At 39.8% G+C, this 57,671-nt stretch carries 56 protein-coding genes (2 of these 56 cut by a window edge); 32 read left to right on the top strand and 24 right to left on the bottom strand.

Annotated elements, in window-relative coordinates:
- The 4 genes from DPV95_RS06530 to mreD all read left to right on the top strand — a co-directional run.
- Nucleotides 1-1,141 carry the 3' portion of an ABC transporter ATP-binding protein/permease gene (locus DPV95_RS06530; protein ID WP_049367133.1) on the top strand. Its footprint begins 650 nt before the window's first position, so the window shows 1,141 of its 1,791 coding nt (coding positions 651-1,791); its start codon lies beyond the left edge, outside the window; its stop codon occupies nt 1,139-1,141.
- Nucleotides 1,142-1,312: 171 nt separating this feature from the next.
- Nucleotides 1,313-2,368, top strand: a complete 1,056-nt coding sequence (locus tag DPV95_RS06525) for a rod shape-determining protein (RefSeq protein ID WP_005695498.1) — start codon at nt 1,313-1,315, stop codon at nt 2,366-2,368.
- Nucleotides 2,369-2,453: 85 nt separating this feature from the next.
- On the top strand, nt 2,454-3,518 hold the full coding sequence (gene mreC, locus DPV95_RS06520) for a rod shape-determining protein MreC (protein WP_049367131.1): 1,065 nt from the start codon (nt 2,454-2,456) through the stop codon (nt 3,516-3,518).
- Nucleotides 3,518-4,006 carry a rod shape-determining protein MreD gene (gene mreD, locus DPV95_RS06515; protein WP_049367127.1) on the top strand — a complete coding sequence of 163 codons (489 nt, stop codon included), beginning with the start codon at nt 3,518-3,520 and terminating at the stop codon, nt 4,004-4,006. The genes mreC and mreD overlap by 1 nt, the downstream gene beginning before the upstream one ends.
- Nucleotides 4,007-4,046: 40 nt before the next feature.
- On the opposite strand, the gene rhlB is transcribed toward mreD, so the two are convergent.
- From rhlB to ppdD, 8 genes are all read right to left on the bottom strand, one after another.
- The gene (gene rhlB / locus DPV95_RS06510; protein WP_049367125.1) at nt 4,047-5,306 is read right to left on the bottom strand and encodes an ATP-dependent RNA helicase RhlB; all 1,260 of its coding nucleotides are present in this window, start codon (nt 5,304-5,306) and stop codon (nt 4,047-4,049) included.
- Nucleotides 5,307-5,395: 89 nt separating this feature from the next.
- The gene (locus DPV95_RS06505; protein ID WP_032822874.1) at nt 5,396-5,677 is read right to left on the bottom strand and encodes a GNAT family N-acetyltransferase; all 282 of its coding nucleotides are present in this window, start codon (nt 5,675-5,677) and stop codon (nt 5,396-5,398) included.
- Nucleotides 5,674-5,880, bottom strand: a complete 207-nt coding sequence (yacG, locus tag DPV95_RS06500; RefSeq protein WP_005695505.1) for a DNA gyrase inhibitor YacG — start codon at nt 5,878-5,880, stop codon at nt 5,674-5,676. Before yacG ends, DPV95_RS06505 begins: the two co-directional genes overlap by 4 nt.
- Complete coding sequence (gene coaE, locus DPV95_RS06495; RefSeq protein WP_005695506.1) at nt 5,870-6,493, bottom strand: dephospho-CoA kinase; 624 nt, start codon at nt 6,491-6,493, stop codon at nt 5,870-5,872. The genes yacG and coaE overlap by 11 nt, the downstream gene beginning before the upstream one ends.
- 86 nt (nt 6,494-6,579) lie before the next feature.
- Complete coding sequence (locus tag DPV95_RS06490; protein WP_049367123.1) at nt 6,580-7,257, bottom strand: prepilin peptidase; 678 nt, start codon at nt 7,255-7,257, stop codon at nt 6,580-6,582.
- Nucleotides 7,254-8,477 carry a type II secretion system F family protein gene (locus DPV95_RS06485; protein WP_049367121.1) on the bottom strand — a complete coding sequence of 408 codons (1,224 nt, stop codon included), beginning with the start codon at nt 8,475-8,477 and terminating at the stop codon, nt 7,254-7,256. The genes DPV95_RS06490 and DPV95_RS06485 overlap by 4 nt, the downstream gene beginning before the upstream one ends.
- 8 nt (nt 8,478-8,485) lie before the next feature.
- On the bottom strand, nt 8,486-9,865 hold the full coding sequence (locus DPV95_RS06480) for a GspE/PulE family protein (RefSeq protein ID WP_049367119.1): 1,380 nt from the start codon (nt 9,863-9,865) through the stop codon (nt 8,486-8,488).
- A 6-nt stretch (nt 9,866-9,871) separates the two neighbouring features.
- Nucleotides 9,872-10,315 carry a prepilin peptidase-dependent pilin gene (gene ppdD / locus DPV95_RS06475; protein ID WP_005697917.1) on the bottom strand — a complete coding sequence of 148 codons (444 nt, stop codon included), beginning with the start codon at nt 10,313-10,315 and terminating at the stop codon, nt 9,872-9,874.
- 142 nt (nt 10,316-10,457) lie between these two features.
- Here ppdD and ampD point away from each other — a divergent pair, with 142 nt between their 5' ends.
- The 6 genes from ampD to tadA all read left to right on the top strand — a co-directional run bounded on the left by ampD (nt 10,458) and on the right by tadA (nt 15,101).
- Nucleotides 10,458-11,021, top strand: a complete 564-nt coding sequence (ampD, locus tag DPV95_RS06470; protein WP_005695512.1) for a 1,6-anhydro-N-acetylmuramyl-L-alanine amidase AmpD — start codon at nt 10,458-10,460, stop codon at nt 11,019-11,021.
- A gap of 484 nt (nt 11,022-11,505) precedes the next feature.
- Nucleotides 11,506-12,099: an RNA pyrophosphohydrolase gene (rppH, locus tag DPV95_RS06460; RefSeq protein ID WP_049379955.1), complete on the top strand. Its 594-nt coding sequence runs from the start codon at nt 11,506-11,508 to the stop codon at nt 12,097-12,099.
- A complete protein-coding gene (locus tag DPV95_RS06455; protein WP_111406834.1) occupies nt 12,099-12,893 on the top strand; it encodes a sulfite exporter TauE/SafE family protein in 795 nt (264 codons plus the stop codon). Before rppH ends, DPV95_RS06455 begins: the two co-directional genes overlap by 1 nt.
- An 8-nt stretch (nt 12,894-12,901) precedes the next feature.
- Nucleotides 12,902-13,708 carry a prolipoprotein diacylglyceryl transferase gene (gene lgt, locus DPV95_RS06450; RefSeq protein ID WP_049384517.1) on the top strand — a complete coding sequence of 269 codons (807 nt, stop codon included), beginning with the start codon at nt 12,902-12,904 and terminating at the stop codon, nt 13,706-13,708.
- 13 nt (nt 13,709-13,721) lie between these two features.
- Nucleotides 13,722-14,573 carry a thymidylate synthase gene (locus DPV95_RS06445; protein WP_049384516.1) on the top strand — a complete coding sequence of 284 codons (852 nt, stop codon included), beginning with the start codon at nt 13,722-13,724 and terminating at the stop codon, nt 14,571-14,573.
- A 9-nt stretch (nt 14,574-14,582) separates the two neighbouring features.
- Entirely contained in the window at nt 14,583-15,101 is a 519-nt protein-coding gene (tadA, locus tag DPV95_RS06440) for a tRNA adenosine(34) deaminase TadA (RefSeq protein ID WP_277814258.1), read from the top strand.
- Here tadA and ung read toward each other — a convergent pair.
- A complete protein-coding gene (gene ung / locus DPV95_RS06435; RefSeq protein WP_279386236.1) occupies nt 15,098-15,772 on the bottom strand; it encodes a uracil-DNA glycosylase in 675 nt (224 codons plus the stop codon). The genes tadA and ung overlap by 4 nt on opposite strands.
- A gap of 250 nt (nt 15,773-16,022) precedes the next feature.
- Here ung and grcA point away from each other — a divergent pair, with 250 nt between their 5' ends.
- The 8 genes from grcA to DPV95_RS06395 all read left to right on the top strand — a co-directional run bounded on the left by grcA (nt 16,023) and on the right by DPV95_RS06395 (nt 23,299).
- On the top strand, nt 16,023-16,406 hold the full coding sequence (gene grcA / locus DPV95_RS06430; RefSeq protein WP_005697846.1) for an autonomous glycyl radical cofactor GrcA: 384 nt from the start codon (nt 16,023-16,025) through the stop codon (nt 16,404-16,406).
- Between the two features lie 168 nt (nt 16,407-16,574).
- On the top strand, nt 16,575-18,371 hold the full coding sequence (gene lepA, locus DPV95_RS06425) for a translation elongation factor 4 (protein WP_032804033.1): 1,797 nt from the start codon (nt 16,575-16,577) through the stop codon (nt 18,369-18,371).
- Between the two features lie 12 nt (nt 18,372-18,383).
- Entirely contained in the window at nt 18,384-19,433 is a 1,050-nt protein-coding gene (gene lepB / locus DPV95_RS06420) for a signal peptidase I (protein WP_005697919.1), read from the top strand.
- 1 nt (nt 19,434) lies between these two features.
- A complete protein-coding gene (rnc, locus tag DPV95_RS06415; RefSeq protein WP_005695524.1) occupies nt 19,435-20,118 on the top strand; it encodes a ribonuclease III in 684 nt (227 codons plus the stop codon).
- Entirely contained in the window at nt 20,115-21,029 is a 915-nt protein-coding gene (gene era / locus DPV95_RS06410) for a GTPase Era (RefSeq protein ID WP_049379962.1), read from the top strand. The genes rnc and era overlap by 4 nt, the downstream gene beginning before the upstream one ends.
- A 78-nt stretch (nt 21,030-21,107) precedes the next feature.
- Nucleotides 21,108-21,713: a CDP-alcohol phosphatidyltransferase family protein gene (locus tag DPV95_RS06405; protein ID WP_005700008.1), complete on the top strand. Its 606-nt coding sequence runs from the start codon at nt 21,108-21,110 to the stop codon at nt 21,711-21,713.
- 11 nt (nt 21,714-21,724) lie between these two features.
- Complete coding sequence (locus DPV95_RS06400) at nt 21,725-22,357, top strand: lysophospholipid acyltransferase family protein (protein WP_111406832.1); 633 nt, start codon at nt 21,725-21,727, stop codon at nt 22,355-22,357.
- Nucleotides 22,358-22,366: 9 nt separating this feature from the next.
- Nucleotides 22,367-23,299, top strand: a complete 933-nt coding sequence (locus DPV95_RS06395) for a phosphatidate cytidylyltransferase (RefSeq protein ID WP_207974263.1) — start codon at nt 22,367-22,369, stop codon at nt 23,297-23,299.
- A 49-nt stretch (nt 23,300-23,348) separates the two neighbouring features.
- On the opposite strand, the gene DPV95_RS06390 is transcribed toward DPV95_RS06395, so the two are convergent.
- Complete coding sequence (locus DPV95_RS06390) at nt 23,349-24,563, bottom strand: pyridoxal phosphate-dependent aminotransferase (RefSeq protein ID WP_111406830.1); 1,215 nt, start codon at nt 24,561-24,563, stop codon at nt 23,349-23,351.
- Between the two features lie 154 nt (nt 24,564-24,717).
- Here DPV95_RS06390 and DPV95_RS06385 point away from each other — a divergent pair, with 154 nt between their 5' ends.
- The 4 genes from DPV95_RS06385 to DPV95_RS06370 are packed head-to-tail and all read left to right on the top strand — an operon-like array spanning nt 24,718 to nt 29,871.
- Entirely contained in the window at nt 24,718-25,998 is a 1,281-nt protein-coding gene (locus tag DPV95_RS06385) for an isochorismate synthase (protein WP_049367227.1), read from the top strand.
- Between the two features lie 5 nt (nt 25,999-26,003).
- Entirely contained in the window at nt 26,004-27,710 is a 1,707-nt protein-coding gene (menD, locus tag DPV95_RS06380) for a 2-succinyl-5-enolpyruvyl-6-hydroxy-3-cyclohexene-1-carboxylic-acid synthase (RefSeq protein ID WP_049384513.1), read from the top strand.
- A gap of 47 nt (nt 27,711-27,757) precedes the next feature.
- Nucleotides 27,758-28,501 carry a 2-succinyl-6-hydroxy-2,4-cyclohexadiene-1-carboxylate synthase gene (gene menH / locus DPV95_RS06375; protein ID WP_111406829.1) on the top strand — a complete coding sequence of 248 codons (744 nt, stop codon included), beginning with the start codon at nt 27,758-27,760 and terminating at the stop codon, nt 28,499-28,501.
- A 53-nt stretch (nt 28,502-28,554) separates the two neighbouring features.
- A complete protein-coding gene (locus DPV95_RS06370; RefSeq protein ID WP_070776069.1) occupies nt 28,555-29,871 on the top strand; it encodes an MFS transporter in 1,317 nt (438 codons plus the stop codon).
- Between the two features lie 140 nt (nt 29,872-30,011).
- On the opposite strand, the gene DPV95_RS06365 is transcribed toward DPV95_RS06370, so the two are convergent.
- The 9 genes from DPV95_RS06365 to nrfA all read right to left on the bottom strand — a co-directional run bounded on the left by DPV95_RS06365 (nt 30,012) and on the right by nrfA (nt 39,953).
- Nucleotides 30,012-31,106, bottom strand: a complete 1,095-nt coding sequence (locus DPV95_RS06365; RefSeq protein ID WP_111406828.1) for a 5-methyltetrahydropteroyltriglutamate--homocysteine S-methyltransferase — start codon at nt 31,104-31,106, stop codon at nt 30,012-30,014.
- Nucleotides 31,107-31,214: 108 nt separating this feature from the next.
- Nucleotides 31,215-32,417: a BaiN/RdsA family NAD(P)/FAD-dependent oxidoreductase gene (locus tag DPV95_RS06360; protein WP_111406827.1), complete on the bottom strand. Its 1,203-nt coding sequence runs from the start codon at nt 32,415-32,417 to the stop codon at nt 31,215-31,217.
- A 3-nt stretch (nt 32,418-32,420) separates the two neighbouring features.
- Nucleotides 32,421-33,476 (bottom strand): heme lyase NrfEFG subunit NrfF, encoded by a 1,056-nt coding sequence (gene nrfF / locus DPV95_RS06355; protein ID WP_111406826.1) that lies wholly within the window; start codon nt 33,474-33,476, stop codon nt 32,421-32,423.
- A gap of 1 nt (nt 33,477) precedes the next feature.
- Nucleotides 33,478-34,008: a DsbE family thiol:disulfide interchange protein gene (locus tag DPV95_RS06350; RefSeq protein ID WP_111406825.1), complete on the bottom strand. Its 531-nt coding sequence runs from the start codon at nt 34,006-34,008 to the stop codon at nt 33,478-33,480.
- A complete protein-coding gene (gene nrfE / locus DPV95_RS06345; protein ID WP_111406824.1) occupies nt 34,001-35,905 on the bottom strand; it encodes a heme lyase NrfEFG subunit NrfE in 1,905 nt (634 codons plus the stop codon). The genes DPV95_RS06350 and nrfE overlap by 8 nt, the downstream gene beginning before the upstream one ends.
- A 147-nt stretch (nt 35,906-36,052) precedes the next feature.
- The gene (gene nrfD / locus DPV95_RS06340) at nt 36,053-37,018 is read right to left on the bottom strand and encodes a cytochrome c nitrite reductase subunit NrfD (RefSeq protein WP_049367090.1); all 966 of its coding nucleotides are present in this window, start codon (nt 37,016-37,018) and stop codon (nt 36,053-36,055) included.
- On the bottom strand, nt 37,015-37,692 hold the full coding sequence (gene nrfC, locus DPV95_RS06335) for a cytochrome c nitrite reductase Fe-S protein (RefSeq protein WP_049376106.1): 678 nt from the start codon (nt 37,690-37,692) through the stop codon (nt 37,015-37,017). The genes nrfD and nrfC overlap by 4 nt, the downstream gene beginning before the upstream one ends.
- Nucleotides 37,692-38,357: a cytochrome c nitrite reductase pentaheme subunit gene (gene nrfB / locus DPV95_RS06330; RefSeq protein ID WP_049372863.1), complete on the bottom strand. Its 666-nt coding sequence runs from the start codon at nt 38,355-38,357 to the stop codon at nt 37,692-37,694. Before nrfB ends, nrfC begins: the two co-directional genes overlap by 1 nt.
- A gap of 72 nt (nt 38,358-38,429) precedes the next feature.
- Nucleotides 38,430-39,953, bottom strand: a complete 1,524-nt coding sequence (gene nrfA / locus DPV95_RS06325) for an ammonia-forming nitrite reductase cytochrome c552 subunit (RefSeq protein WP_178410820.1) — start codon at nt 39,951-39,953, stop codon at nt 38,430-38,432.
- A 342-nt stretch (nt 39,954-40,295) separates the two neighbouring features.
- Here nrfA and DPV95_RS10625 point away from each other — a divergent pair, with 342 nt between their 5' ends.
- Both DPV95_RS10625 and DPV95_RS06280 read left to right on the top strand, forming a co-directional pair.
- Complete coding sequence (locus DPV95_RS10625) at nt 40,296-46,931, top strand: YadA-like family protein (protein WP_165818930.1); 6,636 nt, start codon at nt 40,296-40,298, stop codon at nt 46,929-46,931.
- Between the two features lie 114 nt (nt 46,932-47,045).
- A complete protein-coding gene (locus DPV95_RS06280; RefSeq protein WP_111406823.1) occupies nt 47,046-47,765 on the top strand; it encodes a DUF554 domain-containing protein in 720 nt (239 codons plus the stop codon).
- A 22-nt stretch (nt 47,766-47,787) separates the two neighbouring features.
- Here DPV95_RS06280 and mutM read toward each other — a convergent pair whose 3' ends face one another.
- The 4 genes from mutM to radC all read right to left on the bottom strand — a co-directional run bounded on the left by mutM (nt 47,788) and on the right by radC (nt 49,978).
- Nucleotides 47,788-48,603 carry a DNA-formamidopyrimidine glycosylase gene (mutM, locus tag DPV95_RS06275; protein ID WP_111406822.1) on the bottom strand — a complete coding sequence of 272 codons (816 nt, stop codon included), beginning with the start codon at nt 48,601-48,603 and terminating at the stop codon, nt 47,788-47,790.
- Between the two features lie 72 nt (nt 48,604-48,675).
- Complete coding sequence (gene rpmG / locus DPV95_RS06270) at nt 48,676-48,846, bottom strand: 50S ribosomal protein L33 (RefSeq protein WP_005613503.1); 171 nt, start codon at nt 48,844-48,846, stop codon at nt 48,676-48,678.
- Nucleotides 48,847-48,857: 11 nt separating this feature from the next.
- Nucleotides 48,858-49,094 carry a 50S ribosomal protein L28 gene (rpmB, locus tag DPV95_RS06265; protein ID WP_005599762.1) on the bottom strand — a complete coding sequence of 79 codons (237 nt, stop codon included), beginning with the start codon at nt 49,092-49,094 and terminating at the stop codon, nt 48,858-48,860.
- A gap of 218 nt (nt 49,095-49,312) precedes the next feature.
- Nucleotides 49,313-49,978 carry a RadC family protein gene (gene radC, locus DPV95_RS06260; RefSeq protein ID WP_005695550.1) on the bottom strand — a complete coding sequence of 222 codons (666 nt, stop codon included), beginning with the start codon at nt 49,976-49,978 and terminating at the stop codon, nt 49,313-49,315.
- 201 nt (nt 49,979-50,179) lie between these two features.
- Here radC and coaBC point away from each other — a divergent pair, with 201 nt between their 5' ends.
- The 5 genes from coaBC (at nt 50,180) to crp (ending at nt 53,493) form a co-directional block, all read left to right on the top strand.
- Nucleotides 50,180-51,382 (top strand): bifunctional phosphopantothenoylcysteine decarboxylase/phosphopantothenate--cysteine ligase CoaBC, encoded by a 1,203-nt coding sequence (gene coaBC / locus DPV95_RS06255; protein WP_111406821.1) that lies wholly within the window; start codon nt 50,180-50,182, stop codon nt 51,380-51,382.
- Nucleotides 51,383-51,455: 73 nt separating this feature from the next.
- Complete coding sequence (gene dut, locus DPV95_RS06250; protein WP_005695552.1) at nt 51,456-51,911, top strand: dUTP diphosphatase; 456 nt, start codon at nt 51,456-51,458, stop codon at nt 51,909-51,911.
- Between the two features lie 3 nt (nt 51,912-51,914).
- Nucleotides 51,915-52,568, top strand: a complete 654-nt coding sequence (slmA, locus tag DPV95_RS06245) for a nucleoid occlusion factor SlmA (protein WP_005698358.1) — start codon at nt 51,915-51,917, stop codon at nt 52,566-52,568.
- Between the two features lie 21 nt (nt 52,569-52,589).
- Nucleotides 52,590-52,808 (top strand): YheU family protein, encoded by a 219-nt coding sequence (locus DPV95_RS06240; RefSeq protein WP_005695554.1) that lies wholly within the window; start codon nt 52,590-52,592, stop codon nt 52,806-52,808.
- 16 nt (nt 52,809-52,824) lie between these two features.
- A complete protein-coding gene (crp, locus tag DPV95_RS06235; protein WP_049369445.1) occupies nt 52,825-53,493 on the top strand; it encodes a cAMP-activated global transcriptional regulator CRP in 669 nt (222 codons plus the stop codon).
- A 509-nt stretch (nt 53,494-54,002) separates the two neighbouring features.
- Here the strand turns inward: crp and nagE are convergent.
- Nucleotides 54,003-55,469: an N-acetylglucosamine-specific PTS transporter subunit IIBC gene (nagE, locus tag DPV95_RS06230; protein WP_054419706.1), complete on the bottom strand. Its 1,467-nt coding sequence runs from the start codon at nt 55,467-55,469 to the stop codon at nt 54,003-54,005.
- Between the two features lie 228 nt (nt 55,470-55,697).
- On the opposite strand from nagE, the gene DPV95_RS06225 reads away from it, so the two are divergent.
- The 3 genes in view from DPV95_RS06225 to DPV95_RS06215 are tightly spaced (at most 11 nt apart) and all read left to right on the top strand, a layout consistent with a single transcriptional unit that may run on beyond the window.
- On the top strand, nt 55,698-56,387 hold the full coding sequence (locus tag DPV95_RS06225) for an N-acetylmannosamine-6-phosphate 2-epimerase (RefSeq protein WP_111406820.1): 690 nt from the start codon (nt 55,698-55,700) through the stop codon (nt 56,385-56,387).
- Nucleotides 56,388-56,398: 11 nt separating this feature from the next.
- Nucleotides 56,399-57,337 (top strand): N-acetylmannosamine kinase, encoded by a 939-nt coding sequence (locus tag DPV95_RS06220; protein WP_049367082.1) that lies wholly within the window; start codon nt 56,399-56,401, stop codon nt 57,335-57,337.
- Nucleotides 57,330-57,671 carry the start of a MurR/RpiR family transcriptional regulator gene (locus tag DPV95_RS06215; RefSeq protein WP_049367081.1) on the top strand. Its footprint extends 525 nt past the window's final position, so only the first 342 of its 867 coding nucleotides appear in the window; it begins with the start codon at nt 57,330-57,332; its stop codon lies off the right edge, out of view. The genes DPV95_RS06220 and DPV95_RS06215 overlap by 8 nt, the downstream gene beginning before the upstream one ends.

The following is a 57,671-nucleotide window of genomic DNA, read 5'->3' as shown; positions in this document are numbered from 1 at the left end:
CTTGGTCTTCGCTTATGTGATTATTACTACCGCGATAGCATTCCGTTTGGGACGTCCGTTAATTATGTTGAATTTCGTCAACGAACGTTTAAACGCTAACTATCGTTATTCTTTAATTCGTATCAAGGAATATGCGGAAAGTGTGGCATTTTATGCCGGTGAGAAAGTTGAGCGTAGTCAGCTTTATAAACAATTTAGTGCGGTGATCAATAACATGTGGGATATTGTTTATCGAACTTTAAAATTCTCTGGTTTTAACTTAGTAGTTAGCCAAGTTTCTGTTGTGTTTCCTTTGCTTATTCAAGTCGGTCGCTATTTTGAGAAGCAAATTAAACTTGGTGATCTGATGCAAACGCTACAAGTATTTGGTAAGTTGCATTCCAATCTTTCGTTCTTCCGTAATTCTTACGATGGTTTTGCCGGATACAAAGCCACATTGGATCGTTTGACCGGCTTTGGTTATGCGATTGATATGGCGAATCGTCAATCTACGTCGCATTTACACGAACATGAAACTGACGTGATCTTTAAGGATTTAAGCATCAGTAATCCATTTGGAAAAACCTTAATTGAGAATTTAAATTTGACGCTGCCACAAGGTTCAACCCTATTAATTCAAGGTAATTCAGGCGTGGGTAAAACCACGTTGTTGAGAACTGTGGCAGGGCTTTGGGCATATTCTGAAGGAGATGTGTATTGTCCAACTCACCAACTTTTCTTATCGCAAAAGCCTTATTTACCGCAAGGTAGTTTGTTAACGGCACTGGCTTATCCGAATGAAGAAAAGACCTTTAATCGTGATGAGATGATTGAGGTATTAAAACGAGTGTCTTTAGGCCATTTACAAGATCGTTTAGAGCAAGAGCAAGATTGGACACGTATTCTATCACTTGGTGAGCAACAACGTTTGGCTTTTGCTCGTTTGCTGTTACACAAACCGAAAGTCGCATTCCTAGACGAAGCCACGGCGAGTATGGATGAAGGCTTAGAAGATACGATGTATCATCTATTAAAAGAACGCTTACCTTATACAACCGTTATTAGCGTGGGACATCATTCAACCTTACAAGCTTTCCATCAGCAGCAATTGATGATTTTAGGTAACGGCAAGTGGCAATTCACTGACCGAAATCTCGTATAAAATACAACTAGAATTGACCTCACTTACCTTGCTTGAAAAAATAGTAGGGGAAGTGTGGGCGATCAAATTAAAAAATCCTGTTATCAAACTCGATTTTTTGATACATTTAGCACAATTTTTTTCTATGCTCAGAAATGAGTAATTTTTCACCAAACTAATGACGGAATTCTTATGTTATTCAAAAAAATTCGTGGTTTATTTTCAAATGATCTTTCTATCGATCTAGGTACAGCAAATACATTAATTTACGTGAAAGGCCAAGGTATCGTACTTGATGAGCCTTCAGTAGTGGCAATTCGTCAAGACCGTATGGGTGCATATAAAAGCATTGCGGCAGTAGGTAAAGAAGCAAAACAAATGCTTGGTCGTACACCAAAAAGCATTGTGGCAATTCGTCCGATGAAAGATGGTGTAATTGCCGATTTCTCTGTGACTGAAAAAATGTTGCAATATTTTATTAAACAAGTACATAGCGGTAACTTTATGCGTCCTAGCCCGCGCGTGCTTGTTTGTGTACCGGCTGGTGCAACTCAAGTTGAACGTCGTGCAATCAAAGAATCGGCATTAGGTGCAGGTGCTCGTGAAGTGTATTTAATTGAAGAGCCAATGGCTGCTGCAATCGGTGCAAATTTGCCGGTTTCTACAGCGATCGGTTCAATGGTGATTGATATCGGTGGTGGTACCACTGAAGTGGCGGTGATTTCTTTAAACGGTATCGTGTACTCATCCTCTGTTCGTATTGGTGGTGACCGTTTTGATGAAGCGATCATCTCTTATGTTCGTCGCACTTTTGGTTCTGTGATTGGTGAACCAACTGCAGAGCGTATCAAACACGAAATTGGTACAGCTTACATTCAAGAAGGCGATGAAATTTTAGAAATGGAAGTGCACGGTCACAATCTTGCTGAAGGTGCGCCTCGTTCATTTAAATTAACCTCTCGTGATGTACAAGAGGCTCTTCAACAACCATTAAATGGTATTGTTGCAGCTGTGCGTACAGCGCTTGAAGAATGTCAACCAGAACACGCCGCAGATATTTTCGAACGCGGTATGGTATTAACGGGTGGTGGTGCTTTATTACGCAACATTGATGTATTGTTATCAAAAGAATGTGGCGTACCAGCAATCATCGCAGAAGAACCATTAACTTGCGTAGCTCGTGGTGGTGGTGAGGCAATCGAAATGATTGATATGCACGGCGGCGATATTTTCAGCGACGAAATTTAATCTCTAAAAGTGCGGTTAGAAAAATCGGCGTTTTAATTTGTCTGATTTTTTGACCGCACTTTTCCTTTCAACCCTAGGACAGTGAATGAAACCCATTTTTGGTAAAGCACCACCATTAGGTATCCGACTCACATTAGCGGTGATTGCTTCGATGACACTCATTTTAGTTGATGGGCAAACCTCATCAATGACGAAGGCGCGTAGTGTCATGGAAACTGCCGTGGGGGGCTTGTATTACCTTGCGAATGGGCCAAGAACAGTTCTAGATGGTGTATCAAGTAACTTGGTGGATACCAACAAACTGCTTATTGAAAATAAAGTATTGCGTGAGCAGTTGCGTGAGAAAAATGCCGATCTTTTATTATTGGACCAACTCAAGGTAGAAAACCAACGTCTTCGTTTACTTCTTAATTCGCCTTTACGTACCGATGAATATAAAAAGATTGCAGAAGTGCTTACAGCTGAAACCGATGTATATCGTCAACAAGTGGTGATTAATCAAGGAGAGCGAGATGGTGCTTATGTCGGTCAACCCGTAATTGATGAAAAAGGGATGATTGGACAGATTATATCTGTGGGCGAAAATACGAGCCGAGTATTGCTTTTAACGGATGTGACTCATTCAATTCCAGTACAAGTTTTACGTAATGATGTTCGTGTGATTGCGAGTGGTACAGGACACTCTGATGAGCTTACCTTAGATAATGTACCTCGTTCCGTGGATATTGAAAAAGGCGATTTATTAGTAACTTCGGGTTTGGGCGGACGTTTTGTAGAAGGCTATCCTGTGGCAGTCGTACAAAGCGTGTCTCGTGATGGCTCAAATTACTTTGCAACGGTGAAAGCGAAACCTTTGGCTGAGTTAGATCGTTTACGTTATCTGCTTTTACTTTGGCCGAGCAATCTTGATATGTCGAAAGTCAAATCTATGTCACCGGAAGAAGTGCGTCGTCTTGTACAGCAGCGTTTGGAAAGCCAAGCTCATGAAGCAAAACATTCTGTGAGAAAAACCAAAATTATGGATGATCAATCGGATAGCTCTCAACCACATACAGGAAAAGAAATCGTGGATCCTGAAATTCCGACCACAATGCCTCAACAAGAGGAACCGGTTTCTCCAGAGCAACAAGAACATAGGGATGAAGACTAATGCAAGGGCGTTTTATTTTTCAATGGGCGACCATTTTATGCTTTTTTGTTGTGGCATTAGTGATGGAGTTAGCGCCATGGCCAGCAGGCTTTCAAGCCTTTAAACCTTCTTGGTTGATTTTAGTCTTGCTTTACTGGACCCTTGCTTTACCTGATAGAGTAAGCATTGGTTTGGCATTTTTACTCGGAGTTTTATGGGATATTGTGCTAGGCTCTATTTTAGGCGTGCATGCGCTGGTACTTTCTATTACCTTCTATTTTGTTTCTAAATATTACTTAATGTTGCGTAACCTTTCCTTGTGGTTTCAAAGCTTATTAGTACTTCTTTTCGTTTTTGTCATTCGAGTGGCTATTTTCTTGGTTGAATTTTCTTTGCATGGTGCATTTTTTAATTGGCAGGAAATCTTTGGTGCTGTTGCATCTGGCATCTTATGGCCTTGGGTATTCTTATTGATGCGTACTGCGCGTCGAAGAGTTGGATTGCATTAATCATAAAAAAGCTGATGAAGAAGTTCATCAGCTTTTCTTTTTAGTTTTTACGACGATAGTTTGTTTTTCTCGTCGAAGTATTTCTCGTTTGGGACGTAGAATGGTGCTTTAAACGATAAGGTTTTGGAATATCACTAATCAATGAATTCGGGTCATATTGACTGACAGGAATAGAATGACTAATGTATTCTTCAATTGCCGGTAAATTCATCGCATATTCTTCACAAGCAAAGCTGATAGACACACCACTTTCACCTGCTCGACCAGTACGACCAATACGGTGAACGTAATCTTCTCGATCATCGGGTAAATCAAAGTTGAAGACATGAGTCACGTCTGAAATATGCAATCCACGCGCCGCAACATCAGTTGCCACGAGAATATCGAGCTCACCATCTGTAAATTGTTTGAGCAATGAAAGACGTTTTTTCTGTGCCACATCACCCGTGAGTAATCCAACACGATGGCCATCTGCTGCTAAATAGCCCCAAATTTCTTCACATTTATGTTTAGTGTTCGCAAAAACAATACAACGCTCCGGCCATTCCTCTTCCATTAATGTCAGTAAGAGAGGGATTTTGTCTTCATTTGACGGATAGAAAAGTTCCTCTTTAATTCGATGTCCCGTTTTTTGTTCTGGTTCAATTTCAATGTATTCTGGGGAATTCATATCTTCAAAGGCAAGTTCGCGCACTTTGTAAGAGAGTGTAGCAGAAAAGAGCATGGTGAGGCGTTCTTGCGGAGAAGGACACTTGCGTAATAAATAACGAATATCACGAATGAATCCTAAATCAAACATACGATCCGCTTCGTCCAATACCACGACTTGAATGTCATCTAAACGAATAATGCCTTGTTTAACATAATCAATCACACGACCAGTAGTGCCAATTAAAATATCTACACCGGCTTCGATAGCTTTGAGCTGTTTATCATAGCCATCTCCACCATAAGCAAGTGCGGTTCGTAATCCACTTGTTTTAGCTAATAATTCTGCATCATTATTAATTTGCACAGCCAGTTCACGGGTTGGTGCAAGAATTAATGCGCGAGGTTGAGAGGTGGCAAAATCAGGTTGATGTGTTAATAAGTGATGAAAGGTTGCCGTTAAAAATGCCATGGTTTTACCCGTGCCGGTTTGCGCTTGGCCGGCAACATCTTTTCCTTGTAACGTGATAGGTAATGATAATGCTTGAATCGGGGTACAATATTCAAACCCCTTGTCTTGTAGGGCTTTTTGTACGATAGGATGTAATGGAAGATCAGCAAATCGCTGCTGGCTTAAATAATTTTCTTGCATGATAAATAATGGTTCTCAGAAATAAATAGGGCTAAGGATAGCACGAAGTCGGAAAAATATCCTTAAAAATGACGAGCTTATTAATAAGATTAAGCTTGTGATTGAGCTGATTGGGTTCGTTCCCATTTTCTTGCGATATAGCTACAAGTTGGGTGCAATGTCAGCTTTTTAGCTTGGATAAAATGAATTAAGGCTTGATAGAGTTTGTCCGCCACACCTTGTCCTCGAAGAGAATCATCAACAAACGTGTGATTAGCATTAATGGTATCGGGTGTTTCATAAAAATAGGTGAGTTTTGCGATTTTCTTGCCTTGTTCATCGAGTAAGAAAAACTCGCCCTGTTTACCATTATCATGATGCTGAAGACTCATTTGATACTCCATTCATCACTGAGATTGGGATCCATGGCAAAATCAGCAGTATCACTTGGAATGGCTTTTTCTTCTGCAGCCCATTCGCCTAAATCAATGAGTTGGCAGCGTTTGCTGCAAAAAGGGCGAAATTGACTTTCCTGCGTCCAAGGCACTGGCTTTTGACATGTTGGGCAGGGTACTTCAAAAATTTCATCTGACATCTTTCTTTCTCGATTCACTTAAATAAAATTGGTGCAATTCTAGCACTTTTTGTTTTAAGTGCGGTAAGTTTTCTGGCAATTTTGCATCATTTGAAATGATATCATCCGCCCATTTTAATCTTTCTTCTCGGCTGACTTGTGCATTCATAATAGCTTGAATTTGCTGAATATTATTATGATCTCTCGATGATGCACGAGCGAGTTGAGTCTCAGGTTTAACATCGATAACAAGTATGCGATCGCAAAGCGTGGTGAGCTTGTTTTCAATAAGCAGTGGAACGACAAACAAGGTATAAGGAGCGGTCTGAGCATTTAACTGTGCTAACATTCTTTCTCGAATAGCAGGATGTAATAAATGATTGAGCCAGTTTTTCTCATTTTCGTCTGCAAATACTTTTTTTCGTAGCTCAGCTCGATTTAATTCGCCTTCTTCAGTCAAAATCGATTTTCCAAAGTGCTCAGCAATTTGAGCAAGTAGCGGCGAGCCTTTTTCAACCACTTCTCTTGCCACAATATCGGCATCAACAATAGGGACACCAAGTTCAACAAAAAGATTTGCAATTGTGCTTTTTCCACTACCGATGCCGCCAGTGAGGCCCACAATATAAGTCATAAGATTCCTTGCTACTTGATTTAGAGGGGATGTTTCGCATCTATCCTTTAAATATAATATTTTCCAATGTTGCCAATATATTACATTTATAAGGTTATTGCACTGGTGACGATTAACGATATGCAAAGAAAGGGCGCAAAAGGTAAAACAGGTTTACGAGAAATCCAATAGACTATTATGCCTAATAGACAGGCAATGAATAAGAAAAGTGGTAAGTATTCGATGGTGAGATAAGTGCCGATTCCCAAAGCGAGCCAATAATCGCCACGACCTAACGCTTCCTTCTTATAAAACCATTTAGACAAATGATAGATGATATAAAAAACACTGAAAAAACTAACCGCACTTTCTAAACTTTGAGAAAGCGTCAGAATTGAAAATTCTTGATGTGCGCCGAATAGCCCCAGGAAAAATAAAAATAGGCAAGGTGTTGGTGAAATCAGTTGATAATGCCAGTCTAGCCAACTGATAACAAAGATGAGACTAAGCGTAATCGCGAGCCATAAAGTAAACAATTCATCCTGAAGAAAATAATCGAGTACAGCAAAACAGAGTCCGAATCCTAAAAAATAACGAAAAATATGACCACACTTTTGAGATTGAATCAATGCTTTTTCGCTATGGAAAATAGGCCTGTTTTCGGGATAAAGTTCGACATAGTTCTGATAAATTTCTTGTTGAAGGTTAGGAATAAAACGATCAATATAAAACCAAGCAAAGATGCCCGCTAAACCACCCAATAAGAAAAAGGCGAATGTCATCATTGGATTACCGAACCCATATTAAAAATTGGCAGATACATCCCCATCATTATGATACCAATTAAACTACCAATAATGAGCATCATTAATGGCTCTAAAAGTTGGGAAAGTAAATCAATTTGATGATTAAGCTTTTCTTGATAGTTGTCAGCAATATGGCGCAACATCAACGCAAGTTTTCCACTTTTTTCGCCAATTTGTAGCATTTGCTGCGCTTCCATTGGGAAAAGATGGCTACTGACGCTTTCTGAAAATGGATAACCTTGAGAAACCCACTGTAAAATTGACCGCACTTCTTGTTGTAGCAGGATATCGCCTTTTAAAGTACGTTGTGTTTGCCAGGTTTGCTGTTTGGGAAGAAAACTATTTAACGCAGGCGTTAAGGCTACACCGGATTGAAGCATTAATTGCAGATTATGGCTAAAACTGATTAAACGAGAAAGGCAAATGATATTGCCCCAAATTGGCATGCGACTAATCAGTGCATTCTTTTTTTGATTTAGCCAAAGAGAATGTTTTAATGCCATCTTTAGCATAAAAATAGCGAAAATACAGACAATCATCAAGGCGATAAAATGATGTTGTAGGAATTGAGACATGGCTAATAACACAGCAGTTAATGTAGGCAGTTCAGCGGAGTTTTCACCATACATTTCAGCAAATTGTGGTACAACGAAGAGTAATAAAATCAACGTAAGTGAAAGCGAAATACCTAATACCATGGCGGGATAAAGCATAATTTTTTGTAATTTTCGTTGAAGCGTTAATGATTGCGTTCGACGTTCTGCAATTTTAGTACATACCTCCGCCAGTTTTCCTGTCATTTCCCCCACTTGAATGAGCTGAATTTCTTGAAAATTTAAATACTTTCCTTGTATTTCCAAGCTTTGTGAAAACGGAAGACCACTTTCAATTAACTCAATTAAGGCACCAAGCCACTGATGCAAACCCAATTGTGTGCAGTTGTCTTGCAAAATATGTAATGCATTTTTTAATGGAATGGCGGAACTGAGTAATGTAGCCAGTTGATTCAATAAAGCACTAATTTCTGCATTTTTAGGTTTTTGATTAAGTTGCCAATCTTGTTGCAAGCGAATGTGGCTAAAACCTTTTGCAATTAACAGAAATTGTGCAGCTTGTTTAGATTGTGCAACAAGACTGCCTTTTTGCCATTGTTGCCGCTGATCATAGGCTTGAAAATAAAAGAGTTTTTGCTTTGCCATAAAGATTCCTATTTTTTGCCTAACACGCGTTGAATTTCGGCGAGATCGGTGATGCGATCTTTTACTTTTTCTAATGCGCTTTGATAAAGTGAGTCAAAATCAGTTTGGTAACGGTTATTTTCGCATTGTAAAAATTGATACACCCCAATACGCCCTCGATATCCCTGATGACAATCGCAAGAATCACTAAAATGTTCACCGCATTTTAAGCAACATTTACGCACCAATCTCTGTGCGATAACTAATAAGAGACTGTTTTCAATTTCATGAGATTGAATGCCTAATTGTTGTAAGCGTGAAATCGCTGAGATGGCATCGTTGGTATGTAAGGTAGAAAGTACTAGATGGCCGGTTTGAGCGGCTCTTAATGCCATTAATGCACTTTCTTCGTCTCGAATTTCACCAAGCATTATAATGTCGGGGTCTTGTCGTAAAAATGTACGAAGTAATCGACTAAAATCTAAACCGATTTGCGGATTTACTTGAGTTTGAATGATGCCTTCTAATTCAATTTCAACAGGATCCTCTGCCGTCATAATGTGTTTATCTGATGTGTTGAGCCATTGAAGTGCGGTATAAAGCGAGATACTTTTTCCACTTCCTGTTGGTCCAGTTACAAGAATTAAACCTTGAGGTTGGCTGAGCGCGTGTTGAAATTGGATTTGTTGCTTTTGTGTCATGCCAAGTTCAGCAAAACTTAACTGAACTGGTTTATTTTGTTGTAATCGTAATACCGCTTTTTCTCCCCAATGTGTGGGCAAGGTAGAAAGGCGGAAATCTAAAATATCGGAGAACGTGGTTTTGAATTGAAAGCGGCCATCTTGTGGTAGCCGAGTTTCACTGATATCCAGTTTAGCTAAGAGTTTTAAACGAGAAATCACACGATTGGCGAACGCTTTACTGATTACCGGCTGTGGCTGTAGTACGCCATCAATACGCAAACGAATTAAGAGTCCACTTGGCTGAGTTTCTAAATGAATATCGGAGGCATTTTTTTGTAGGGCTGTTTCAAAAATACTATTTAATAATTGAATAACGGGTTCATCTTCATTAGATAAATTAGCAGCGTTTTCGTCTTCAGAATGATGATAAAACGTTGTTTGGTCTTCTACTTGATTGGCTTTAGGGGCAAGGGATTGTAAAAGTTGTTTGAGTTGAGTCGTTTCAAATAAAATCGGTTCAACTAATTTTCCACTTAAAAAAGCAAAGGTTTCACAAGCTGCAAGATTATTTAGCGAATCCACCGCAAGCCATAAATGGTGTTCGTCTTCTTTAAGAGGGAGAGCAAAGTAACGCAACAGTAAAGCTTGTTGCTGTTGGTTTTGTTGCCAATATTGTGGCGAGATATGATAAATCTCGCCATTTTTTGCGATTGCTTGATGGGCCATGTTTCGCTATTTGGTAGGAGAGCAGAAACCCGCAGGGAATAAATCCGCATTGCTTGGGCAAGCGGTTGTCCAGGTAACACCTGATGAGGTTGAGCCTGTCGCCGTTAAAGAATAACTGATCCCATCTAATGCACCATTTCCTGTTACCGTAATCACACCCGATTTCGTGGTAATGGATTTAACATAACCTTTTGCAGTAGTGATGTCTGCTGCAATGCCATTTGAACCACCAGAACAGTTTGTCGGGGCATTGGTGCTATAGACACATAACTCCACATCAGATTTATAAGGTGCCGAAGCTTGTAACAATTCGGAGATAGCCGCTTTTTTGGTATAATTTTGATAAGACGGAATGGCGATCGTCGCGAGAATAGCAATAATCGCAATCACGATCATCAATTCAATTAACGTAAAACCTTTATGTAAAGGTTTAGAAAAAGTCAGTTTCATTAAATTAAATTTCCTTTTGGTTGAATAAAAAAATGCCAGGATTGGCTGCAACATTGTGTAAAAGGGAAAAATGAAAGTGAAACTGACCGCACTTCTTTTGCGATCTCGATCGCAAAAATAAAATTTAATCGCAGAAAAACAGATGAATAAGATAAAAAATGGCTGGTTAAGCCAGGCAAGAAAAGTGATTTCACCACATTTTGATGAACGTCCTGATGTAGAGGATATTTCATTACTCGTCATTCATTACATCAGTTTGCCGCCAGAACAATTTGGTGGGGGATATGTAGATGATTTTTTCCAAGGTAAACTCGATCCAACCATCCATCCCTATTTTGAGGAAATTTATCAATTTCGCGTGTCTGCCCATTGTTTAATTGAACGGGATGGTAAGGTGACACAATATGTCAGTTTCGATGACAGAGCATGGCATGCAGGGCTTTCTTGCTTTGAAGGACGCGATAAATGTAATGATTTTGCGATTGGGATTGAGCTAGAGGGCAGTAATGAACAACCTTTTACAGCGGAGCAATATCAGGCACTTGCTGAATTAACACGAGATATCATGCAGGCGTACCCGAAAATAACGCTCGATCGTATCGTTGGGCATTGCGATATTTCGCCTGGTCGTAAGATCGATCCTGGTCAATATTTTGAATGGGAACGCTATTTAGCGTTAGTCAAAAAAGGCTTGGATGAAAAATAACCACTAAAATTTTTACTTGAATGTGAATAAGATGATTTCTGTGAATAAGCGTTATCTTCATGAAATTAAAGATAAAATTTCTTCTCAAAAATCGATGGTAAAATGCTAAGAAGAGTTATGCAACAGTCACCATTTGCTCAATCACAATTTTATCCACAGAAATATTGAATAACTCACAGCTGTTATTTTTTCATCAGACAAGATATGTTTAAATTAAAAAATGGCTGAATTTTTGACCGCACTTTGATGAGAAAAAGTGCGGTCATTTTTTTCGAGAAATTTTTGAGCAAATATTATTTAAAAATGAAAAAAGTGAAGTGAGAAAAGCTGTTTTTGATCTTTATACACAGTTAAATTTAGACTATCCAAGCGTTACCCACAGAGTTATCCACAATAGGGTAAATATGCCCATTCGGTTGATAAAAAAGCGAATTTATGAAACAATCTGCAAATTATTTTTGTACAAAATTTAAGGTGAACGATAGTGATCGATTTTGATGGCTACCGTCCAAATGTAGGCATTGTCATTTGTAATCGCAAAGGGCAGGTGCTTTGGGCTAAACGATACGGGCAGAATTCGTGGCAATTCCCGCAAGGTGGAATTAACGATAATGAAAGTGCCGAACAAGCCATGTATCGTGAATTATATGAAGAGGTTGGTTTGCAACCCAAAGATGTGAAGGTGCTTTACGCGTCTAAACATTGGTTGCGTTATAAGCTGCCGAAAAGATTGCTGCGTTATGACAGCAAACCCGTGTGTATTGGGCAAAAACAACGTTGGTTTTTGTTGCAATTAGTGGGTGATGAAAAAAATATCAATATGAACACGACAAAATCACCCGAATTTGATGGTTGGCGTTGGGTGAGTTTTTGGTATCCCGTACGTCAGGTTGTGTCCTTTAAGAAAGATGTTTATCGCAAAGCGATGAAAGAGTTTGCTCAAGTGATGTTTGGCAACGAAAAAACATTGCTTGAAAATACGCAAGAGCATGAGACAAATAAACCTTATCATGCGCCGCGTAAAAATGGTTTTTCTAAATATCAAAAACGTTCATCTTATAAATCAAGGGGGCAATAATGCTCACTTTTATTCTACTTTGTTTACTTGTCGGGTCTGTTGTTGGTTTTCTTGCGGGATTATTTGGCATTGGTGGTGGGTTAATTATCGTCCCTACCTTGGTTTATTTATTGCCGATGGTAGGCGTACCTGAACCCTTGCTGATGTCCACCGCATTAGGGACTTCATTTGCAACTATTGTGATTACCGGATTTTCTTCTGCACAGCGTCATCATAAACTAGGCAATATAGTTTGGAGTGCAGTTAAAGTATTGGCACCGATGATCATGATTTCGGTCTTTATCTCTGGTTTGTTTATTGGCAAACTTGATCGTGATGTATCAGCCAAAATCTTTGCCTGTTTAGTCGTATATTTAGCGGCAAAAATGGTGATTTCTATTAAGAAAAACACAGGGAAAACCAAACCTTTAACAACACAAGCATCTGTTATCGGTGGTATTTTAATTGGGATGGCATCAAGTGCAGCAGGCGTTGGCGGTGGTGGTTTTATCGTGCCATTTTTAAATTCCCGCGGGATTGATATGAAAAAATCTATCGGTTCTTCCGCATTCTGTGGCGCGCTTCTTGGTTTATCTGGCATGTTTAGTTTTATGGTGAGTGGTTGGGGTAATCCTTCCATGCCAGATTATTCCCTAGGTTATGTTTATTTGCCTGCCGTGCTTGGTATTACGGGCACTTCATTCTTCACTTCTAAACTAGGGGCAACCGCAACCTCCAAGCTCCCTGTCCCAACCTTGAAAAAAGGCTTTGCCTTACTATTAGTTGCGATTGCAGTTGATATGTTTATGAAATAAGGAATGTTATGAATTCAGAATTTTTGATGCTTCCGCATTTTGATCCGACTATTTTTACTTTTGGTAATAGCAATATAGGGCTGCGTTGGTATGGTTTAATGTATTTATTAGGCTTTATCTTTGCTCGTTGGCTAGCGGTTCGTCGTGCCAATCAACCAAATAGTGGTTGGACAGTCGATCAAGTGGATACGTTACTTTTTAATGGCTTTATGGGCGTGTTCTTAGGTGGTCGCATTGGGGATGTTTTCTTCTATAATTTCGATCATTTTGTGCAAGATCCGCTGTATTTATTTCGTGTTTGGGAAGGGGGAATGTCATTCCATGGTGGATTAATTGGGGTGATTATCTCAATGATTTGGACCTCTTATTCTCAAAAAAGAAGCTTTTGGCAAACGGCAGATTTTGTGGCGCCCTTGATTCCATTTGGCTTAGGGATGGGACGAATTGGTAACTTCATCAATTTAGAACTTTGGGGACGAGAAACTGAAGTCCCTTGGGCTATGATTTTCCCAAATGATCCATTGTTGCTGCCTCGCCATCCTTCACAGCTTTATGAAGCATTCTTAGAAGGTTTCGTGTTGTTTATTATTCTGAATGTCTTTATTAAAAAGCCTCGTCCTGTGGGTTCGGTGGCTGGATTATTCCTTGTTGGTTACGGGATTTTCCGTTTTATTGTTGAATATGTTCGTGAGCCCGAAGTAGAGTCTTTCTTAGGCATCATGACACGTGGACAAGCGCTTTGTTTGCCGATGATTATTGGCGGTGGGTTAATTATGGCATGGGCATACAATCGCTCGAAAAGTGCGGTTCATTAGTAAGGAGTTTTTTATGAAACAATATTTAGATCTTTGCCGACGTATTGTAAATGAGGGTGAGTGGATTGCTAATGAGCGTACTGGTAAGCGTTGCCTTACAGTGATTAATGCGGATTTAGAATATGATGTTGCTAATAATCAATTCCCCTTAATTACCACGCGAAAAAGCTATTGGAAAGCGGCAATTGCGGAGTTTTTAGGTTATATTCGTGGTTATGATAATGCGGCAGATTTCCGTAAACTTGGCACCAAAACATGGGATGCCAATGCCAATGAAAATGCCGCTTGGCTTGCCAATCCACATCGTAAAGGCACCGATGATATGGGCCGCGTCTATGGTGTACAAGGTAGAGCATGGCGTAAACCGAATGGCGAAACCATCGATCAACTTCGTAAAATTGTGAATAATTTAAGTCGAGGTATTGATGATCGTGGCGAAATCCTGACTTTCTTCAATCCAGGCGAATTTGATTTGGGTTGTTTGCGTCCTTGTATGCACACTCACACATTTTCCTTAGTGGGCGATACATTGCACTTAACCAGTTATCAGCGTTCTTGTGATGTGCCACTTGGCTTAAACTTCAATCAAATTCAAGTTTTTACTTTCCTTGCATTAATGGCGCAAATTACTGGTAATAAACCGGGTAAGGCATATCATAAAATTGTAAATGCGCATATTTATGAAGACCAACTAGAGTTAATGCGTGATGTGCAATTAAAACGTGAACCATTCCCGTCACCACAATTAGAAATTAATCCTGATATTAAAACCCTTGAAGATCTTGAAACTTGGGTAACAATGGATGATTTCAAGGTGGTGGGCTATCAATCTCACGAACCAATCAAATATCCTTTCTCTGTTTAGGCGTTTAACGTGCGGTCAGATTTAGACGAGAAATTTATGCAACACGCTCTGATGCTTGCCGATCGTGCAGAAGCACTCGGTGAGATTCCTGTCGGGGCGGTGTTGGTGGATGATGAAGGAAATATTCTCGGTGAAGGCTGGAATTTATCTATCATTGAAAATGATCCGACCGCTCACGCTGAAATTGTAGCCTTACGCAATGCAGCAAAAAATATTCAAAATTATCGTCTGCTCAATACCACACTCTATATCACCCTTGAGCCTTGTACCATGTGTGCTGGCGCGATTTTGCATAGCCGTATTAAACGTTTAGTCTTCGGTGCATCAGATTATAAAACGGGGGCTGTAGGTTCTCGCTTTCACTTCTTTGATGATTATAAAATGAATCATACGTTAGAAATTACCTCTGGCGTGCTGGCAGAAAAGTGCGGTCAGAAATTGAGTGATTTTTTTAAAAAAAGACGAGAGCAGAAAAAGGAAGAAAAGCGGGAAAAGAATCTCCCGCTTGATGTTGAATCACAATCTTAAACTTGCCAATCAATTTCAGTTAAACTATTTTGCTTTAAATATTCGTTAGTTTTAGAAAAATGATGACATCCTAAAAAACCACGATGTGCAGAAAGTGGAGAAGGATGCGTGGCAGTTAAAACATAATGACGATTGCGATCAATAAATTGCCCTTTTTTCTGCGCATGACTTCCCCAAAGTAAAAACACTATTTTTTCACGGTGTTCATTAAGTGCTGCAATTACTTGGTCTGTAAAGATTTCCCAACCAAATTTAGCGTGTGAATGTGCCATGCCACGTTCTACGGTCAGCACGGTGTTAAGTAGCAGCACACCTTGCTCCGCCCATTTCACCAAGTAGCCATGATTTGGCATTTGAAAACCAGGAATATCGTTAGCCAATTCTTTATACATATTCAGTAGAGAAGGGGGAATTGTAACCTCAGGTTTCACCGAAAAAGCTAAACCGTGCGCTTGATTTGGGCCATGATAGGGATCCTGTCCTAAAATGACGACTTTCACTTCATCAAATGCCGTATATTTAAAGGCATTAAACACTTCGTCTTGTGGTGGGTAAATGGTTTTTCCGGCTAGTCGTTCTTGATGCACTTGCTGTAGAATGTGTTTAAAGTAAGGTTTTTCTTTCTCTTTACCGATAACATCTGTCCAGGTTTTCATTCTGTATTTCCTTATTGGATAAGCTTTGACATATTATAAATGAAATTGCTTAGAAAGGCTTTACCTAAGAGTGATGTTAATATCTTGTTAAATTAGAAGGTGTATTGAGGCCTTATTTCGAGAGAAATATTAATCTAGATCAATTTTTAAAAATTAGTCAGAAAAAAGAACCTGTTTTAGGTCAAAATTAATTGAATTCTTCAAATAGTTTGATAAAATTTGCACAGTTTAATAAATATACAACCGCCAAATTAGGAGGCACTTTATGATCAAAGGTATTCAAATTACTCAAGCAGCAAATGACAATCTTTTAAACTCATTCTGGTTATTAGACAGCGAAAAAAATGAAGCTCGTTGTTTATGTGCAAAAGCTGAATTCGCAGAAGACCAAGTAGTAGCAGTAAGCGAATTAGGCCAAATCGAATACCGTGAATTACCGGTAAACGTAGCACCAACTGTTAAAGTTGAAGGTGGTCAACACTTAAACGTGAACGTATTACGTCGTGAAACGTTAGAAGATGCAGTAAACAACCCGGATAAATACCCACAATTAACTATCCGTGTTTCTGGTTACGCAGTACGTTTCAACTCTTTAACACCAGAACAACAACGCGACGTTATTACTCGTACTTTCACTGAAAGCCTATAATTTCAGTTTGAATGAAAAAAGAAACCCCGAAGTAATTCGGGGTTTTGTTTTATCTAAAAGGTTTGAAAATTTGACCGCACTTTTCCCTTTCATCCCTAGCGATTTTCGCGCTTTTCAGGTACAATCCGCCAGTTAAATTTAATGATTTTTGAGAAAACTAATCTATTTATGAAGAATATTCGCAACTTTTCTATTATTGCCCATATTGACCACGGTAAATCGACCCTTTCTGACCGATTAATTCAGACCTGTGGGGGGCTTTCTGATCGTGAAATGGAAGCGCAGGTATTGGATTCCATGGATCTTGAGCGTGAGCGTGGCATTACCATTAAAGCGCAAAGTGTAACCTTAAATTATCAAGCGAAAGACGGTGAAACTTACCAATTAAACTTTATCGATACACCAGGGCACGTGGACTTCTCTTATGAAGTGTCGCGTTCTCTTGCGGCTTGTGAAGGGGCATTGTTAGTTGTAGATGCAGGACAAGGCGTAGAAGCACAAACCTTGGCAAACTGCTACACCGCCATTGAAATGGATCTAGAAGTTGTGCCGATTTTAAATAAAATCGATTTACCGGCAGCGGATCCTGAACGAGTCGCAGAAGAAATTGAAGACATTGTGGGTATTGATGCGATGGAAGCCGTACGTTGTTCGGCGAAAACCGGTGTGGGTATTGAAGATGTATTAGAAGAAATTGTTGCGAAAATTCCTGCGCCAGAAGGTGATCCTGATGCACCGTTACAAGCCTTGATTATTGACTCTTGGTTCGATAACTATTTAGGCGTGGTGTCATTAGCTCGTATTAAAAATGGCGTATTGCGTAAAGGCGATAAAATCAAAGTAATGTCTACTGGACAGGCTTACAACGTTGATCGTTTAGGGATTTTCACGCCAAAACAAGTGGATACGACGGTATTAAATACTGGAGAAGTAGGTTGGGTTGTTTGTGCGATTAAAGATATTTTAGGTGCACCAGTAGGGGATACCTTAACCCATCAACACAATCCTGCAAGCCATGTATTGCCAGGCTTTAAGAAAGTAAAACCGCAGGTTTATGCTGGTTTATTCCCAGTTAGTTCAGACGATTATGAAGCTTTCCGTGATGCGTTAGGTAAATTAAGCTTAAACGATGCGTCGCTTTTCTATGAGCCAGAAAATTCGACGGCTTTAGGTTTTGGTTTCCGCTGTGGATTCTTAGGGCTTTTACACATGGAGATCATTCAAGAGCGTTTAGAGCGTGAATATGATCTTGATTTGATTACCACCGCACCAACTGTAATTTATGAAGTCGAAATGACCAATGGTGAAGTCGTTTATGTTGATAGCCCATCGAAACTGCCACCGTTAAATAATATTGCGGAAATTCGTGAGCCAATTGCAGAGTGTAATATGCTCGTGCCACAAGAATTCTTAGGAAATGTCATTACCCTTTGCGTGGAAAAACGTGGCGTACAAACCAATATGGTGTATCACGGTAACCAAATTGCGTTGACTTATGAAATTCCAATGGGTGAAGTAGTATTAGATTTCTTCGACCGCTTAAAATCAACATCGCGTGGTTATGCGTCTTTGGATTATGGTTTCAAACGTTTCCAAGCAGCAGACATGGTACGCGTGGATATCATGATCAATGGTGATCGCGTTGATGCGTTAGCGTTAATTGTTCATAAAGATAATGCACCTTACCGTGGTCGTGAATTAGTTGAAAAAATGCGTGAACTGATTCCACGTCAACAATTTGATATCGCGATTCAAGCCGCGATTGGTAACCACATTATTGCGCGTTCAACCGTAAAACAATTGCGTAAAAACGTATTAGCAAAATGTTATGGTGGTGACGTGAGCCGTAAGAAAAAACTCTTACAGAAACAGAAAGAAGGTAAAAAACGAATGAAATCTTTAGGTAACGTGGAAGTGCCGCAAGAAGCGTTTTTAGCGATCTTACATGTAGGTAAAGATAAATAGGAAAGTAGAGCAATGTCGAATGTATTTTTTATTCTGTTGTTAGCCGTAGGCTTTGCCGGTTGGAAAGCGTTAGATTATTTCCAACTGCCTAACACATTCAGTATTTTGTTGCTGATTTTGACCGCACTTTCCGGCATTTTATGGTGTTATCACCGCTTTGCTGTGATGCCGAGACGTCGTCGTCAAATCGCACGCGCAGAACAGCGCTCAGGCAAAGCATTAACGGATGAAGAAAAAGCGAAAATTGAGCCTATTTCAGAAGGTTCAGAATTTATTTCTTCGCTTTTCCCTGTGTTATCCGTGGTATTCCTTGTACGTTCATTTATTTTTGAGCCGTTTCAAATTCCATCAGGATCAATGGAAGCGACGTTGCGCGTAGGGGATTTCCTCGTTGTTAATAAATATACTTATGGTATTAAAGACCCTATTTTCCAAAATACGATTATTGAAGGCAATAAACCAGAACGTGGTGATGTGATCGTGTTTAAAGCGCCGGAACAAGCATTACTTCGTACAAGTTTAGGGGCAACGCGAGCGGCTTATGCTGAAAATCTTGCGTTAACATCTAAAAACAATATGTCAGGTGTGGATTACATCAAACGTATTGTGGGTAAAGGCGGTGACCGTATTATCCTTGATGTTGAAAAAAGTGCTTTAACGCTGGTTTATGGTAAAGATGGCAAACCTTGTGAAGTAGATTGTCAAACTAAAGCGTTTGAATATAAACAAGAACCCACAAATCCAGCATTCCCAACGCAAGTGGAATATTTGGAAATCGGTGACGTGACACACAGTATTTTAGTGGAGCCAATGCGCCGTTATTCGGGTATTGAATTCTATCCACAAGAAGGCTTGCCTACAGCAGAATGGATTGTGCCTGAAGGGCAATATTTTGTAATGGGCGATAACCGTGATCATAGTGATGACAGTCGTTTTTGGGGATTTGTACCAGAAAAAAATATCGTGGGTAAAGCCACTTATATTTGGATGAGTTTAGAAAAAGAACCAAATGAGTGGCCAACAGGCTTCCGTTTAGACCGTTTCTTTACAAAAATTAATTAATATGAATCATCTAGATCGACTAGAACGAAAAATTGGTTATCAATTTTCCGATCTAAAAAACTTAAAATTGGCACTGACACACCGCAGTGCCTCCACTCAACATAATGAACGCCTAGAATTTCTAGGTGATTCTATTCTCAATTATGTCATTGCGGATGCGCTTTATCATCAATTCCCTCGTTGTAATGAAGGTGAACTAAGCAGAATGCGTGCAACATTAGTTAGAGAGCCAACTCTGGCAATGCTCGCCCGCAATTTTGAGCTTGGAGATTATATGTCCTTAGGTTCAGGGGAATTGAAAAGTGGAGGCTTTCGTCGAGAATCTATTTTGGCAGATTGTGTGGAAGCGGTAATTGGCGCAATGGCATTGGATTCAAGCTTTGATAAAGCGGCAGATATTGTGCGTAGCTGGTATAAAACTTTACTCGCTGAAATTAAGCCGGGTGATAACCAAAAAGATGCCAAAACACGTTTGCAAGAATATTTACAAGGTAAGCATTTCGCTTTACCAACCTATGAAGTAATAAAAATTGAAGGCGAAGCACATTGCCAAACCTTCACCGTAGAATGTACGGTAAAAAACGTACCAAATATTGACCGCACTTTTATTGCGAAAGGTTCTAGCCGCCGTAAAGCAGAACAAGCGGCCGCAGAACAAATTTTAAAAATATTGGAAATAAAATGACCGAATTAAATCAAGACCAAGAAACCTATTGTGGTTTTATCGCCATTGTAGGCCGCCCAAATGTAGGGAAATCCACCCTGTTAAACAAGATTTTGGGACAAAAAATCTCGATTACTTCTCGCAAGGCGCAAACCACGCGTCACCGTATTGTGGGAATTAAAACAGAAGGCATCTACCAAGAAATTTACGTAGATACGCCGGGACTTCATATCGAAGAAAAACGAGCCATTAACCGTTTAATGAACCGTGCAGCAAGCTCGGCAATCGGGGATGTGGATCTCATTATTTTTGTTGTGGATGGTACACATTGGAATGCCGATGATGAAATGGTGTTAAACAAATTACGTAATGCCAAGGCGCCTGTTGTACTCGCCATCAATAAAGTTGATAACGTCAAGAATAAAGATGATTTGTTGCCATTTATTACTGATTTAGGCAGTAAATTTGACTTTGCTCACATTGTGCCGATTTCTGCGCAACGTGGTAATAATGTGCATCAATTAGAGAAAATTGTTCGTCAGTCATTACGTAAAGGCGTTCACCACTTCCCTGAGGATTATGTAACAGATCGTTCGCAGCGTTTTATGGCGTCGGAAATTATCCGTGAAAAGTTAATGCGTTTCACTGGGGAAGAGCTACCTTATTCGGTAACGGTTGAAATTGAACAATTTAAAGTGAATGAGCGTGGTACTTATGAGATCAATGGCTTGATTTTAGTTGAGCGCGAAGGCCAAAAGAAAATGGTGATCGGTGCTCAAGGACAAAAAATTAAAACCATTGGTATGGAAGCGCGAGCTGACATGGAACGCTTATTTGATAATAAAGTACATCTTGAACTTTGGGTTAAAGTGAAGTCAGGTTGGGCGGATGATGAACGCGCCTTAAGAAGCCTAGGTTATATGGACGAATAAAAAACTTGAGTAGTACTCTATACTATTCTATTATTAGCGAAATTTTTATGTTTACTAATAAAAACAAGGAAATGGTAGATGAGTATCTATGCCTTAAAACCCAAATTTCAGAATTTACTTAGGCCTTTAGTTAGGCAATTAGCAGCAAAAGGCGTAACAGCAAATCAAGTTACGCTAATTGCCTGCTTACTTTCTATTTTATTAGGTGTGGTTCTCGCACTGTTTCCGACATTTTCTTCTCTTTTCTTCCTTATCCCTATTTGGTTGTTTTTGCGTATGGCGTTGAATGCTATTGATGGTATGCTCGCCCGTGAATTCAATCAAAAAAGTCGATTAGGCGGCTATCTTAATGAGATTACTGATGTTGTCTCTGATGCAGCACTTTATCTTCCTTTTGCTTTTGTCGCGCCTTTTGATGGTATTCAAATCTCAAGTATTATTTGGCTTGCGGCGTTGAGTGAATTGTGTGGCATTTTAGGGCAAGTTCAAGGTAAAACGCGCCGTTATGATGGCCCAATGGGGAAAAGCGATCGTGCGTTTGTGTTTGGTGTACTCGGTTTGCTCTATGCGGTGAATGGTAGCTTGCATTCACTTTTCTGGTGGGTAGCCAATATCGTGATTATCTTGCTCATTGTGACTTGTATTAAGCGAGTAAAAAATGGCTTGGCGGAAGTGACTGCGTAATAGGAGCAACTATGTTAGCAAGATTAATCGATTTTTTATTGTGTCGTTTTGCTTCTTTTATTACAGGCGTTCGACCACAAGCCGCAATTGCGGAACAATCTTCAGAAGGGCATCGTGTTTATTTTGCCAATCATAATAGTCATGGGGATTTTATCTTACTTTGGATTTCATTGCCTTATGAAGTGAGAAAGCAAACCCGTCCTGTTGCGGGCAAAGATTATTGGACGAAAGGCGCAATTCGTCGATTTTTAGCCTATAAAGTTTTCAATATGTTACTCATTGAGCGTAATAGCCAAGATCCAAAAGCCGCCATACGACAAATGAGCGAAGCATTAGTCAATGATTCACTGATTATCTTCCCTGAAGGAACTCGCAAGATGGATGATGATTTACCACTTCAGCCGTTTAAAAGCGGATTGTTCTATTTCGCAAAAGAAAATCCCGATTGCGAATTTGTGCCCGTTTGGATTAGCAATATGAATAATGTTTTACCAAAAGGTTTTATTTTACCAATACCATTGTTATGTGATCTTTATGTTGGCGAACCATTAAAGATTGAGAACGGAGAGGCTAAAGAGGGCTTTTTAACACGCACTCAATCGGCATTATTAAGTTTAAATGTCAGTGAAAAAGGCAAATCTTAGGAGCAAATGATGACAGAAATATGGCAACTCTTCGGTGGTTTATTTATCGCCTTAATTTTTGCTTCCTCAGTGGGATATATTTTAAAACGCAGAGCTGGCGTGGATACACCGAATAGCGTTATTGATAACCTGAATGCTCGCATCAATGCTTGGTGGGTGATGATTGGGATTATCTTTATTGCGAGTTTGTTGGGCTTTTATGGCGTAATAGGGCTCTTTTTGATTATTTCATTTATGGGATTGCGTGAGTTTCTTTCTCTATTGAATATTCGTCGAGGCGATCATCTTGCGCTAGCCGCTTGTTTTTATGTGATCTTGCCATTGCAATATTTTTTAGTCGCCATTGATTGGTTTAGCATGTTCACGATTTTCATTCCCGTGTATGGCTTTTTATTTTTACCGATTCTTTCGGCATTACTGGGTGACCCAGCGAATTTCTTAGATCGTTCTACGAAAATTCAGTGGGCATTGATGATTAGTGTCTTCTGTATTTCACATATTCCGGCTTTACTGACACTTAGTATTTCAGGTTATGAAGGAAAAAATCTTTTATTAATGATCTTCTTAATCTTGGTAGTACAGTCAAGTGATGTGTTGCAATACGTTTGGGGTAAACTTTTTGGTAAGCACAAAATTGCACCAACTTTATCGCCATCTAAAACGGTAGAAGGTTTTGTTGGTGGGGTATTAAGCGCAAGTTTATTAGGTATGTTGCTTCATTGGCTGACACCATTTAACGCATGGCAGGCCTTTTTAATGAGTTTGTTAATTTGCTTAATGGGATTCTTAGGAGGACTTGTGATGTCTGCAATGAAACGCAGTATGGGCGTGAAAGACTGGGGAAATATGATCAGTGGCCATGGCGGGATTTTAGATCGTATGGATTCGCTTTGTTTCTCTGCACCAATTTTTTTCCATGTGGTGCGCTATTTTTGGGCTTAGTTATGAATCATGAAATAAAAAAGAGCGGTTAATTAACCGCTCTTTTTTATTATTGACGATAAGTTTCTAAGAATCGTGCCAATTTACCAATGGCTTCTTCTAATTGGCCAGTATAAGGAAGTGTCACGACACGGAAGTGATCCGGTGAATGCCAGTTAAACCCTTTACCATGCACGAGAAGTACTTTCTCTTTACGTAATAAATCGAGCACAAATTTTTCATCACTATGAATGTTGAATTTTTGGATATCGAGTTTCGGGAACATATACATCGCCCCCATTGGTTTTACGCAACTAATACCCGGGATTTGAGTCAGTAACTCATAGGCTTTATTGCGTTGTTCCAGCAAACGACCACCAGGTTGAACAAATTCATTAATACTTTGATAGCCACCTAATGCGGTTTGAATGGCGTGCTGCATTGGTACGTTTGCACATAAACGCATAGATGCCAGCATATCTAAGCCTTCAATATAGCCTTTGGCATGTTGTTTTGGCCCATTTAAAATCATCCAACCTTGGCGGAAACCTGCGACACGATACGCTTTTGATAAACCATTGAATGTAATCGTTAATACATCTGGTGCAAGGGCGGCAATATGATGGTGAACAGCACCATCGTAGAGAATTTTGTCATAAATTTCATCCGCAAAAATAATCAGATTATTTTCACGTGCAACTTGGATAATTTCTTTGAGTAACTCTTTGCTATAAACCGCACCTGTCGGGTTGTTAGGGTTGATCACGACGATCGCTTTAGTTTTGGCATTGACTTTCGCGCGAATATCATCAATAGCAGGGAACCAGCCCGCTTCTTCATCACATAAATAATGTACTGCTTTTCCGCCAGCAAGCGTCACAGCCGCTGTCCATAATGGATAATCTGGCATTGGGACTAATACCTCATCGCCATCATTAAGAAGGGCTTGCATTGACATGGTAATTAATTCAGATACACCATTCCCGATGTATACATCATTTACTGTCGCATCATGAATACCTTTAGATTGATAGTATTGCACGATAGCTTTACGTGCAGAATACAAACCTTTGGAATCGCAATAACCTTGTGCAGATGGTAGGTTGCGGATCACATCGACTAAAATTTCATCTGGCGCTTCAAAGCCAAATGGGGCAGGGTTACCGATATTTAGTTTTAAGATTTTGTTACCTTCTTCTTCTAGGCGTAAAGCTTCTTTGTGAACCGGTCCGCGAATATCGTAGCAAACGTGTTCTAATTTGTCTGATTTCGGAAAAGATCTCATTAATAACATCCTATGATAATTAGATTTTCATTCAAAAATTACGTCTAATTTACGCTTAAATTCTTATCTTGAAAAGATTTAATAAAAAAATTTTTTGAATGTATTAAAGTGCGGTAGAATATGGGCTAATTTTTTGTGTGTTTTATTATTTTTCATGGGCCCTTTAGAACAAGCTAAATCTGAGCTAATTCGCCAGTTTGAAACCTTGGTGACAACTGATCAGCAATCCGCTATTGCACGTCTTCAGACGAAGATGAAATTGGGTGTTGATCTTTTGGCATGGATGAAGGGGCAACTTGTTTATCCACAATTTTATTTACGTTTTCGTGATGAAGATAAAACCGTCGCAGCGGTGGGGAAAGTGCGGTCATTTTCAGATGTGAATTTGGCACAGCAATTTATCCAAGAACACGATTTCCCTTTAGTCGGTGGTTTACAGTTTCAAGGTGAAAGCCAGTTTATTTTGCCTCAAGTTTTAATTGAACAACAACATGGCGAGACTGAGATTTCAGTTTTTGTTGAAACAAATGAGCTTAATCTGGCAAAAGCGGTATTGAATTCATTCGAAAAAACGACCGCACTTTTACCACTTAATCAATTAACCATCGAAAGCATGGTGCCAAAAGCAAACCAAGAAACGTGGTGCGATTGGGTCAATCAAGCACTCAGTCGAATTCGACAAGGGGAATTAACCAAGCTTGTTTTGGCGAATGAAACCGTGTTTGGTCTTCAGGGTGAGTTAAACGGAAAAGATTTTCTTGCAGCAAGCCAAGCAAAAAATAGTGGTTGTTACCATTTTTTATGGGCAGATAATGCTGAACACTGTTTTGTAGGTTCGACGCCTGAACGCTTATTCGCACGAGATGATCGTCAGTTATTTACGGAGGCGCTTGCGGGCACAGCACCTGTTAGTGATAATCCAAGTGAAAACGATGAACGTGCGAATTGGCTGTTAAATGATGAAAAAAACCTCAATGAAAACTGGTTGGTAGTTGAGGATATTTCACAAAATATCAGTCACTTAGTGGAACAAATTACCGTTGATGATGTCGCATTAAAGTCATTACGCAAAGTGCAGCATTTGATTCGAAAAATGCAAGCAAAATTGACCGCACTTTGTACGGATGCCGATTTACTGAAGGCGATTCATCCAACGGCAGCAGTATCAGGTTTACCACAGCAACAAGCGAAGAAAGCTTTGGCTGAAATAGAAACTTTTGATCGTCGTTGGTATGCTGGAACATTAGGTGTGATGAGTCAACATCTCTCAGAATTTTGTGTCACCATTCGTTCGGCTTTTATTGAAGAAAACCAAGTACGTGTATTTGCTGGCGCGGGGATTGTGGAAGGCTCACAACCTGTAGAAGAGTGGTTAGAAATTGAACGTAAAGCGGCAGGGCTGATTTCCCTGTTTGCAGAGAATAACGGAGAATAAGAAGAATGTCTGTAAGCGTATTTAATCGTTGTTGGTCAAAGGTGATCTTAGAAACCTTGGTTCGCCAAGGCGTGAGTCACTTTTGTATTGCGCCAGGTTCACGCTCAACACCTTTAACGCTAGAAGCTGTGCGTTTACAAAATGCTTCTCGTGCAACGTGCCATAGTCACTTTGATGAACGTGGTTTAGGCTTTTTTGCGTTGGGGATTGCAAAATCTACTCAAGCGCCTGTTGCCGTGATTGTCACCTCGGGTACTGCAGCAGCAAATTTATATCCTGCGATTATTGAAGCTCGTCAAACAGGCGTGAATTTAATTATTCTTACCGCTGATCGCCCACCTGAATTATGGGAGTGTGGGGCGAATCAAGCTATCGTGCAACAAAATATGTTTGCCGATTACCCAGTGGCAAGTGTCAATCTACCGAAACCTCAGGCAGATTATGCGGCAAAATGGTTAATTTCTACGTTAGAACAAGCTTGCTATAAACAAAAACAACAACCAGGCGTGGTGCATATCAATGTGCCTTTTGCAGAGCCACTTTATAATGCGCAAGAACAAGAAATTGACAGTCATCCTTGGTTAATGCCAATTCAACGTTGGTTAAGTCAGCCTAAAAATTGGGTCGATCATCAACCATTACAGCAAGAAGTGTTAATGCACGAGAATTGGGATACTTGGCGTACAAAACGTGGTGTGATTGTGGCAGGACAATTGACACCTGAACAAGCGATGGGCATTAACTCATGGGCAAATACCATGGGCTGGATTTTGCTTACGGATATTCAATCAGGTGTAGAACCTCTCATGCCTTATGCAGATATTTGGCTAGCAAACCAAACGGTGAAGCAAAAATTACTTCAAGCTGATATCGTGATTCAATTTGGTTCTCGTTTTATCAGTAAACGGATTAACCAATTCTTAGCGGAATTCCAAGGCGAATTTTGGGTGGTGGAGCAAAGTCAAAATGCAGTTGATCCAAACCACCATACGCAAACTCGCTTTAACGCCAAAGCTCATCATTGGTTGCGTGCACACCCGCCATTGCGTCAAAAGCCTTGGTTGCTCGAACCTCTGGCACTTTCAAAATTCTGTGCAACCTTTATCGAACAACAAGTCGGTGGCAATCTTAATGAAGCCTCATTAGCACATCATATTGAGCGTGTTTTACCTTACAACGGTATTTTGTTCTTAGGAAACAGTCTTTTTGTGCGTTTGGTTGATGCGTTAACCAAATTACCTGAAGGGTATCCGATTTATACCAACCGTGGTGCAAGTGGAATTGATGGCTTATTAGCCACGGCTGCAGGTATCGGTATCGGTGCCGATCAACCTGTGGTGGCCATGATTGGCGATACGTCTGCGCTTTATGATTTGAACTCTTTAGCCTTATTTAAGAATGTCACTCAACCAACTATTATTTTTGTGATCAACAATAATGGTGGCGCAATCTTTGATATGTTGCCAGTGGATGAAGAGGTGAAAGAGCAGTTCTATCGCTTGCCACATAATGGTGATTTCTCTCAAGTCGCCGCAATGTTTGGTTTAAAATATGCTTTACCTTACACTTGGGCAGATTTAAGCTCCGTGTTAAAACAAGCTTATACTCGCCGCCGTGCGACATTAATTGAAATCAAAACAAATCCAAGTGATGGCAGCGCAACCTATAAGCGCTTGATTGAACAAATCAGCCACGCGGTGATTGGTGAATAATTTTTTTCCCCTCTTATATAGAGGGGATTTCTTTATATGGCATTATTATGATGAATCTTGTTTTTCTCCATGGCTTATTAGGTACGAAATCAGATTGGCAAAAAGTCATCGAAAATCTACCGCACTTTCGTTGTCTCTCTCTCGATTTACCGTTTCACGGTGAGAATAAAGCTGTTGCCGTTGAAGATTTTGAGCAAACCGCTCAGTGCCTTGAAGAACAAATTCAACATCTCATAAAAAATGAGCCTTATATTTTAATCGGTTATTCACTTGGTGGACGAGTCGCACAATATTATGCACTGCACGCGAAAGTGAAAATAGGGCATTTAAAGGCAGTCATTTTAGAAGGGGCGAATTTAGGTTTACAATCTGAACAAGAAAAACAAAGCCGTCTAGTCAATGACAACATGTGGGCTGAGCGTTTTTTCCATGAAAAGCCTGAAACCGTGCTCGAAGATTGGTATCAACAACCTGTTTTTTCTCATTTAAATGAACAGCAACGTAAGGCATTAATTGAAAAGCGAAAAGCCAATTGTGGGGCAAATATTGGTCATATGTTATTAGCCACTAGTCTTGCTAAACAGCCTGATTTTCGCGAGAAAGTGCGGTCAAGTTTGCTGCTATTTTTTTATTTTTGTGGTGAACGAGATCAGAAGTTTCGTCAAATGGCAGAGGCTAATCAACTCAATTTAACGGTTATTCCTGATGCAGGCCATAATGCCCATTTAGAAAATCCAATATATTTTGCTAAAAAAATCGAAAATATTGTATTAAAAATTGCTCAATCTTAGGGGAAATGCTAGGATTTAACCCTTTCATTTTATTTAACTCTTAAGGAAGCAAAATGTCCTCACAACTTCGTAATGATCCATTTAAGGTTGCTTTGGCATCCATGGTGGGTACTGCAATTGAATTCTTCGATTATTATATCTATGCAGCGGCTGCAGTATTAGTTTTTAACACGCAATTCTTCCATAGCGGTGATCCGCTTTCAGATGATTTACTTTCTCTTTCCACATTAGCCTTAGCGTTCTTTGCTCGTCCAATTGGCTCCGCTTTATTTGGGCACTTTGGTGATAAGATTGGTCGTAAGAAAACCTTGGTCGCCTCTTTGGTTTTAATGGGCGGCTCTACGGTCGTTATCGGTTTATTGCCGACTTATTCTCAAATTGGTATTTGGGCACCGATTTTGTTATGTATTTGCCGTGTCGGTCAAGGTATTGGTCTTGGTGGTGAATGGGGTGGTGCCGCTTTAGTGGCAACAGAAAATGCGCCAGAAGGAAAACGTGCTTGGTATGGCACATTCCCTCAATTAGGTGCACCAATTGGTTTATTTGTGGCTAATGCAACCTTCTTCTTAGTGAGCTATTTCTGGGGGCAACAAGCCCTTGTTGAGTGGGCATGGCGTATCCCGTTTGTTTCTTCTTTAGCCTTAGTTTTAGTTGGGTTGTATGTTCGTTTAACTTTACATGAGAGCCATGTCTTCGTTGAAGCGGAAGAAAAAGGGAAAAAATTAAAAGCACCGGTGAGTGTGGTATTTACTAAACACTTTAAACCGATGGTGATTGGTACCTTTATTATGGTGGCGACTTATTCCTTGTTCTATATTATGACTGCCTTTGCTCAAGCGTATTCTCGTACACCGGCAACCCTTTCAGAAGCGGGCTATCCTATGGGGTTAGGCATTCCTGCCAATACCTTCACGGGATTACTTTTAATGAGTGCGATCGTTTTTGCGATTTTTATCAGTATTTCAGGTCTTTATGCAGATAAAATCGGTCGTCGCAAATGGTTAATTTGGACAACGGTCAGCATTTTAATTTTTGCATTATGTATGCCATTATTCCTTGGAAACGGTACACCAGCTTCTGTATTTGCTTTCTTAGTAATTGGTATGGCATTAATGGGTATGACATTTGGTCCAATGGCGGCGTTATTACCTGAATTATTCCCAACGGAAGTACGTTATTCTGGCGCTTCTTTAGCCTACAATATTGCATCCATTATCGGGGCAACCATTGCGGCAATGATTTCATTAAAAATCAATGCACTTTATGGCTTAATGGGCGTGGGGATTTATTTAGCCATTAATGCATTCTTAACCTTGTTAGCGTTATTAGCCTCAAAAGAAACGAAAAACGTTGATTTAACGCAAATCTAGTGACAAATTGATAATGAAAAGCTGATGTGAATAACATCAGCTTTTTTATTTATTGAAAGGAAGTAATAAAAAAGAGCGTATTGCTACGCTCTCAGATTACAAAAGTGCGGTTAAAAAACAGTATGTTTTTATGAAATGAATTAATCTTCACCCCATACTTCTTTAGCAATTTCTTCAACGTAACGGACTTTTGCCCATTGCTGTGCTTCCGTCATGATATTCCCTTCTTCGGTTGACGCAAAACCACATTGTGGGCTTAAGCAAAGCTGTTCAAGTGGAACATATTGAGTCGCTTCTTCAATGCGAGCTTTAATAGCCGCTTTATCTTCTAATTCAGGGAATTTTGAACTGATTAAACCTAATACAACACGGCCTTTGTGTGGATTATTGGCAAAGTGTTTTAATGGTTCAAACCCACCAGAACGTTCGTCATCATATTCAAGGAAGTAGCCATCGTATTGGGTTTGGCCGAATAACGCATCCGCAATAGGATCGTATGCTCCGGTTAATAAATAAGTTGAACGGAAATTGCCACGACAAACATGCGTTGTGATAACCATATCTGCTGGTTTAGCAGCTAATACAACTTGAATATTTTCAAGCGCTTGTGCTTTATCCGCTTCAAATTCTGGTTTTAAGTGATTGTTACAGAGTGAGCCCCAATACACATCATCAAATTGTAAATAACGACAGCCAGCATCATAGAAGGCTTTAATTGCATCTTTATACGCTTGTTGAACATCTTTGGCAAATTCTGCACGTGTCGCATAAACGCCTGTATCCCATTGGATTGGATACATTAATTGATTAGGACTAGGGATGGTATATTTTACGATGCCACGATCCCCAACAATGTCTTTTAATTTTTTGAAATGTTGGATAAATGGATGGTTTGGATTCCAAGATACTTTACCGCAGCAGCGAGTATTGTAAGGTTTGGTTTCCACGCCATTAAATTTATAACCATGTTCAGGGTGATAACCTTCGATGCCATTTAGGTTTTCTAAGAAATCAATATGCCAAAATGCACGGCGATATTCCCCATCTGTGATCACTTGAATACCGGCATCTAACTGTGCTTGTACTAATTTAGCAATTTCTTGATCTTCAACTTCCGTTAATTGTTCACGCGAAAGTTCGCCTGCTGCAAATTTTGCACGGGCTTCTTTTAAAGGTTGAGAACGTAAGTATGAGCCCACAGTATCAGCGTGGAAGGGAAGTGTTTTTGATGTCATGTTTATATCCTTTTTTAATTTTAGTATGGTGATTTTAACGTAAGGATATTTCATGATCAAAGTAATGATTTTTTCATTCATGATGAAAATAATTAATGCAGAGAGAGATTAGCTTTCAGCAATTCCCATCGCACAAACGGCAGCCGAACTCCATGCCCATTGAAAGTTATAACCACCTAACCAGCCGACGACATCTAGCACCTCACCGATAAAATAGAGACCTTTAATCTTTGTCGCTTCCATGGTTTTGGATGAAATCTCATGGGTATCAACACCGCCCATCGTGACTTCAGCCGTGCGGTACCCCTCAGTGCCATTAGGAATGAATTGCCAGTTGTGGATTAAATTCTCTAAATTTTCTAACCGCACTTTACTTAAATTTGCGATCACTTCATCTTTAATCAAACCTTGCTCTAGCCAAAGTTCGACTAATTTCTTCGGCAATAAGCGACTTAATACAGTCTTTAACTGCAATTTAGGTGAAGATTGACGCATCTCATCCAGGTGATGACGAATATTGTTATAAGGCAATAAATCTAAATGAATGCTTTCACCCGGTTGCCAATAATTGGATATTTGCAAAATGGCAGGACCAGATAAACCGCGATGGGTGAATAGCATTTGATGAGTAAAGGTTTTGTTTTGATTCGTTGCAGCTACATCTAATGAAACGCCAGAGAGTGCCGAGTAGAATTTGTCACTTTCTCGCCATGTGAATGGGACAAGGCTTGCACGTGGAGGAATCACATTTAACCCAAATTGTTCTGCAATTTGATAGCCAAAAGGCGAAGCGCCTAAGCCAGGCATGGAGAGCCCACCTGTGGCGATAATTAAATTCTGGCATTGCCATTCAACCGCATTTACCTTTAATTTGAACCGCACTTTAGGGTCGTTTTCAACGGCTTCGACATCACTCACTTCGCTGCGTAGTTGAATATGAACACCGTATTTGTCACATTCCGTTCCGAGCATCTTCACGATATCTTCTGCACCGTTATCACAAAATAACTGACCTAATTCTTTTTCGTGGTAAGGAATGCCGTACTCAGCAACTAAAGCAATAAAATCCCATTGTGTATAACGTTTTAAGGCGGATTTGACGAAGTGTTTGTTTTGGCTGATATAACGGCCAGATGTGATTTCCATATTGGTAAAATTACAGAATCCGCCACCAGACATTAAAATTTTTCGGCCAATTTTCTTACCGTTATCAAAAATGGTGGCTTGTTTGCCCAGCTTTCCTAACTGTGCGGCACAAAATAAGCCGGCAGCACCGGCTCCAATAATGATATTTTCTGAATAATGAGACATAGCTTATTGTGAGGTTTGTCCTTTTTCAAAATAGTCTATCATTTTGATTCGTTGGATAACAGTACGACGATCCACGGCTGCATTACCCGAGTCTAATAATTGCTGCCAATAAGCTTTGGCTTTTTCAGCTTCATGATTTTTAAAAGCTTCAGTCGCCAATAATGTGATTACCGAGATTTCATGTTTATCTTGTTTTAACGCCTCATCCATTATTTGCTGGATTTGTGGTGTGATATTTTGACCTGCTTGATAATAAAGTGCGGTCGCTTTTAAGCCTAAAATAGCCGGGGTTGTGCCTGAAATTTTTTCTGCATTACTATAGGCGATGAGCGCATGATCAAATTCATCATTTTGCATATAAGCATCACCTAGCTGAGCCCAAAGCTCAGGGTTATTCACATCTTCTCGAATTTTATTTTGAATTTTGAGCACCATATCTTCTTTTTGATGTACCATTGATGTATCTGCTTTTTTATTAGCAAGCTCAATCATCTCTTTTTCGCCTTGTTGAACGCGCTCAAAACGATCAAGGGAGAAGTAATAACTTAAAGGAAGAATTAATAAAATAGCAAAGACCCAAATGGCGGATTTGGTTTCAAATTTGACCGCACTTTTTTCTTCTTTATGGGCTGTATGAGGTTGATTTTCGAATTGTTTTCGCTCACCTTCTGATTTTTTAGTAGAAAATAAAATTAACGCAAAAGCCCCGATTAATAACAAAATAGGCAATAGCCAGAGTAGTGCCGTATTCCATTGGAAAGGGGGCTTATAGTTCACGAAATTACCGAAACGAGCTGTCATCGTGTCGATAATTTGCTGATTCGATTTTCCTTCATCTACCATTTTATAGACTTCAATACGTAAGTCATAAGCAATTGGCGAATTGGACTCAACTAGGTTCTGATTCTGACATTGTGGGCAACGTAAGGATTTTGCCAGTTCAACAGCACGAGTACGATCGGCTTGGTTTTTAAACGCATAGGTATCCACCATTTCTGCGTGAGCAAAAAGGGTGAAAGTCAGTAAAAGTGCGGTCAAAAATCGGGTTAATTTTTTCATTTTACTTTTTAGTTAATTCATCAAGTTTTGGTTTGATTTCGGTAAGCCACGTTTCACGATCCATATAGCCAGAATGACGATAACGGATCATGCCGTGTTCATCGACAATATAGGTCTCTGGTGCACCATCTACGCCTAATTGAATCGCAAATTCACCACGGCTATCGTCAATAGTGAGTATAAATGGATTACCCATACGTTCGAGCATCGCAATGCCATTTTGAGGCTTGTCACGATAGTCGATGCCAACGATGGGCACTTCTTTTGAAATTTCCATCAAAAGAGGGTGTTCTTGTTGGCAATAGCCACACCAACTTCCCCACACATTAAGCAGAAAAGGCTTTTTGGGGAAATCTCTTGGGCTGACGATTTGACTCGGTTCAAGTAGATTTGCTTGATAGAATTCCGGCACGGGCTTATTAATGAGAGCAGAGGCAATTTGTTTTGGATCTTTATGTAAACCAACAAAAAGCAGTAAGCAAACGCTCAATAATAAAATCAGTGGTAAAAACAAAATAAATTTTTTATTCATTGCGTTTTCTCTTCAAATTGATGGCTGAACATAATGCGCCAAGTGCCATTAAAATGCCTCCGAGCCATAACCAGCGAATAAGTGGTTTGTAATGTAAGCGGAACGTGAATTCGCCCTTGCCTAAGTTATCGCCCATCACAATATATAAATCGCCCCAAAAGCCAGCGTCTAACCCTACTTCACTCATGGTCATGGTGCGAACATCATAATAGCGGCGTTCAGGTACAATTTCAGCGTAAGGTTTGCCTTGTTTTGACACACTAAAGAAAGCAACTTCGGCGGTAAAGTTTGGTCCAATTTCATTGGAAAAACGATCATAATGGAATTCAAATTGGCCTAATTGTTGGCTTTGTTGTGGTGCAAGTCTAACACCTAATTCACTACCAAAGTAACTACTCATTACGGCACCCATTGTGGCAATCGCCACGCCGCAGTGTGCAAGAATCATCCCGAAATAGGCAAGTCTTACTTTTGTCCAATTTTGCCATAAGGTGACGAATAATACCCAAATAGCGAGGGTGAGTAATACATAAGCAAAGAAATGGAAACGTAATGCGTCATCATTTTGCAACGCGTTCCAAATCATGCCATAAGCAATTACTGCAGCGGGAATAAGTAATAACAGACGTTTGAAAAAGCGTTTTTTGTCTGATTTAAACCAGCTTAAGCAAAGCGTCGCCGCCATCGCAAAAAGCACTAACGTGAGCAATGGCAAGAAAATACTATTAAAGTAAGGGGCCCCCACAGAAATACTTCCCCAATTCATGGCTTGGAATAGCATCGGATAGAAGGTGCCTAAGAAGGTACTGACGGTGGCGACGGCCAATACGATGTTTAAACCTAAAATAGCCCCAGTTTTAGAAATGAGTGGAAATTTGACCGCACTTTCATTGGTATTTGTGCGTAGGGCAAATAAACTGAGTGAGCCGACAGTCAATAAGAAGAAAATAAGTAATAGTACATAACCACGGGAGCTATCTAAAGAAAAAGCATGAACAGAGGTTAATGCACCTGAACGGACAATAAATGTGCCTAATACACTAAATGCAAAAGCGAGTAGGGAAAAGAGTGTTGTCCAGTAGCTAAACATGCCTTGTCTTTCAGTCACCATTAAGCTGTGTAAAAGTGCAAGTCCTAATAACCATGGCATAAGTGAGGCGTTTTCTACAGGGTCCCAGAACCACCAGCCACCCCAGCCTAATTCGTAATATGCCCACCAGGCACCGAGCACGATCCCTAACGTTAAGAATAACCAAGAAACGAGAACCCAAGCTCGCATCGCACGCGCAATTACTTGTGCAGAACGATTAAAGATTAAGGCAGAAATTGACATGGCAAAGTTAACAGCAAAGCCCACATAACCCACATATAAAAGCGGCGGATGGAAAATTAAGCCAATATCTTGCAGCATTGGATTGAGATCTCGCCCTTCTGCAGGGGCAGGAAAAGCACGTCCAAATGGATTGGAGTAGAATAAAATGAAAATAGCAAACCCAAGACAAATTAAGCCGAGTAAAGAAAGGGTTTGTGCAGAAAAAGTGCGGTCATTTTTGCGAGAGAAAAAGGCAAAAGCCACTAACCAAAGACTTAATGTGAAAAGCCAAAATAAAATTGAGCCTTCATGTCCCCCCCAGGTGGCGGCGACTTTGAAAAATGTTGGTAGTTGAGAATTGGAGTGCGCTGCCACGTATTCCAAAGTGAAGTCATCCGTCGCAAAAGAGTAGGCAAGAATACCGATTGAAACGCTCGTAAAAATACCGAAGCAATAACTTAATCCCCAAGCTGTGTTGGTGAGAGAGGGTTTATTTCGCCAAATACCAATTTGCGGCACGATAGAAAGTAAGAGCGCTGCGGTAGTAGCGAAGAGTAGTGATAGAAATCCGAATTCGGGGAGCATAGTATTCTTCAGTATTAATAGTTGCATTTGACAAAATAAGGTTAATTTTAAGTATGAAAAACATACGCAAAATTAACCGCACTTTAGTCTTTTAAATAAACAAAAGGCGTATTGTATACGCCTTTTGATTAAATAAGAAGTTTATCCTTACGCAACGGTAAGTTGTCCTGCATACAAGATGAAGTAACGTAAGCAGAGAACCCCGATTAAGTCGAAGATTGACACAAGGATAATAAAGTTCTTGTTGTATTTTAAGTTGTCTTTTACTGCAAGGTTCGCAAGTAGAGGAATTAAGATACCAATTAAGAATACCCCAATCCAGAACACTGCACCCCAGAAGCCGGAAAGTGCATTGTGTAATGCAACCACTTTCTGACCACCACCGAAGTGTAGACCAACAAAGAAACAGATTAATAAACCAAGTTCAGTCACCATAATTGGCACTTCAAATTTATGAATGAAGTGTGATTCATGGCTATCACCTTTTAATTTACCTGCAATGAGGATAAATAAGAAGGTTGCTGCGATACCTGAAGAGGTACCAGAAGCCAGGAATAACGCTGGTAGAACAGGGTTATTCAACATTGGGTAACTGATCAATGCTGAAAGTAAGAAACCAGTATAAGCCCCTAGCACAGCGGCTAAGATGAAGAGAATAACTTCTACAGGACCAGTTAAACGTTCTAATACATTGATAATTTTACCGACGAAGCCAAGTTTTGGCATAAAACGTTGAATGAACGCCATGATATCTTCTTTGAAGATAACCGCACACCAACATACCAAGAACAGCATATAAACTTGGAATAACATTACCCCCATAGACATTACAGAGTTGAATTGATAGTTAAACATCAATTTCCAGAATGTCCAAGGACGTGCCAAGTGGAAAATTAACAGGGTTAAACCAATTAATGTTGGCACAGAACCTAAAACGGCGGCCGCTCGGATAATCCAGTTTTTGCTAGGATTTTCTAATTTGTGACTACGTTTATAAGCAATCGCTAATTGTACCGCACCGGAAGAAATACCAAGTAAGAATAAATAGATAGCGATTGTTGAATCCCACACCAAATTAGGTGTGTGAAACGGAACAGGATAATCTAATGTCATCTTCTTGGCTCCCCGTGTTGGAATGGAATATGGTAAAGATTTGGTTGAGTACCTAATTCCACTTTCGTGCGATAAACCGGTTTTTCTTTCACTTTGCGGGAAACTGCACTGCTTGGGTCATTCATATCACCAAAGGTTAATGCTTTGGTTGGGCAAGCTTCTACACAAGCAGGTTGTTTGCCAGCTGCTAAGTTTGTATCGCGACAGAAGTTACATTTATCCGCAGTACGGTGTACTGGGTGAATGAAACGTACGCGGTAAGGACAAACTGCAATACAGTATTGGCAACCTACACAAAGATCTTTATGCACATCTACGATACCTGTTTCAGGATCAATAAATGATGCACCGGTCGGACAAACTGCCACGCAAGGGGCGTTTGTACAGTGTTGGCAAGATTGACGGAAAAACTCGTATTCTTGATTTGGGAATTCGCCGTAAGGTTCACTACGGAGAATTTCCAAACGTGAAACGCCTTCAGGAACGTGGTTTGTTTCACGACAAGCATCCATACAAGCGGTACAGCCTATACAAGCTGTTTCGTCGTGTACCATTGCATAGCGTTTCGGTTTATCCGCCTTTTCCTCTTTCGCTAAAGAGGTAACTGATGTCCCCGTCATAAGGATTAATGCCCCCATGCCGGAAACAAAGTTTCGGCGTGAACAAGCTGTCATTATTTATCCTTTTGTTCGGTTGATTGCGTTTGTGATTGTGCGTCTTTTGCCGCTTTGCGTTTTTGTTGTTCGCCGTGGCAATCTACACAAAGTTTCACACGATTTTTCGGTTGAATACCTTTCATCGCATCATCTTTCGGGTGTAATGTGTGGCAGCTTGCACAAGGCAATTTCATTGCGTGAACATCGTGCGCCCAAAGTTTTTCACGAAGTTTTGCAGGTTGGTGACAAGCAAAACAAACTTGGTTTTGTTCTTGCGCGGTATACATTGGTTTTTTATCACCAAAGATATCGCCATCAAAACGCATCACATCTTTTGCACCACGACGGTGATCTTCCGAAATATTACCGTGACAGTTTACACAGTTAATCGGTTTACCGGTGTTAGGGCTTTTTTGATTTAAGTGTGTGCCGTGGAATTTACCAAAGTGTAATTCACCACCAGATTGATCTAAAGTTTGGTTTTTATCAACTTGGTCAAATTTGTGACATTTCGCACAATATTGGTTTGGATCTCGTTGGTTATCCAATTGTGGCTCATAAGTGATTTGAGAGGCCGGTGTTTTTGCCATCTCTTCCGCACTTGCAGCCATTGGCATTGCCGCAAGCATTGCAAGCAATGCAAGGGATTTAGCCGATTTGCTGATTAAAGAAGTTAAATTCATTCTGATTACCTCAAATATATGGTTAAAAATGACCGCACTTCGACACTTTAGTTACAAAGTGCGGTTCTTTTTTTATTGTTTTGTTGCGGTATCTTCAGCTAATTTGCCATTGGCTTTCGCTTCTTTTACCCATTGAGGTACAACAGTTTCTAAGAATTCTTTTTTCGCTTTACGTTCTTTCTCGATATCAATACCCATTACTTTCCATGCTTTATCAGCTGTAGAAATATCTGGTACTTCAACCGGAGTTTTCACGCCATGTTTAGTTAAGATTGCTGCAAGTTTAGCACGTGCATCCGCTGCTTTGTCGATACCAGAACCTAATACGCGAAGCATTACATCCGGTGCGTGCATGTGACCACCGTGGCTTGCTGCTGCGTAGTCCCAACGCCATTGAGCGTGACGGATATCCATTAAAGCAGGTTCCATTTCTTCTTTAGTTGCACCAGCATCCCATGCTGCTTTCGCTTCAAAGTGAGCACGAACAACTTGATCTTCTAAACGACCCATTACATCTTTCACTTCTTTTTTACGTGAAGCAACGATGTCTTTAAGTTTTTCTTTGCTTTGATCGTGACAGTTTGCACATGTGGTATCAAATGCATCGAATGGGTTTTGGATTTGGTGGTCGGTGTAAACTTTACCATCTTTACCTTGTACTTTAGGCATGTGACAGTCGATACAAGTTACGCCGTTTTTACCGTGCATACCTAAAGACCAAATTTCAAAGTCAGGGTGTTGCGCTTTTAACATTGGTGCTTTAGAAAGCGAGTGAGTCCAGTCACTGAAGCCGATATCATCGTAGTATTTTTCGATGTCATCAACAGTTTGACCGTTGTTCCACGGGAAGGTTACTTGTTTTAAGTCGCCTGCGAAGTAGTATTCAACGTGACAGTTTGCACAGATTTCAGCACGTTTTTCAGTGCGAGCAGCTGTGTTAAAGCTTAAGTTAGCTTGTTCTTTACCTTCAGCTTTTGCTTTTGCTTGAAGTGCATTATTTAAGTGATCTAATGCACGAAGAACGTGTGGACGAGCAATACGTAATGCAGGTTTGCCTTCAGCAAAGTCTTTAGAGGTCGTATCGTGACAGTCAGCACAACCGATCGAGTTGACAATTTCTGGTCCACCTTTAGCCCATTTGGCACCAAAGTAACCATCTTCACCCCATTCTGCAATTAAACGAGGAACGTCTGGACCTTTACAAGTCCAACATGCCATTGGTTGTGGGCCATCATTTGCATTTTTGGGCGCACCAGTACGTAAAATATTACGTACATCTTCTACTGCATAAACGTGACCACGAGGTGCGTTATATTCTTTTGCAAAAGAATAGCCGCCCCATAACACGATTAAACGAGGATCTTGTTCGTCGGCGTAGATAATTTTGTCACCTTTTTCAGTCGCTTTCCACGAATTGAATTGGCTAGGATATTTCTCAGCAAATTTTTCATTCACTGCTTCGATTTTTAAATTAGGGTTTGGTGCTTCCACAGGTTGGTCAACAGGCTTATATACCATTTCAGCCATCGCTGAGTTGTATACACCTAAAGCTGCGAAAGAAGTCGCCAAAACGAGGCTTTTTCTCAATGCGTTCACGATAATCACTCCATTAGGAAAGAATAAAAAACAATTTAAAATGCGAACAATTCCTATTAAGCTTTTGAATTCGCTCATAAAAATGGCTCAACGCAAGCATAAGATACCAAAAAGTAGTAGTTTTTCTAAGGTTTTTTTTCAAAAGTTTGAGGTTGATCAACATTTCCAAATAAAATACCTCTAAGGGGGTATGTTTTGATGTGGGGGAGAATTTTTTGTTTAATTATTACCTAACGATGTCTTGCTATTAAGTTTAATTACCTTATAATACGAATATTTATTTTTGTTGAAAATTTATACATATATTCAATTTCCTCCTTTAACTCTATTTGGTGATTTTTTATGAACAAAGTTTTTAAAATTATTTGGAATAATGTGACTCAATCTTTTGTAGTGGTTTCTGAACTCGCAAGGAATAGAGGAAAACTCAGCTCAGAAGTGAAAAAGTCAAACGTGGTAAACCTTTTTAAATTATCTATTTTGACCATGTGTATGATGGGGGGCGCTTCCCAAGTACAAGCTAAATTTGCTCAGGGAGGCATTCCTGATTCAAATGTTAACGCTACCTCTATTGCTATAGCTGACGCTAATTCTACAGCAACTGCTGCTAACTCAATTACCATGGGTAATTCAGCTAAAAACCCTTATCAAGCAGGTATTGTGCTTGGGAACTGGGCTGGCGCAAAAGGTTCTACTTCCGGTGGTTATAATGTGATTATTGGAGGAAATGCTCAGGTTGGTACTCAATCTGAAGCCGTGAATCAATCAATTGCAATTGGTGCAGGTGGTGGGGAAAACCGTAGTAACATAATTAATGGTGCTTGGGCAAAAGGTGACCAATCTATTGCAATAGGGGGAAATACTCGTTCAGATGGTAACTCTTCAATTGCAATTGGTGGAGATGATCTTGATCGTGCGGGTAGTAAAAATTATACGGGTACAGATAAATTTATTGATTATGATAAGAATGGAAATAAAACGGGTGAATATACTTTAAAAAATAAAGCTCTCCGTGATATTTATAATAAGATGACGGGAGATAGCTTTCCAAGTGGGGTGTATCCTAACACCGTATCTGGAGAGGCCTCAGTTGCAATTGGTGCTCAAGCTGTAGCTGATGCTGATTTATCTACTGCTTTAGGGACTAAATCAAAAGCTAATGCATTTGGTTCAGTTGCGTTTGGTGTAGGAGCTAAAGCGAATAAGCTCAATTCCGTTGCCATCGGTACAGCTTCGGTTACTGACGAAGTAGGAAGAGCCTATGCGACCCGTACTATTTTAGGTGAAACTTATACTTGGGCTGGTGGTTCAACTGTTGATGCCGGTGATGTTGTTTCTTTTGGTGCAAAAGGCTTTGAGCGTCAGTTAATTAACGTTGCGCCAGGTGACATATCTTCAAATTCTACTGATGCAATTAATGGTTCTCAATTGTATGGAGTTCTCAGTTCATTAGAAAAAATTCGTTATTTTTCTGTGAATTCTAGCGTGGTAGAAAACCGCAATAATGATGGGGCGAGTGCAACAGATGCGATTGCGATTGGACCTAATGCAAGTTCAACAGCTGATCGCGGTATTGCTATGGGCTTAAATTCACAAGCCAGCCAACCTAATACTATTTCATTAGGGTGGAATGCTAAAACCTCAGCAGTAAACTCAATAGCTTTAGGTACTAATGCTAATGCTTCGGGGATAAACGCATTAGCTTTTGGTACTAATGCTATTGGTAGCAGAGACAATACTATTGCGATGGGGGGGGCAAGTAGTGCTAGTGGCGATTCCTCTATGGCATTTGGTTTAAGTTCAAATGCATCAGGTGGACATTCTATTGCAATAGGGGAACAGTCTAATGCTGCTGTAGAACATTCTGTTGCTTTAGGTTCTCATTCTCAAGCAGGAGCAAATGCATTTGATGCAACATCTTCAAGTGCAACATTTAAAGATGCTGCTGGTGCAGATACAACGATTAGATTTGCGGCAAGCTCATCTACGATGGGGGGAGCTGTTTCTGTCGGTAAGGCTGGAGAAGAGCGTCAAATCCACAATGTAGCAGCAGGTCGTATTTCTGCTACTTCAACGGATGCAATCAATGGTTCACAACTTTACACCGTATTAAATAACAGTGGTTTTAATGTATTAGAAAATAATGCCTCTAAAGCGAGAATTAACAATAATAATGTAGTTAATTTTAAAAATGGCACACAAACAACCGCGGTTGTAACGAAAACAGCAAATGGAACGGATGTGACGTTTAATGTAAATACGACGACAATTTCTTCTGATGCACAAAGTAATGCGTCTACTCCAAATAGAAATGCGATTGCAAATGCTGGTGATGTTGTAGATGCAATTAATAGTGTACGTAATAAACCAATTACATTTACTGGTAATACTGGAAGTACTACGAAAAAATTAGGTGATTCACTCGCTATCAAAGGTGATGGTGCAGATATCACGAGTGCTGCAGATACAGATAATATTGTATTTAGATTAAATAAATCTAATACGGTTGTTGCCGGCGATAATAAAGTTGTTACGGGTGATGCAGTAAATACAGCAATTAATGCGATTAACTTAAATACTGCAGGCAATTCTGGTACTGGCTCAGTGAATCTAGCTACCCAAAGTTTAAATATTACTGGTACAAATGGTTTGCAAACAGAAGCTAAAGCAAATGGCATTGAAGTAAAAATTGATACTGCAACGAAAAATAAAATTGATAATGCCGCAAATCAAAGCCTAGATAATATTAACCCTGATGGCAAAAATGTGATTAAAGGCTTAGTTGATATTGAAAATGGCAAAAATACGACCGCAAGTAGCCGAGATGTGAATGGCGTCAAAACCTTCAAAGTGGATGTGAATACAACCACGATTTCTGCTGGTAACGATGGACAAGTTAATACACCAGCTAACGGGGATGCTCCAGTGACAGCAACTTCTGTTGCAGATGCAATCAACAATACTTATTGGAATGTTGTTGCAAATGACAATACTAAAGAAGCAGTTAAGGCTGGCAATACTGTTAAATTTATTGATGGTAAAAATATATCTATTTCTCAAAATGGTAAGGAATTTACTATTGCAACAAGTAATAAGGTAAGTTTTGACCATGTTGATGTTGGTCCTATTTCAATCGATAAAGATGCAGGGGTTAATGCCGGTGATAAGAAAATCACCAATGTAGCAAATGGAACAGATCCAAGTGATGCAGTCAATGTTTCTCAGTTAAATGCAGCTAAAACAGAAGTTAAGGCGGGTAAAAATACAACTGTTACGCCAGAAACCGGTGCAAATGGGCAAACTATTTATAAAGTAGATAGTGTAGATACCTCTGCAAATGTAACGACAACCGATGCGTTAACTGTAGAAAATAAAGGTGCCCAAAATGTTGGAGATGCTTCTGTAACTAACTATCATCTTGATTTATCTCAAAAAACAAAAGATGAGATTAAACAAGGTGTAGATGCAAATACAACGGTTACTACAAAAGGTTTAACATTCACTGGTGATAGCAGAAAATCAAATGTGAAAAAATTGGGCGATGAAGTTGAAATTACAGGTGATGATAATATTACGACTGAAGCGAAGCCTAATGGTGTTCAAGTTAAGTTAAACAAAGTGCTTAACGTTACTAGCGTCAAAGCAGGCGATACGACTATCAATAATGATGGTTTAACTGTTAACGGTGGGCCAAGTGTAACTAAATCAGGCATTAATGCAGGCAACCAAAAAATCACTGGTGTTGAAGCAGGTACCGATGACAAAGATGCTGTGAATGTTTCACAATTAAAAGATGTGGAAAAAGTAGCTAATAAAGGCTGGAATTTAACTGCTAATGGTTCCAATAGTAGTAATGTTGCACCAGGTGAAACAGTTGATTTGAATAACACCGATGGCAATATTCAAATTACCAAAAATGCAACAGACGATAATGTAACATTTAATTTAAATAAAACAATTAATGTGACTAATGTTAATGCTGCAGGTAATGTGACAGTTGGTGATACTGTTTTAAAAACAGATGGTTTGACTATTACTGGTGGTCCAAGTGTAACAAAATCTGGTATTGATGCGGCAGATAAGAAAATTAACAATGTTAAGGCTGGCGATGTTAATGCTGATAGCAAAGATGCAGTTAATGGTAGCCAACTTTATCAAACCATTAATGACCTCACCACAAAAGGCTTTGGGTTAACGGCTCAAGATGGTAAATCTGTTAAGAAACCATTAGGTGAAACAGTTGAGGTTGTTGGTAAAGATGACAATATCAGTACAGAAGTAGATGAGGGTAAAGTTAAGATTGCTTTATCGAAAGATATCAACGTTAATAGTGTCACTGCGGGTAATACCAAAATCGATACAAATGGTCTGAAAGCGGGTGATGTTACCGTGACTAACGCACCAATCACTGTAAATGGTGCACCAGTTAATAACGTTAATGAGGCGATTAATAAAACTGCGAAACAAGCATTTAGTCCGCTTACTTTTGCAGGTGATACAGGCACTAATGTAACACGTAAATTAGGTGAAACCGTTAACTTAGTTGGTGGTGTAACTGATGCAGCTAAACTTTCCGATGGTAACATTGGCGTGGTAGCAGATGGCACTGATAAGTTAGACATTAAATTAGCTAAGGATATTAAAGTCGATAGCGTAAAAGCGGGTGACACCATAATTAATAATGATGGTTTAACTGTTAACGGTGGGCCAAGTGTAACTAAATCAGGCATTAATGCAGGCAACCAAAAAATCACTGGTGTTGAAGAAGGTACCGATGACAAAGATGCTGTGAATGTTTCACAATTAAAAGATGTGGAAAAAGTAGCTAATAAAGGCTGGAATTTAACTGCTAATGGTTCCAATAGTAGTAATGTTGCACCAGGTGAAACAGTTGATTTGAATAACACCGATGGCAATATTCAAATTACCAAAAATGCAACAGACGATAATGTAACATTTAATTTAAATAAAACAATTAATGTGACTAATGTTAATGCTGCAGGTAATGTGACAGTTGGTGATACTGTTTTAAAAACAGATGGTTTGACTATTACTGGTGGTCCAAGTGTAACAAAATCTGGTATTGATGCGGCAGATAAGAAAATTAACAATGTTAAGGCTGGCGATGTTAATGCTGATAGCAAAGATGCAGTTAATGGTAGCCAACTTTATCAAACCATTAATGACCTCACCACAAAAGGCTTTGGGTTAACGGCTCAAGATGGTAAATCTGTTAAGAAACCATTAGGTGAAACAGTTGAGGTTGTTGGTAAAGATGACAATATCAGTACAGAAGTAGATGAGGGTAAAGTTAAGATTGCTTTATCGAAAGATATCAACGTTGATAGTGTAACTACGGGCGATACCAAAATTGATAAAGATGGTTTGAAAGCAGGTGATGTTAGCGTGACTAAAGCGCCAATTACAGTGAATGGTAATGCAGTTAATAACATCAATGATGCAATCAATCAAACTGCAAAACAAGCATTTAGTCCGCTTACTTTTGCAGGTGATACTGGAAACAATGTAGAGCGTAAATTAAGTGAAACAGTCAATTTAGTTGGAGGTGTAACTGATACGGCTAAACTTTCCGATGGTAACATTGGCGTGGTAGCAGATGGCACTGATAAGTTAGCCATTAAATTAGCTAAGGATATCAAAGTTGATAGCGTAAAAGCCGGTGATACCGTGATGAATAATGACGGTGTGAAAGTCGGTGATAATGTTGCTTTAAATAAAGATGGCTTAAAAGCTGGCGATGTGGCTGTAACGACAGATGGTATCAATGCTGGTGATAAGAAAGTAACTAATGTTCAAGATGGCGTTGTTGATGCCAATAGCAAAGATGCAGTAAATGGTAGTCAACTTTATAAGGCTGTAGCGACCACTAATTTAACACCTAACACAACAGGAAAAATTGATGCACCTGCAGATGGTTACAAATTGGTGAATGCAACTACTGTTGCAAATGCAATCAATAATTCTGGTTGGAATGTTACTGTGAATAAAGATGGCGGCGAAGCTGAGGGTGAACAAGTTCAAAAAGTAAGCCCAGGTAATACCGTGACTTATATCGCAGGACAAAATATCAAAATTAAGCAAGCTGGTATGAATTTTACCATTTCAACCACAAAAGATTTGAAAGCTGAAAATGTCACCGCGAAAACAGTTAATACCACCACTATCAACCTTGGCGAAGGTGATAACTCAACGCCAATTACAGTAGTAAGTGGTAAAGATGCAGCACCAAATCTTGAGGGTAAAACACCAAATCGTATGAACTTTGGTGGTGAAACTATCGCAACATTAAGCGATGGCTTAAAATTTGGCGCAAACGTAGGCGATGTTTACGGTGCGAAATTAAATAGCCAAATCAATGTGAAAGGCGCAGATAGCAATACAAACTGGAGTGAGTTTGATGGTGGCGATAATGTGATGACAAACATTGATAAGAGTGGTAATGTTCGTGTAGCTATTAAGAAAAACCTTAAAGTGGAAAGCGTAACAGCGAATAAATTCACCGCGGGTGATACTGTGATTGATAGCAATGGTGTAACCATTAAAAACGGTCCAAGCATGACTAAAAATGGTATTGATGCAGGTAATAAACAAATTACCAATGTTGCACCAGGACGTATTGCGGCAGACAGTACTGATGCGGTAAACGGTAGCCAATTACACGAAGTAAAAGCTGACGTGAATAACAAGATCAATCACTTAAATGGTCAAGTGAACAAGTTAGGTAAACGTGTAAATGCAGGTACAGCAAGCGCGTTAGCGGCGTCTCAATTACCACAAGCGTACATTCCTGGTAAGAGCATGGTTTCTGTGGCAGCGGGTAATTACCAAGGTCAAAATGCTGTGGCATTAGGTATGTCACGTATTTCAGATAATGGTAAGATCATTATTCGTTTAGCAGGTACGAGCGATACTCAAGGTAAAGTGGGTGTAGCAGTTGGTGCAGGTTACCACTGGTAATTCATCGTAAATAAACAAAAGGCATGGGAAACTATGCCTTTTTTATTGCCAAAAGTGCGGTCGATTTTCGATCTATTTTTCGTATAATAGAAAGAACTTAATTCGGAGAAGAATATGATTATCGGACCTTATATCAATGCATTAGCAATTATTAGTGGGGCAGTCATTGGCTCGATGCTCGGTGGACGCATTCCAGAACGTTTGCGCACTAATCTCACTTTAATCTTTGGCTTGTGTTCTATGGGGATGGGCATTGTGATGGTAGCGAAAACCACTAATATGCCAGCAATGATTTTATCGGTGTTATTAGGGACGATAATTGGAGAATTACTTTTATTAGAGCATGGGATCAATAAGCTCGCCTCATCAGCTAAAGGTCTTCTGGAAAAGATGTTCCCTGATACACCAAGTAGCATGCATAGCCAAGAAGAGTTCTTATCTAAATTTGTTGCGATTGTGATTTTGTTTTCATTTAGTGGAACAGGTATTTTTGGGGCGATGAATGAAGGGATGACAGGTGATTTTGATATCCTCATTGTGAAATCTTTTTTAGATTTTTTCACGGCGATGATCTTTGCCACCTCACTCGGTATTTCTGTAGCAAGTATTTTTGTGCCACAAACATTGATTCAAGTGATTTTAGCTTATTCTGCCGTGTTTATTATTCCTTTCGTGACACCTGAAATGCGAGGTGATTTTGCGGCAGTAGGCGGTATGTTAATGATTGCGGCAGGTTTTCGCATTTGTAATATTCAAATGTTCCATGTGGCGAATATGTTGCCGGCTCTTTTTCTCGCCATGCCAATTTCTCATTTCTGGAGCACCTTTTTCTAAAAAAAATAGGCGTGTATCACGCCTATTTCTTTTTCTGACAATGGGGGCAATAAAAACTATTGCGTTGCCCAATAACCATGCTTTCAATCTTAGTGCCACATCTTGGACAAGGTTTGTCTTTGTTTCCATAAACCAACAATTCCTGTGCAAAATAACCAGGACGACCATCGGGTTGTAAGAAATCTTTTAATGTTGTTCCACCTTGTGTAATGGCTTTTGCTAATACGTTTTTAATCGTTTCAACGAGCAAGGCACATTGGTTTCGCGTGAGGTTTTCGGCTAATTTCATGGGGTGTAAACCACATAAAAAGAGTGTTTCATTGGCATAAATATTTCCTACACCCACGACGACAGCATTATCCATTAAAAAGGTTTTAAGTGCGGTCGATTTTTTGCGTGATTTTTTAAAAAGGTATTCGGCATTAAATTCATCTGAAAGTGGTTCAGGACCAAGTTTTAGGAAAAGATGAAAGTCATCTAAGCTTTCAGTCCATAACCACGCACCGAAGCGTCTAGGGTCGTTATAACGCAGTAATTTGCCATTATTCATCACAATATCAAGGTGATCGTGTTTATCAATAGGACTATCGTGTGGCACAATTCGAACGGAGCCAGACATCCCTAAATGACCAATGATGTAACCTTTTTCTGTGTGAATAATTAAATATTTTGCACGACGAGAGGTATCCAAAATGTTGACGTTTTTGAGCGTGGTTAATTCAGGAGAGACAACCCAACGTAATTGTGGTTGGCGAACTACAATTTTTTCAATGGTAAAACCTTTTAAATAGGGGCTTACACCACGTAGGGCTGTTTCGACTTCAGGAAGTTCAGGCATAGATAATCTCGGTAATGAATTTGTGGTATAAAAAAACCCGAACAATGTCGGGCTTTTGTCAAATCAGCAAAATTATTTGATTTTTGCTTCTTTATAGATAACGTGTTTACGCACTACTGGATCAAATTTTTTGATTTCCATTTTTTCAGGCATATTACGTTTGTTTTTATCAGTTGTGTAGAAGTGACCAGTCTCTGCTGTAGAAACTAAACGGATTTTCTCACGAGCGCCTTTAGCTGCCATGTTTTAGCTCCTTAGATTTTTTCGCCACGAGCACGGATTTCAGCTAACACTGCATCAATGCCTTTTTTATCGATAATACGCATACCTTTCGCAGTTAAACGTAAGGTCACGAAACGGTTTTCACTTTCAACCCAGAAACGGTGAGTGTGAAGGTTTGGAAGAAAACGACGACGTGTCGCATTCAACGCGTGTGAGCGGTTGTTACCCACAGCTGGACGCTTGCCTGTTACTTGACAAACTCTAGACATAATAATCTCCAATAATTTAAATATAAGCTCGAGCTTATGGTTCGGATAATGAAGCTTAAAACTAAGCTTGCTTCCTCGTCAGGTCGCAGTATCCGACCCACTTACTATATTAAAGGTCGCAAATTATACTGACTTTATTTTAATTTCTCAAGTCCAAAAGCGATTTTTCCGTCTTTAAATGGAAATGAACGATAAAAAAATCATCAAATTCCCTAACACTATAGCAAATTATGTTCTGCAAAAGAATAACAAGTGCCTTTGCCGACAATAAAATGGTCCAAAATGCGGATATCCATTAACTCAGCAGCTTCAATAATTTTTTGTGTGATCATTTTGTCGGAATAGCTCGGTTCAGCCAGACCAGAAGGGTGGTTGTGAGCCAAAATTAAAGCGGCCGCATTACAGGAAAGGCTTTCTTTAATAATTTCTCGTGGATAAACATTCGTCACATTAATTGTGCCTAAAAATAACCGCTCTTTTTTTATCAAACGATGTTGATTATCTAAAAATAACACCATAAAAATTTCACGTTCTTCGTGGTGAAGTTCTGCTTGAAGATAAAGTTTTACCGTGGATGTGTCGCTAAATACGTGCTCTATCAGCAATTCTTGTTTCAGATAACGCTTTGTCATTTCTGTGGTGGCTTGCAGTTGAATAAACTGCGTAATGCCTAATCCTTTTACTTTACAAAAGGCTTCTTTATCTGCACTTAATAAGGCTCGAAGGGAGCCAAAATGTTGCAGCACGCTATGTGATAATTCCATGACAGGGCAGCCTTTAATTCCTGTACGTAAGAAAATAGCGAGTAATTCGTGATCTTCTAGGGCTTCAACGCCATATTTCAACAGTTTTTCACGAGGCATTAAAGGGGTGTTTGTTTGCATATTAATTAATGAAAAGAAAAAGTGCGGTCAATTTTCATGATGTTTTTAAGCATTGCGAATTGTCTGTTTTATTTTTGGAACGGCGATCACAAAAATAAAATTTTTTATTGGTGAAATTTGAAGTAAAATAGGTAACCTTAAGTTGTTAAGTACTAACACACAAAAACATATCCATTCTATTAAGTCGTAGCGGAGTAGCAAATGAGCTTGAGCGGAAAGCGTATTGTTGTCGGGATTACAGGGGGGATTGCCGCCTATAAAACCATTGAGTTTATTCGTTTATTACGCAAATCTAACGCAGAAGTTCGAGTGGCTTTAACGCCTGCCGCCGCTGAATTTGTCACGCCTTTAACGCTGCAAGCCATTTCTGGCAATGCGGTTTCTCAATCTTTACTTGATCCTCAAGCGGAATTAGCTATGGGGCATATTGAGCTCGCAAAATGGGCCGATGCGATAGTGATTGCACCAGCCAGTGCCGATTTTATTGCGCGTTTAACCGTTGGAATGGCAAATGATTTACTTAGCACGATTTGTCTTGCGACAAGTGCGCCTATTTTGCTCGCACCAGCAATGAATCAACAGATGTACCGCCAGGCAATTACACAACAAAATTTGACCGCTCTTTCTGCGCGAGGCATTCATTTTGTTGGGCCAAATAGTGGCTTTCAGGCTTGCGGTGATGTGGGTGCAGGGAGAATGTCTGAGCCCGCTGAAATTTTCGAATCACTTCAATCACTTTTTGCTATCCAACAAGATTTAGTAGATTTAAGTGTCACTATTACAGCTGGTCCGACGCGTGAAGCTATCGATCCTGTTCGTTATATTTCTAATCACAGCTCAGGTAAAATGGGCTTTGCGATTGCGGAGGCCTTTGCAAAACGTGGGGCCGATGTCACCTTAATTGCGGGTCCTGTTAATTTGGCTACGCCGAAAAACGTTCATCGCATTGATGTGACAACCGCTCATGAAATGTGGCGAATCTCCCTTGAAAGTGCGGTCAGAAATAGTATCTTTATTGGCTGTGCCGCGGTGGCAGATTATCGGGTTGCGGAAGTTGCTGATCAAAAAATTAAGAAAACCAATGATAACGATGAGCTTTCTCTTAAATTGGTGAAAAATCCAGACATTATCGCAAGCGTGGCAAATTTAGAAAAAGATCGTCCATTTGTGGTGGGCTTTGCGGCTGAAACGCAAAATGTCGCTGAATATGCGAAGAGCAAACTTCAACGCAAAAATTTAGATATGATTTGTGCTAATGATGTATCAGGTGGGCAAGTATTCGGACAAGATCAAAATGCCTTGCAGATCTTTTGGAGAACGGGCGAAAAAGCCTTGCCATTAGCCGATAAAAATAAATTGGCAGAAGTGTTAGTCACTGAAATTGTTGCGCATTATCACAAATAAAATACGTTCAACATTCGTTGGATTTTATGACCGCACTTTTGTATGACAGATTTCTTTTAAAGGATAAATAAGCATGAAAAAAATTGATGTCAAAGTTTTAGATAGCCGTATTGGCAACGAATTTCCTTTACCAACCTATGCAACTGAAGGTTCAGCAGGTTTGGATTTACGTGCATTGCTTGAAGAGGGCATTGAAATTCAACCAGGCGAAACTAAACTTATCCCAACAGGCCTTTCAATTTATATTGCCGATCCAAATCTTGCAGCGGTGATTCTGCCTCGCTCTGGTTTAGGTCATAAACACGGTATCGTATTAGGTAACTTAGTGGGCTTAATTGATTCAGATTACCAAGGTCCATTAATGGTATCGGTATGGAATCGTGGTCATGAACCATTCAAAATCGAAGTTGGTGATCGTATTGCACAATTAGTCTTTGTGCCAGTAGTACAAGCTGAATTCAATATTGTCAGCGAATTTACTGAAACTGAGCGTGGTGAAGGCGGTTTTGGTCATTCAGGTAAAAAATAGACTATGGTAGAACAATTATCTCTCGTAGAAGTTGATGAGATTGCGGCGGAAATCAAACCGCCAAAAATCGAAAAACGTACGGTAAAAGAACGCCGCCAACAAGTGTTGACGGTGCTTACCCATATGCTGCATTCTGAGCGCGGAATGGAGCGTATGACAACGGCGCGTTTAGCAGAAGAAGTGGGCGTGTCAGAAGCTGCACTTTATCGTTACTTCCCAAGTAAAACCAAAATGTTTGAAGCGTTGATCGATAATATCGAAGCGAATTTATTTAGTCGTATTACCACATCGATTCGCAATGAAACCAATACGATGAATCGTGTACGTGACATTATGCAGATGATCCTCGACTTTGCGCGTAAAAACCCTGGTTTGACGCGTATTTTGACCGGACATGCATTGATGTTTGAAGAGCCGCTTTTACAGGCTCGTGTCGCCCAATTTTTTGATCGTCTTGAAATGCAATTTGTGAATATTTTACAAATGCGAAAATTACGTGAAGGACGCGGTTTTAACGTCGATGAACGCATTATTGCGGGGCATTTAGTGACGCTTTGTGAAGGGCAGTTTATGCGTTATGTCCGTACAAATTTCCGTTTAGGCGCAAATCAAAGTTTTGAACAGCAATGGCGTTTTCTTGAACCGCTTTTTGCTTAATTGACTTTAGTTGATAAATATATGATTATTCCGTGGCAAGAATTGCCAACAGAAACCTTAGAAAATATTGTGGAAAGTGTGGTGCTTAGAGAAGGCACCGATTATGGTTCACACGAATTTTCTTTAGAACAAAAAAAACAACACCTACTAAACAAGATTCACAATGGAAGTGCAGTGATTGTTTGGTCAGAATTACATGAATCCATTGATATAAAAGATAAAATGGAATTTCTAAAATAAATCAATAGGAGCTTATATGTCAGAAAATGTAGAATTATTAGAAGAACAAAAGCCCCAGGACGATGATCAGCAACGTGATCCTGCTCTGGATTGGTTCCTAACCCACTGTCATTTGCATAAATATCCTGCAAAATCGACCTTAATCCACGCAGGGGAAGATGCCAATATTTTATATTTCTTAATTAAAGGAACGGTGATGGTTTCATCAAAAGATGATGAAGGCAAAGAGATGATTTTATCTTATTTAGGTGCCGGACAATTTTTTGGTGAAGCGGGTTTATTTGATGAAGGCTCGAAACGTTCTGCTTGGGTAAAAACGAAAACCCCTTGTGAAATTGCAGAAATTTCCTATAAAAAATATCGTCAGCTTATTCAAATTAATCCTGAGATTTTAATGTTCCTTACTTCTCAGTTATCAAAACGCTTGCAAAATACATCTCGACAAGTGACTAACCTGGCCTTTTTGGATGTGGCGGGGCGTATTGCTCAGGCGCTTATGCATCTAGCAAAACAACCTGAAGCCATGACTCATCCGGATGGCATGCAGATTAAAATTACGCGTCAGGAAATTGGTCAAATGGTGGGCTGTTCACGTGAAACCGTAGGGCGAATAATTAAGATGCTGGAAGATCAAAATCTAATTCATGCGCACGGTAAAACCATTGTGGTTTACGGCACTCGATAGTAAAAATAACTGTCTTTAATAAGACGGTTATTTTGTTTTTGTTACATTGATGTGATAGTTGAAATGCCTTTGTTAATTTTTATACGAAAAACGAAAAAATACTTCTTTTAGTGCAATATCTTAATTGACAAAATAGCGGAAGACTTCTATCATACCACTGCCTTCCAATGTAGTTTCTTTGGAAGTCAGGATTGGTCTCCTGAATATATAAGTGGCTTTTAAAAGATTCTTAATCTTTTAATTTTATATCGCAGACTGGAACCCCAGAGATGCTTTAAATCTATGGTGGGCTAGGTAGAAATCCCGCAGGGATGCGATGCAGTAAGCCACTTGCTGTTAAGACCAATTCTGCTTAGTTCCACCACCCTTCAAAACAATCTTCAATTTTCAAACTTTCATTTAACTCAACTCGAGCGACAAATTCTCAGCTAAAGAGCGGTCATTTTTTACTTTATTTTTGGCAAAAAAATACCGACCCATTTCTGAGTCGGCATTTCATTTAGTGTGTGTTATTTCACTTTTTGTTTCATGGCTTCAGCCACAAGTTCAGCTTCAGGGCCTAGAACCACTTGTAAGCCATCGTTACCAATTTTCACGATACCTTTTGCACCAAGAGACTTAAGCTGTTCTTCATTGATTTTGTGTTGATCCACTAAGCTTAAACGTAAGCGAGTTATACAAGCATCAATATTTTTGAAGTTATCAGCACCACCTAAAGCATCAATAAATTTGACCGCTCTTTCTTCGCGAGATTGGCTCGCTGCTGGTTGTGCTGCTGTGGTTTCTTCTGCTTCTTCTGTGCGACCTAATGTTTTTAAGTTGAACGCTTTAATTGCAAAACGGAATACCACGTAGTAAATCACGAAGAATACTAAGCCTTGTACGATTAGCATATACCATTCAACGGCTAATGGGTTGCGTGATGAAAGTACCATATCCACGAGACCTGCACTGAAACCAAAGCCTGCGATCCAATGCATTGTCGCCGCGATAAAGACGGAAATACCGGTCAATACCGCGTGGATGAAGTAAAGCACTGGTGCAACAAACATGAAAGAGAATTCTAATGGCTCGGTGATACCAGTGAAGAATGAGGCAAACGCACCCGCAAGCATGATTGATGCCACTTTAGTTCTTTGACTTGGTTTAGCGCTGAGATAAATCGCTAATGCGGCACCCGGTAAACCGAACATCATAACAGGGAAGAAACCGGCTTGATACATACCCGTTACACCAACCGTTGCAGTACCTTCAGCAAGTGATTTTGCACCACCTAAGAAGTTTGGAATGTCATTGATACCTGCGACGTCAAACCAGAATACAGAGTTCAATGCATGGTGTAAGCCAACAGGAATGAGTAAACGGTTGAAGAAACCGTAAAGACCCGCACCAACTGCGCCTAAGTCTTTAATGCTTTCACCGAATGACACTAAACCACCGAAAATATATGGCCAGATGTAAAGCAATACGAAGCTGATGAACATCATGACAAAAGAAACGACGATTGGCACAAGACGTTTTCCGCTAAAGAAGGAGAGTGCTTTTGGCAATTCCACTTGATAGAAGCGGTTATAAAGTTCAGCCGAAATCACCCCGATCAAAATCCCAATAAATTGGTTATTGATTTTCCCGAAGGCAGCTGGCACTTCACTTACATCGATATGTTGTAGCTGAGCAACACTGCCAGGTGAAAGTAGAGTGGTTACCACATAGTAGCCCACTAAACCTGAAAGTGCAGCAGAACCATGCTTGTCCTTAGATAAACCGAAAGCAACGCCAACGGCAAAAAGCAGGCCCATGTTATCGATGATAGCACCGCCTGATTTAATTAAAAATGCAGCAAGTTGACTGTTAGCTCCCCAGCCATCTGGATCAAGCCAATAACCAATACCCATCAGTACAGCTGCAGCTGGTAAGACCGCAACAGGTACCATTAAGGCTTGCCCAATTTTTTGCGCATAACCTAACACATTCATTTTTTTCTCCTATTTATAAGTAATGAAGTATTACTTCATATTCTAAAGTAAAAAAAAATATTTTGTACAAATGTGGTAACTTTATCTCAAAATTGAGAAGCCGATCACAAATTTTGAAATTGTACTTCAAAAAATATTTTTTTATGGTGCAAGTTTTACTGCGTTTTACTATAATGACCAGAAAGCCAAAAAGGAAACCAAGTGTTACTGTCTAATGTAGGAGTTTATATGTCGAAATTATCACATAATGAAGTCTTAGATAAAATCAAATTTGGTCTTATTGCTTCTTGTCAGCCTGTCGATGACGGCCCGATGGATAAACCAGAAATCGTGGCGGCCATGGCACAGGCTTCTGTTATTGGTGGCGCAGCGGGCTTGCGTATTGAGGGTGTAGAAAATCTTAAAGTAACGCGCCCTACTGTGAATGTACCGATTATTGGTATTGTGAAACGTGATTTACCTGACAGCCCAGTGCGAATTACCCCATTTTTGCATGATATTGAAGATTTAGTGAAAGCCGGTGCAGATATTATTGCCGTGGATGGGACAAATCGTCCTAGACCGGTAGATATTGAAAGTGCGGTCAAAAAAATCCACGAATTAGGTTGTTTAGCCATGGCGGATTGTTCGAATTTAGAAGAAGGCTTGTACTGTCAAAAACTGGGTTTTGATATTGTGGGCAGTACTATGTCTGGCTACACCGGTGGCACTGTGCCGGAGGAGCCTGATTATCAATTAGTTAAAGATTTGAAAGCAGCAGGTTGTCGTGTCATGGCGGAAGGACGTTATAACACACCTGAGTTGGCGAAAACGGCAATTGAAATTGGTGCTTATTGCGTGACGGTTGGTTCTGCATTAACGCGTTTAGAGCATATTGTAAGCTGGTTTGCTAAAGCCATTCATTCAGCAAAAAAATAAAGGAAGAAGACATGTCATTAACAGTGGATAGTGGTCGGACATTACAGCGTTGTTTGGCATTAGATATTGGTGGCACAAAAATCGCTTCTGCTATAGTAAAAAATGGTGAGATTCAACAGCGAAAACAGATTTCCACGCCACAAGATGATGCCGCACAAGTGATGCATCAAACCCTTGCTCAGTTATTAAAAGAATATGAAGGGCAGTTTGATTATGTTGCCGTTGCTTCAACGGGCATTATTAATCAAGGTATTCTGACCGCACTTAACCCTAAAAATTTGGGTGGATTAGCCCAATTCCCATTAAAAGACAGTATTGCACAGCACACTGATAAACCAATTGGCTTACTTAATGATGTGCAAGCTGCAGCCTATGCAGAGTATCAACTACAAAATCCTGATGATATTCAAAACTTTACCTTTATTACGGTTTCCACAGGCGTAGGGGGCGGTTTAATTTTAAATCATCGTTTACTTACCGAGCCAAATGGGATTGCAGGGCATATTGGCCATACTTTGGCCGATCCTAATGGCCCCGTTTGTGGTTGTGGTCGCCGTGGTTGTGTTGAAGCCATTGCCTCAGGTCGAGCCATTGAAGCCGTCTCTTCTCAATGGGATGATCCTTGCGATCCGAAAGAAGTTTTTGCACGTTTTCGTCAAAATAATGAAAAAGCGACCGCACTTGTGACTCGTTCAGCCCAAGCCATTGCGAATTTGATTGCGGATTTGAAGATTGGATTAGACATGCAAAAGGTCGTGGTCGGCGGTAGTGTCGGATTAGCAGAAGGTTATTTACCGTTGGTTCAATCTTTATTAAGTGAACTTCCTGCGGTTTATCATTGTGAATTAGAAAGTGCTAAATTCGGACAAGATGCAGGCTTGATTGGTGCAGCTTACTGGGTAAAAGATTGCTTATTACAAGCAAAAAATACGGGAGTGGTTTATGGCTAAAAATGGCAATATTTTAAATACCATCAGCTCGTTATATCGCAGTTTAACGAAAACTGAAAAGAAAATTGCGGATGCGATTTTACTGAATCCTGATCTTGCGGTGCAATGTCCTCTAGCTGAAATTGCCTCCCATTTAGAAGTGGGAGAGGCAACTTTTGTGCGTTTTTGTCGCACTCTTGGCTTTAAAGGCTTCAGTGATTTTAAATTGGAATTATCCATCGAGCTTGCGACGAAAGATGGCAAAGATAATACCGTATTAGATTCAGATATTACCGATTCTGACAACTCATTGAATATCGCGCATAAGCTGAAATCTGCCATCAATAACGTGATG

Source organism: Haemophilus parainfluenzae (assembly GCF_003252755.1).
In the GTDB taxonomy this organism is placed as follows: Bacteria; Pseudomonadota; Gammaproteobacteria; order Enterobacterales; family Pasteurellaceae; genus Haemophilus_D; species Haemophilus_D parainfluenzae_N.
This window is presented reverse-complemented; position numbering and strand designations above follow the sequence as displayed.

Coding starts and splice junctions, on each gene's coding strand:
- menH (WP_111406829.1), top strand. CDS start 27,758: ATGATGAATCTTGTTTTTCTCCATGGCTTATTAGGTACGAAATCAGAT.
- DPV95_RS06360 (WP_111406827.1), bottom strand. CDS start 32,417: ATGTCTCATTATTCAGAAAATATCATTATTGGAGCCGGTGCTGCCGGC.
- DPV95_RS06505 (WP_032822874.1), bottom strand. CDS start 5,677: ATGAGTCTTCAGCATCATGATAATGGTAAACAGGGCGAGTTTTTCTTA.
- nrfC (WP_049376106.1), bottom strand. CDS start 37,692: ATGACAGCTTGTTCACGCCGAAACTTTGTTTCCGGCATGGGGGCATTA.
- mreD (WP_049367127.1), top strand. CDS start 3,518: ATGCAAGGGCGTTTTATTTTTCAATGGGCGACCATTTTATGCTTTTTT.
- DPV95_RS06485 (WP_049367121.1), bottom strand. CDS start 8,477: ATGGCAAAGCAAAAACTCTTTTATTTTCAAGCCTATGATCAGCGGCAA.
- rhlB (WP_049367125.1), bottom strand. CDS start 5,306: ATGCAAGAAAATTATTTAAGCCAGCAGCGATTTGCTGATCTTCCATTA.
- nrfE (WP_111406824.1), bottom strand. CDS start 35,905: ATGCTCCCCGAATTCGGATTTCTATCACTACTCTTCGCTACTACCGCA.
- grcA (WP_005697846.1), top strand. CDS start 16,023: ATGATCAAAGGTATTCAAATTACTCAAGCAGCAAATGACAATCTTTTA.
- nagE (WP_054419706.1), bottom strand. CDS start 55,469: ATGAATGTGTTAGGTTATGCGCAAAAAATTGGGCAAGCCTTAATGGTA.
- DPV95_RS06365 (WP_111406828.1), bottom strand. CDS start 31,106: ATGACATCAAAAACACTTCCCTTCCACGCTGATACTGTGGGCTCATAC.
- DPV95_RS06240 (WP_005695554.1), top strand. CDS start 52,590: ATGATTATTCCGTGGCAAGAATTGCCAACAGAAACCTTAGAAAATATT.
- DPV95_RS06455 (WP_111406834.1), top strand. CDS start 12,099: ATGCTCACTTTTATTCTACTTTGTTTACTTGTCGGGTCTGTTGTTGGT.
- lepB (WP_005697919.1), top strand. CDS start 18,384: ATGTCGAATGTATTTTTTATTCTGTTGTTAGCCGTAGGCTTTGCCGGT.
- coaBC (WP_111406821.1), top strand. CDS start 50,180: ATGAGCTTGAGCGGAAAGCGTATTGTTGTCGGGATTACAGGGGGGATT.
- slmA (WP_005698358.1), top strand. CDS start 51,915: ATGGTAGAACAATTATCTCTCGTAGAAGTTGATGAGATTGCGGCGGAA.
- DPV95_RS06490 (WP_049367123.1), bottom strand. CDS start 7,257: ATGATGACATTCGCCTTTTTCTTATTGGGTGGTTTAGCGGGCATCTTT.
- DPV95_RS06350 (WP_111406825.1), bottom strand. CDS start 34,008: ATGAATAAAAAATTTATTTTGTTTTTACCACTGATTTTATTATTGAGC.
- DPV95_RS06405 (WP_005700008.1), top strand. CDS start 21,108: ATGAGTATCTATGCCTTAAAACCCAAATTTCAGAATTTACTTAGGCCT.
- DPV95_RS06390 (WP_111406830.1), bottom strand. CDS start 24,563: ATGAGATCTTTTCCGAAATCAGACAAATTAGAACACGTTTGCTACGAT.
- mreC (WP_049367131.1), top strand. CDS start 2,454: ATGAAACCCATTTTTGGTAAAGCACCACCATTAGGTATCCGACTCACA.
- rpmG (WP_005613503.1), bottom strand. CDS start 48,846: ATGGCAGCTAAAGGCGCTCGTGAGAAAATCCGTTTAGTTTCTACAGCA.
- DPV95_RS06400 (WP_111406832.1), top strand. CDS start 21,725: ATGTTAGCAAGATTAATCGATTTTTTATTGTGTCGTTTTGCTTCTTTT.
- DPV95_RS06280 (WP_111406823.1), top strand. CDS start 47,046: ATGATTATCGGACCTTATATCAATGCATTAGCAATTATTAGTGGGGCA.
- mutM (WP_111406822.1), bottom strand. CDS start 48,603: ATGCCTGAACTTCCTGAAGTCGAAACAGCCCTACGTGGTGTAAGCCCC.
- crp (WP_049369445.1), top strand. CDS start 52,825: ATGTCAGAAAATGTAGAATTATTAGAAGAACAAAAGCCCCAGGACGAT.
- lepA (WP_032804033.1), top strand. CDS start 16,575: ATGAAGAATATTCGCAACTTTTCTATTATTGCCCATATTGACCACGGT.
- nrfF (WP_111406826.1), bottom strand. CDS start 33,476: ATGAAAAAATTAACCCGATTTTTGACCGCACTTTTACTGACTTTCACC.
- DPV95_RS06480 (WP_049367119.1), bottom strand. CDS start 9,865: ATGGCCCATCAAGCAATCGCAAAAAATGGCGAGATTTATCATATCTCG.
- era (WP_049379962.1), top strand. CDS start 20,115: ATGACCGAATTAAATCAAGACCAAGAAACCTATTGTGGTTTTATCGCC.
- DPV95_RS10625 (WP_165818930.1), top strand. CDS start 40,296: ATGAACAAAGTTTTTAAAATTATTTGGAATAATGTGACTCAATCTTTT.
- nrfB (WP_049372863.1), bottom strand. CDS start 38,357: ATGAATTTAACTTCTTTAATCAGCAAATCGGCTAAATCCCTTGCATTG.
- menD (WP_049384513.1), top strand. CDS start 26,004: ATGTCTGTAAGCGTATTTAATCGTTGTTGGTCAAAGGTGATCTTAGAA.
- DPV95_RS06370 (WP_070776069.1), top strand. CDS start 28,555: ATGTCCTCACAACTTCGTAATGATCCATTTAAGGTTGCTTTGGCATCC.
- DPV95_RS06225 (WP_111406820.1), top strand. CDS start 55,698: ATGTCGAAATTATCACATAATGAAGTCTTAGATAAAATCAAATTTGGT.
- ppdD (WP_005697917.1), bottom strand. CDS start 10,315: ATGAAACTGACTTTTTCTAAACCTTTACATAAAGGTTTTACGTTAATT.
- dut (WP_005695552.1), top strand. CDS start 51,456: ATGAAAAAAATTGATGTCAAAGTTTTAGATAGCCGTATTGGCAACGAA.
- DPV95_RS06395 (WP_207974263.1), top strand. CDS start 22,367: ATGACAGAAATATGGCAACTCTTCGGTGGTTTATTTATCGCCTTAATT.
- nrfD (WP_049367090.1), bottom strand. CDS start 37,018: ATGACATTAGATTATCCTGTTCCGTTTCACACACCTAATTTGGTGTGG.
- DPV95_RS06445 (WP_049384516.1), top strand. CDS start 13,722: ATGAAACAATATTTAGATCTTTGCCGACGTATTGTAAATGAGGGTGAG.
- DPV95_RS06220 (WP_049367082.1), top strand. CDS start 56,399: ATGTCATTAACAGTGGATAGTGGTCGGACATTACAGCGTTGTTTGGCA.
- ampD (WP_005695512.1), top strand. CDS start 10,458: ATGAATAAGATAAAAAATGGCTGGTTAAGCCAGGCAAGAAAAGTGATT.
- rnc (WP_005695524.1), top strand. CDS start 19,435: ATGAATCATCTAGATCGACTAGAACGAAAAATTGGTTATCAATTTTCC.
- rpmB (WP_005599762.1), bottom strand. CDS start 49,094: ATGTCTAGAGTTTGTCAAGTAACAGGCAAGCGTCCAGCTGTGGGTAAC.
- yacG (WP_005695505.1), bottom strand. CDS start 5,880: ATGTCAGATGAAATTTTTGAAGTACCCTGCCCAACATGTCAAAAGCCA.
- lgt (WP_049384517.1), top strand. CDS start 12,902: ATGAATTCAGAATTTTTGATGCTTCCGCATTTTGATCCGACTATTTTT.
- DPV95_RS06525 (WP_005695498.1), top strand. CDS start 1,313: ATGTTATTCAAAAAAATTCGTGGTTTATTTTCAAATGATCTTTCTATC.
- coaE (WP_005695506.1), bottom strand. CDS start 6,493: ATGACTTATATTGTGGGCCTCACTGGCGGCATCGGTAGTGGAAAAAGC.
- radC (WP_005695550.1), bottom strand. CDS start 49,978: ATGCAAACAAACACCCCTTTAATGCCTCGTGAAAAACTGTTGAAATAT.
- DPV95_RS06385 (WP_049367227.1), top strand. CDS start 24,718: ATGGGCCCTTTAGAACAAGCTAAATCTGAGCTAATTCGCCAGTTTGAA.